Source organism: Neisseria mucosa, assembly GCA_003028315.1.
In the GTDB taxonomy this organism is placed as follows: Bacteria; Pseudomonadota; Gammaproteobacteria; order Burkholderiales; family Neisseriaceae; genus Neisseria; species Neisseria mucosa.
The window spans coordinates 1,265,653-1,323,323 of record CP028150.1 but is presented as its reverse complement, the minus strand read 5'-3'; the positions used below and the strand labels follow the sequence as shown (position 1 = coordinate 1,323,323).

Annotated in this window: 52 protein-coding genes, 6 tRNA genes and 6 pseudogenes (1 of these 64 running past the window's edge); 48 read left to right on the top strand and 16 right to left on the bottom strand. The window is 50.2% G+C overall.

Features of this window, described 5'->3' with window-relative positions:
- A protein-coding gene (locus NM96_06555; protein AVR79036.1) for a phosphoglycerol transferase crosses the window boundary here: on the bottom strand, positions 1 to 1,873 show its 5' portion. The gene continues 140 nt to the left of window position 1, outside the view; only the first 1,873 of its 2,013 coding nucleotides appear in the window; its start codon is at positions 1,871 to 1,873; the stop codon falls past the left edge of the window.
- Between the two features lie 293 nt (positions 1,874 to 2,166).
- Positions 2,167 to 4,146 (bottom strand): transketolase, encoded by a 1,980-nt coding sequence (gene tkt, locus NM96_06550; protein ID AVR79035.1) that lies wholly within the window; start codon positions 4,144 to 4,146, stop codon positions 2,167 to 2,169.
- Between the two features lie 12 nt (positions 4,147 to 4,158).
- Here tkt and NM96_06545 point away from each other — a divergent pair, with 12 nt between their 5' ends.
- Complete coding sequence (locus NM96_06545) at positions 4,159 to 4,350, top strand: hypothetical protein (protein ID AVR79034.1); 192 nt, start codon at positions 4,159 to 4,161, stop codon at positions 4,348 to 4,350.
- Positions 4,351 to 4,452: 102 nt separating this feature from the next.
- On the opposite strand, the gene NM96_06540 is transcribed toward NM96_06545, so the two are convergent.
- Complete coding sequence (locus tag NM96_06540; GenBank protein ID AVR79033.1) at positions 4,453 to 4,656, bottom strand: hypothetical protein; 204 nt, start codon at positions 4,654 to 4,656, stop codon at positions 4,453 to 4,455.
- A gap of 6 nt (positions 4,657 to 4,662) precedes the next feature.
- On the opposite strand from NM96_06540, the gene ccoG reads away from it, so the two are divergent.
- From ccoG to NM96_06480, 12 genes and pseudogenes are all read left to right on the top strand, one after another.
- The gene (ccoG, locus tag NM96_06535; protein AVR79032.1) at positions 4,663 to 6,174 is read left to right on the top strand and encodes a cytochrome c oxidase accessory protein CcoG; all 1,512 of its coding nucleotides are present in this window, start codon (positions 4,663 to 4,665) and stop codon (positions 6,172 to 6,174) included.
- A 3-nt stretch (positions 6,175 to 6,177) separates the two neighbouring features.
- A complete protein-coding gene (locus tag NM96_06530; protein ID AVR79031.1) occupies positions 6,178 to 6,747 on the top strand; it encodes a hypothetical protein in 570 nt (189 codons plus the stop codon).
- A gap of 109 nt (positions 6,748 to 6,856) precedes the next feature.
- A pseudogene (locus NM96_06525) lies at positions 6,857 to 6,964 on the top strand (IS5/IS1182 family transposase).
- Between the two features lie 123 nt (positions 6,965 to 7,087).
- Positions 7,088 to 7,633 carry a type IV secretion protein Rhs gene (locus tag NM96_06520; GenBank protein ID AVR79030.1) on the top strand — a complete coding sequence of 182 codons (546 nt, stop codon included), beginning with the start codon at positions 7,088 to 7,090 and terminating at the stop codon, positions 7,631 to 7,633.
- Positions 7,634 to 7,734: 101 nt separating this feature from the next.
- Positions 7,735 to 8,295 (top strand): CDP-diacylglycerol--glycerol-3-phosphate 3-phosphatidyltransferase, encoded by a 561-nt coding sequence (gene pgsA, locus NM96_06515; GenBank protein ID AVR79029.1) that lies wholly within the window; start codon positions 7,735 to 7,737, stop codon positions 8,293 to 8,295.
- 86 nt (positions 8,296 to 8,381) lie between these two features.
- A tRNA-Gly gene (locus NM96_06510) sits at positions 8,382 to 8,457 on the top strand.
- A gap of 39 nt (positions 8,458 to 8,496) precedes the next feature.
- Positions 8,497 to 8,572, top strand: a tRNA-Gly gene (locus NM96_06505).
- Between the two features lie 26 nt (positions 8,573 to 8,598).
- Positions 8,599 to 8,674: transfer RNA gene (locus NM96_06500), tRNA-Gly, on the top strand.
- A gap of 22 nt (positions 8,675 to 8,696) precedes the next feature.
- Positions 8,697 to 8,772: transfer RNA gene (locus tag NM96_06495), tRNA-Gly, on the top strand.
- Between the two features lie 27 nt (positions 8,773 to 8,799).
- Positions 8,800 to 8,873 (top strand) — tRNA-Cys (locus NM96_06490).
- A gap of 111 nt (positions 8,874 to 8,984) precedes the next feature.
- A tRNA-Leu gene (locus NM96_06485) sits at positions 8,985 to 9,074 on the top strand.
- Positions 9,075 to 9,364: 290 nt separating this feature from the next.
- A pseudogene (locus NM96_06480) lies at positions 9,365 to 9,657 on the top strand (integrase).
- Positions 9,658 to 9,661: 4 nt separating this feature from the next.
- On the opposite strand, the pseudogene NM96_06475 reads toward NM96_06480, so the two are convergent.
- A pseudogene (locus NM96_06475) lies at positions 9,662 to 10,111 on the bottom strand (IS630 family transposase).
- Positions 10,112 to 10,164: 53 nt separating this feature from the next.
- Between NM96_06475 and NM96_06470 the strand changes: the two are divergent.
- Positions 10,165 to 10,970: pseudogene (locus NM96_06470) on the top strand (IS481 family transposase).
- 71 nt (positions 10,971 to 11,041) lie between these two features.
- Here NM96_06470 and NM96_06465 read toward each other — a convergent pair.
- Positions 11,042 to 11,392, bottom strand: a complete 351-nt coding sequence (locus NM96_06465; GenBank protein ID AVR79028.1) for a hypothetical protein — start codon at positions 11,390 to 11,392, stop codon at positions 11,042 to 11,044.
- 256 nt (positions 11,393 to 11,648) lie between these two features.
- Here NM96_06465 and NM96_06460 point away from each other — a divergent pair, with 256 nt between their 5' ends.
- From NM96_06460 to NM96_06425, 8 genes are all read left to right on the top strand, one after another.
- Positions 11,649 to 12,125 carry a transcriptional repressor gene (locus NM96_06460; protein ID AVR79027.1) on the top strand — a complete coding sequence of 159 codons (477 nt, stop codon included), beginning with the start codon at positions 11,649 to 11,651 and terminating at the stop codon, positions 12,123 to 12,125.
- The gene (locus tag NM96_06455; protein ID AVR79026.1) at positions 12,113 to 13,042 is read left to right on the top strand and encodes a GTP-binding protein; all 930 of its coding nucleotides are present in this window, start codon (positions 12,113 to 12,115) and stop codon (positions 13,040 to 13,042) included. The genes NM96_06460 and NM96_06455 overlap by 13 nt, the downstream gene beginning before the upstream one ends.
- A 199-nt stretch (positions 13,043 to 13,241) precedes the next feature.
- Positions 13,242 to 14,294, top strand: a complete 1,053-nt coding sequence (locus NM96_06450) for a microcin ABC transporter permease (GenBank protein ID AVR79025.1) — start codon at positions 13,242 to 13,244, stop codon at positions 14,292 to 14,294.
- 255 nt (positions 14,295 to 14,549) lie between these two features.
- Positions 14,550 to 15,572: a peptide ABC transporter permease gene (locus tag NM96_06445; GenBank protein ID AVR79024.1), complete on the top strand. Its 1,023-nt coding sequence runs from the start codon at positions 14,550 to 14,552 to the stop codon at positions 15,570 to 15,572.
- Between the two features lie 107 nt (positions 15,573 to 15,679).
- Positions 15,680 to 17,221 carry a long-chain fatty acid--CoA ligase gene (locus NM96_06440; protein AVR79023.1) on the top strand — a complete coding sequence of 514 codons (1,542 nt, stop codon included), beginning with the start codon at positions 15,680 to 15,682 and terminating at the stop codon, positions 17,219 to 17,221.
- Positions 17,222 to 17,396: 175 nt separating this feature from the next.
- Complete coding sequence (locus tag NM96_06435) at positions 17,397 to 18,944, top strand: microcin ABC transporter ATP-binding protein (GenBank protein AVR79022.1); 1,548 nt, start codon at positions 17,397 to 17,399, stop codon at positions 18,942 to 18,944.
- Between the two features lie 150 nt (positions 18,945 to 19,094).
- Positions 19,095 to 19,427 (top strand): thioredoxin TrxA, encoded by a 333-nt coding sequence (locus tag NM96_06430; protein AVR79021.1) that lies wholly within the window; start codon positions 19,095 to 19,097, stop codon positions 19,425 to 19,427.
- A 90-nt stretch (positions 19,428 to 19,517) separates the two neighbouring features.
- Positions 19,518 to 21,545, top strand: coding sequence for an excinuclease ABC subunit B (locus NM96_06425; GenBank protein AVR79020.1), 2,028 nt, complete (start codon positions 19,518 to 19,520; stop codon positions 21,543 to 21,545).
- Between the two features lie 30 nt (positions 21,546 to 21,575).
- Here NM96_06425 and NM96_06420 read toward each other — a convergent pair.
- Positions 21,576 to 22,423 (bottom strand): IS630 family transposase gene (locus NM96_06420; GenBank protein ID AVR79019.1). Its coding sequence is split into 2 segments (ribosomal slippage): positions 21,576 to 22,108 and positions 22,108 to 22,423, totalling 849 coding nucleotides; the frame shifts between segments, so codons are not numbered across the junction.
- Positions 22,424 to 22,735: 312 nt separating this feature from the next.
- Here NM96_06420 and NM96_06415 point away from each other — a divergent pair.
- Positions 22,736 to 24,001: a hypothetical protein gene (locus NM96_06415; protein AVR79018.1), complete on the top strand. Its 1,266-nt coding sequence runs from the start codon at positions 22,736 to 22,738 to the stop codon at positions 23,999 to 24,001.
- Positions 24,002 to 24,268: 267 nt separating this feature from the next.
- Entirely contained in the window at positions 24,269 to 25,237 is a 969-nt protein-coding gene (locus NM96_06410) for an IS110 family transposase (GenBank protein ID AVR80289.1), read from the top strand.
- A 558-nt stretch (positions 25,238 to 25,795) separates the two neighbouring features.
- Here NM96_06410 and NM96_06405 read toward each other — a convergent pair.
- The 5 genes from NM96_06405 to corA form a co-directional block, all read right to left on the bottom strand.
- Positions 25,796 to 26,164: a hypothetical protein gene (locus NM96_06405; protein AVR79017.1), complete on the bottom strand. Its 369-nt coding sequence runs from the start codon at positions 26,162 to 26,164 to the stop codon at positions 25,796 to 25,798.
- A gap of 327 nt (positions 26,165 to 26,491) precedes the next feature.
- Positions 26,492 to 27,388, bottom strand: coding sequence for a hypothetical protein (locus NM96_06400; GenBank protein AVR79016.1), 897 nt, complete (start codon positions 27,386 to 27,388; stop codon positions 26,492 to 26,494).
- Entirely contained in the window at positions 27,292 to 27,696 is a 405-nt protein-coding gene (locus tag NM96_06395) for a transposase (protein ID AVR79015.1), read from the bottom strand. The genes NM96_06400 and NM96_06395 overlap by 97 nt, the downstream gene beginning before the upstream one ends.
- 63 nt (positions 27,697 to 27,759) lie before the next feature.
- A complete protein-coding gene (locus NM96_06390; GenBank protein AVR79014.1) occupies positions 27,760 to 28,242 on the bottom strand; it encodes an acyl-CoA thioesterase in 483 nt (160 codons plus the stop codon).
- Between the two features lie 129 nt (positions 28,243 to 28,371).
- Entirely contained in the window at positions 28,372 to 29,445 is a 1,074-nt protein-coding gene (gene corA, locus NM96_06385; protein ID AVR80288.1) for a magnesium and cobalt transport protein CorA, read from the bottom strand.
- Between the two features lie 219 nt (positions 29,446 to 29,664).
- Here corA and NM96_06380 point away from each other — a divergent pair, with 219 nt between their 5' ends.
- From NM96_06380 to cls, 9 genes and pseudogenes are all read left to right on the top strand, one after another.
- On the top strand, positions 29,665 to 30,060 hold the full coding sequence (locus tag NM96_06380) for a hypothetical protein (protein AVR79013.1): 396 nt from the start codon (positions 29,665 to 29,667) through the stop codon (positions 30,058 to 30,060).
- Between the two features lie 146 nt (positions 30,061 to 30,206).
- A complete protein-coding gene (locus tag NM96_06375; protein AVR79012.1) occupies positions 30,207 to 31,166 on the top strand; it encodes a DNA-binding protein in 960 nt (319 codons plus the stop codon).
- 15 nt (positions 31,167 to 31,181) lie between these two features.
- On the top strand, positions 31,182 to 31,478 hold the full coding sequence (locus tag NM96_06370) for a MerR family transcriptional regulator (protein ID AVR79011.1): 297 nt from the start codon (positions 31,182 to 31,184) through the stop codon (positions 31,476 to 31,478).
- A gap of 280 nt (positions 31,479 to 31,758) precedes the next feature.
- Complete coding sequence (locus NM96_06365) at positions 31,759 to 32,493, top strand: uroporphyrinogen-III synthase (protein ID AVR79010.1); 735 nt, start codon at positions 31,759 to 31,761, stop codon at positions 32,491 to 32,493.
- Positions 32,494 to 32,626: 133 nt separating this feature from the next.
- Complete coding sequence (locus tag NM96_06360) at positions 32,627 to 33,994, top strand: heme biosynthesis operon protein HemX (protein AVR80287.1); 1,368 nt, start codon at positions 32,627 to 32,629, stop codon at positions 33,992 to 33,994.
- A complete protein-coding gene (locus NM96_06355) occupies positions 33,991 to 35,214 on the top strand; it encodes a heme biosynthesis protein HemY (GenBank protein ID AVR79009.1) in 1,224 nt (407 codons plus the stop codon). The genes NM96_06360 and NM96_06355 overlap by 4 nt, the downstream gene beginning before the upstream one ends.
- A 121-nt stretch (positions 35,215 to 35,335) precedes the next feature.
- Positions 35,336 to 36,397, top strand: coding sequence for a uroporphyrinogen decarboxylase (locus NM96_06350; GenBank protein AVR79008.1), 1,062 nt, complete (start codon positions 35,336 to 35,338; stop codon positions 36,395 to 36,397).
- Positions 36,398 to 36,542: 145 nt separating this feature from the next.
- Positions 36,543 to 36,667 (top strand): annotated as a pseudogene (locus NM96_06345) (IS5/IS1182 family transposase).
- Positions 36,668 to 36,702: 35 nt separating this feature from the next.
- A complete protein-coding gene (gene cls / locus NM96_06340; protein AVR79007.1) occupies positions 36,703 to 38,196 on the top strand; it encodes a cardiolipin synthase in 1,494 nt (497 codons plus the stop codon).
- 104 nt (positions 38,197 to 38,300) lie between these two features.
- Here the strand turns inward: cls and NM96_06335 are convergent, their stop codons facing one another.
- Together NM96_06335 and NM96_06330 are read right to left on the bottom strand one after the other, a co-directional pair.
- A complete protein-coding gene (locus tag NM96_06335) occupies positions 38,301 to 39,224 on the bottom strand; it encodes a pseudouridine synthase (protein AVR79006.1) in 924 nt (307 codons plus the stop codon).
- Between the two features lie 463 nt (positions 39,225 to 39,687).
- Positions 39,688 to 40,480, bottom strand: a protein-coding gene (locus tag NM96_06330; GenBank protein AVR79005.1) for an IS5/IS1182 family transposase whose coding sequence is annotated in 2 segments (ribosomal slippage) — positions 39,688 to 40,216 and positions 40,215 to 40,480 — 795 coding nt in all. Because the reading frame shifts where the segments join, the coding sequence is not laid out codon by codon here.
- A gap of 813 nt (positions 40,481 to 41,293) precedes the next feature.
- Between NM96_06330 and NM96_06325 the strand changes: the two genes are divergently transcribed.
- From NM96_06325 to der, 3 genes are all read left to right on the top strand, one after another.
- On the top strand, positions 41,294 to 42,589 hold the full coding sequence (locus tag NM96_06325; protein AVR79004.1) for a histidine--tRNA ligase: 1,296 nt from the start codon (positions 41,294 to 41,296) through the stop codon (positions 42,587 to 42,589).
- Complete coding sequence (locus tag NM96_06320; GenBank protein AVR79003.1) at positions 42,590 to 43,219, top strand: hypothetical protein; 630 nt, start codon at positions 42,590 to 42,592, stop codon at positions 43,217 to 43,219.
- A 581-nt stretch (positions 43,220 to 43,800) separates the two neighbouring features.
- On the top strand, positions 43,801 to 45,258 hold the full coding sequence (gene der, locus NM96_06315; GenBank protein ID AVR80286.1) for a ribosome biogenesis GTPase Der: 1,458 nt from the start codon (positions 43,801 to 43,803) through the stop codon (positions 45,256 to 45,258).
- A gap of 123 nt (positions 45,259 to 45,381) precedes the next feature.
- On the opposite strand, the gene NM96_06310 is transcribed toward der, so the two are convergent.
- On the bottom strand, positions 45,382 to 45,579 hold the full coding sequence (locus tag NM96_06310) for a hypothetical protein (GenBank protein AVR79002.1): 198 nt from the start codon (positions 45,577 to 45,579) through the stop codon (positions 45,382 to 45,384).
- A 47-nt stretch (positions 45,580 to 45,626) separates the two neighbouring features.
- Between NM96_06310 and NM96_06305 the strand changes: the two genes are divergently transcribed.
- The 9 genes from NM96_06305 (at position 45,627) to NM96_06265 (ending at position 50,819) form a co-directional block, all read left to right on the top strand.
- A complete protein-coding gene (locus tag NM96_06305; GenBank protein ID AVR79001.1) occupies positions 45,627 to 45,917 on the top strand; it encodes an RNA chaperone Hfq in 291 nt (96 codons plus the stop codon).
- Positions 45,918 to 45,998: 81 nt separating this feature from the next.
- Complete coding sequence (locus NM96_06300) at positions 45,999 to 46,568, top strand: methyltransferase domain-containing protein (GenBank protein ID AVR79000.1); 570 nt, start codon at positions 45,999 to 46,001, stop codon at positions 46,566 to 46,568.
- 52 nt (positions 46,569 to 46,620) lie between these two features.
- On the top strand, positions 46,621 to 46,995 hold the full coding sequence (locus tag NM96_06295) for a SirB family protein (GenBank protein AVR78999.1): 375 nt from the start codon (positions 46,621 to 46,623) through the stop codon (positions 46,993 to 46,995).
- A gap of 15 nt (positions 46,996 to 47,010) precedes the next feature.
- Positions 47,011 to 47,508, top strand: coding sequence for a 2-amino-4-hydroxy-6-hydroxymethyldihydropteridine diphosphokinase (gene folK, locus NM96_06290; protein AVR78998.1), 498 nt, complete (start codon positions 47,011 to 47,013; stop codon positions 47,506 to 47,508).
- A 221-nt stretch (positions 47,509 to 47,729) separates the two neighbouring features.
- The gene (locus NM96_06285; GenBank protein AVR78997.1) at positions 47,730 to 48,365 is read left to right on the top strand and encodes a deoxynucleoside kinase; all 636 of its coding nucleotides are present in this window, start codon (positions 47,730 to 47,732) and stop codon (positions 48,363 to 48,365) included.
- A gap of 109 nt (positions 48,366 to 48,474) precedes the next feature.
- Positions 48,475 to 48,912: a peroxiredoxin gene (locus NM96_06280; GenBank protein AVR78996.1), complete on the top strand. Its 438-nt coding sequence runs from the start codon at positions 48,475 to 48,477 to the stop codon at positions 48,910 to 48,912.
- Between the two features lie 170 nt (positions 48,913 to 49,082).
- Positions 49,083 to 49,958, top strand: coding sequence for a site-specific tyrosine recombinase XerD (gene xerD / locus NM96_06275; GenBank protein AVR78995.1), 876 nt, complete (start codon positions 49,083 to 49,085; stop codon positions 49,956 to 49,958).
- Positions 49,959 to 50,206: 248 nt separating this feature from the next.
- Positions 50,207 to 50,407 (top strand): bacterioferritin, encoded by a 201-nt coding sequence (locus NM96_06270; GenBank protein AVR78994.1) that lies wholly within the window; start codon positions 50,207 to 50,209, stop codon positions 50,405 to 50,407.
- A 163-nt stretch (positions 50,408 to 50,570) separates the two neighbouring features.
- The gene (locus NM96_06265) at positions 50,571 to 50,819 is read left to right on the top strand and encodes a glutaredoxin family protein (GenBank protein AVR80285.1); all 249 of its coding nucleotides are present in this window, start codon (positions 50,571 to 50,573) and stop codon (positions 50,817 to 50,819) included.
- Between the two features lie 543 nt (positions 50,820 to 51,362).
- Here NM96_06265 and rfbD read toward each other — a convergent pair.
- Complete coding sequence (gene rfbD, locus NM96_06260) at positions 51,363 to 52,226, bottom strand: dTDP-4-dehydrorhamnose reductase (protein ID AVR78993.1); 864 nt, start codon at positions 52,224 to 52,226, stop codon at positions 51,363 to 51,365.
- Between the two features lie 553 nt (positions 52,227 to 52,779).
- A pseudogene (locus NM96_06255) lies at positions 52,780 to 53,280 on the bottom strand (hypothetical protein).
- Positions 53,281 to 53,310: 30 nt separating this feature from the next.
- On the opposite strand from NM96_06255, the gene NM96_06250 reads away from it, so the two are divergent.
- The 3 genes from NM96_06250 to pnp all read left to right on the top strand — a co-directional run bounded on the left by NM96_06250 (position 53,311) and on the right by pnp (position 57,563).
- Positions 53,311 to 54,171: a calcium-binding protein gene (locus NM96_06250; protein AVR80284.1), complete on the top strand. Its 861-nt coding sequence runs from the start codon at positions 53,311 to 53,313 to the stop codon at positions 54,169 to 54,171.
- A gap of 167 nt (positions 54,172 to 54,338) precedes the next feature.
- Complete coding sequence (locus tag NM96_06245; protein ID AVR78992.1) at positions 54,339 to 55,205, top strand: phosphoribosylaminoimidazolesuccinocarboxamide synthase; 867 nt, start codon at positions 54,339 to 54,341, stop codon at positions 55,203 to 55,205.
- A gap of 237 nt (positions 55,206 to 55,442) precedes the next feature.
- On the top strand, positions 55,443 to 57,563 hold the full coding sequence (gene pnp, locus NM96_06240; GenBank protein AVR78991.1) for a polyribonucleotide nucleotidyltransferase: 2,121 nt from the start codon (positions 55,443 to 55,445) through the stop codon (positions 57,561 to 57,563).
- The last annotated feature ends 108 nt before the right edge of the window (positions 57,564 to 57,671 follow it).

The window sequence follows — 57,671 nt, the reverse complement described above, 5'->3', positions numbered from 1 at the left end:
TGTGGAATGCTTTGCTGTGTTGATGATAGAAACCGCGTTCAGTGATGATGACTTCGGGGTTGTAGCCGTAGCCGCACCATGCGGAATCGGGTTGCGGGGCGGTGAGGTTGCAGCCGGTTTGGTAGTAGCGCGATTTGGACAGGCTTAAGTTGTAGAGGGTCGGCAGGATGTCTTTGTGCGAACCTGCGCGTTCGGGATGGTATTCGGCGCTGCCGCGGTAGGCTTGCGGGACGTAAAGGTAGAAGGGGACGCTGTGGCCGAGTGCGGCATCGGCGGATTCGGGATAGCCGATGGCGCGCATATTGTGGTCGCCGGTGGCGGCGATAATGGTGTCGGGCGCGATGGTTTTCACTTTGCCGATAAAGCGGCCGAGTTGGTCGTTGCTGTATCGGAAGGTGTTGAAAATTTCATTCAGCTCTTTGCCTGAGGCGAGGTTGGCAAGGCGTTTTTGCTCTTGTTCGTCCAAACGGAAGTTTTTCGCCTGATGCGGCGCGGGCAGGCGGTAGGGCGGATGGTTGGTCACGGACATCATCATGATGAATACGGGCGTGCCGCTTTTTTCGGCGCGCGCGAGTTCTTCTTCGGCATAGCGGAACATGAATTCGTCGGGCACGCCCCATGTGTCGGATTTTGCTTCGGGATAGTGGGTTTTGAGGGTGTTTTCATCGATGATTTCGTTGACGCCCAAGTGCCGCAGGAAGGTGTCGAAATCGCGCCAGCCGCCGTTGCCCGCCGTAATATAGACGACGCGGTAGCCGGCATCGAGATAGGGTTTGAACATATTGCCGGGGAAGGTTTTGTTTTTGGCGAGGGATTGGCTGAGGTTGAGGCGCGGGCTGCGGACGAAGAAGCGGTGCAGGGTGTCGCTGGTGCCGTCTCCCTCGGAAACGAATTTGCGGTACACCCAGTCTTGCTGCCAGTGTTTGCCCAGTTCGCCCAAGAGGTCCCGTTCGGGGTTGTCCATGTTCAAGAGATGCGCACTCATGCTTTCCATGACAGTGAGAACGACGTTGGGACGGTGTTTTTCGGCGGCGGCGTTTGCGGCGGTTTGGGCAAAGAGCTGCGTCAAGTCGGCGTCGGTTTTTTTATCGAGCAGGGTGCTGATGAGCCGGCTGCCGTCTTCGTCGGAGACGGGATGGAAGTCGTTGCTGTTGCGGTATTCGTTGACTGCCCAGCTTAGGGAGGTCAGGGCGTTGGGGACGAGTTTGTTGATTTGCGGTGCGGCGGAAATCTGCATGGCGGTCTGACGCAGGGGGAATTTGCCGAACGAGCCGCGTATGCCTGCGGCAAGCGCGAGGACGGGTAAGAGGGCGGCGGCAATCCAAGCGGTTTTCCCCCATGAGGTCGTCTGAAAGCGGGTGCGGCGGCGGATGAGGCTGAAGATTTTGCCGAAAACGAAAGCTGCGGCAATCAAGGCGGCAAGACAGGGGATGACGGGATAGTCCGACCAGACGGTTTTCAGGACAGCGCGGGTGTCTTCGTCTGCCAGTCCGAAGACGAAGACGTCAAATTGACGGTCGTAAACGCTGTAATAGAACCAGTTGCCCAGCGCGGCGGCAAAGGCGGTCAGGAAAAGGACGGTTGCGACGGTAGGCAGGAGGCGTAGGGTAAAGGCGGTGGTTTTCTGCGTAGCCAGTCCGAACAGCCCGATCAGGAAGGGGAAGGCGGCGGCAACGGAGGCGATTTTGATGTCGAACAGCAGCCCTTTGACAAACAAAGCCGCCAAATCGCCCGCGTAACGGCTGCGGATGTCGTCTGAAACGAAATGATGCAGCATGAAGAAACGTTCGGCGGAGAAAACGGCGACGATGGATGCCCATAAAATCAGGCAGATGAGGAGGGTTTTCCGATAGGCGGTAAGGCGGGTCATCATAATTGGCGGGGAAGATGGGTTGGATGTAAATTTATATCAAATTTAGTAAGGTGTAATTTTACGGTTTAACGGTGCGGCTTTCAAGATATGGCAAAAGATTATCGGGAATAGGAGGGGTTCAGACGACGCTTTATCCGGCGTTTCTATGCAACTTCGTTGGCGTAGGAAGGGTTGCGTCGCTGTATGGATATTTGGATTTTCGTTAAACCGGTTTGGGCGGCTTTAAAGGAAAAAGGTCGTCTGAAAACCTTCATCTTCTGTTTTCAGACGACCTTTGATGCGATAGCTGCCGCTTACAGCACTGATTTCACAGTATCCACCACATTTTCCACAGTAAAGCCGAATTCTTTGAACAGCAGTTCGGCAGGGGCGGATTCGCCGAAGCGGTTGATGCCGACGACTGCGCCGTTCAATCCAACGTATTTGTACCAGCCGTCGGCGTGTCCGGCTTCTACGGCGATGCGCGGCAGGCCTTCGGGCAGGACGGTGGCTTGATAGGCGGCGTCTTGGCGGTCGAAGACGTTGGTGGACGGCATGGAAACAACGCGTACGGCGATGTTTTGCGCGGCGAGGGCTTTTTGCGCTTCCAGAGCCAGCTCGACTTCGGAACCGGTGGCAATGATGACGGCTTGGGCGTTGCCTTGGGCTTCGCTGATGACGTAGCCGCCGCGTTTGATGTCGTTCAGTTGTTGTTCGTTGCGCGCTTGGAATTTCAGGTTTTGACGGCTGAAAATCAGGCAGGACGGATGGTCTTCGGCTTTTACCGCTTCCGCCCATGCCACCAGCGATTCGGCGGTGTCGCACGGACGCCATACGTCCATGTTCGGAATCAGGCGCAGGGTGGCGGTTTGCTCGATGGGTTGGTGGGTCGGGCCGTCTTCGCCGAGGCCGATGGAATCGTGGGTGAAGACGAAGACGGGGTTGATTTTCATCAGCGCCGCCATGCGCAGGGCGTTGCGTTCGTATTCGCTGAACATCAGGAAAGTTGCGCCGAAGGGTTTTACGCCGCCATGCAGGGCAAGGCCGTTCATGATGGCACCCATGCCGAACTCGCGCACGCCGTAGTGGATGTAGTTGCCGCCTTTGTCGCGGGTAACGGAGACACTGCCCGACCAGTCGGTCAGGTTGGACGGAGTCAGGTCGGCTGAACCGCCCACCAGTTCGGGCAGCTCTTTAGCGAGGATTTCGATGCTGTTTTGGCTGGCTTTGCGGGTGGCGATGGTTTCGGCTTTGGCACACACTTCTTTCAATGCTGCTTGAACGTATGCATCGAAATTGTCCGGCAGTTTTTTATCCATGCGGCGCACGAATTCTGCGGCCTCGGCGGGATATTTGGCTTGGTATTGCGCAAACAGATCGTTCCATTCCGCTTCCAGTTTCGCGCCTTGTTCTTTCGCACTCCATGCGTCGTAAATTTCTTGCGGAATTTCAAAGGCGGGGTAAGCCCAGCCCAGATGTTTACGCGTGGCTTCGATTTCGTCCGCGCCCAAAGGTGCGCCGTGGGTTTTGTGGCTACCTTCTTTGTTGGCGCTGCCTTTGCCGATTAAGGTTTTGCAGCAGATGAGGGACGGTTTGCCGGTTTCGGCGCGGGCAGCTTCGATGGCGGCTTGAATGGCGGCGGTGTCGTGGCCGTTTACATTGGGAACGACGTGCCAGCCGTAGCTTTCAAAGCGTTGCGGGATGTTTTCGGTAAACCAGCCGTCCACTTTGCCGTCGATGGAAATATTGTTGTCATCATATAAAACAATCAGTTTGCCCAAGCCCAAGGTGCCGGCGAGCGAACAGGCTTCGTGCGATACGCCTTCCATCAGGCAGCCGTCGCCCATAAAGACATAGGTGTAGTGATCGACGATGTTCAAACCGTCTTTATTAAATTCGGCGGCAAGGATTTTTTCCGCCAATGCCATACCCACCGCGTTGGCAATGCCTTGTCCCAACGGGCCGGTCGTAGTTTCCACGCCGTCGGTGTAGCCGTATTCGGGGTGGCCGGGGGTTTTACTGTGCAGCTGGCGGAAATTTTTCAAGTCTTCAATGCTCAGGTTGTAGCCGGTCAGGTGCAGCAGGCTGTACAACAGCATGGACGCGTGGCCGTTGGAGAGGACGAAGCGGTCGCGGTTGTAGAATTTGGGGTTGGCAGGGTTGTGACGCAGGAATTTCGTCCACAATACTTCCGCCATTTCCGCCATACCCATGGGCGCGCCGGGGTGGCCGGAATTTGCTTTTTGAACGGCATCGGCCGAGAGGAAACGGATTGCGTTTGCCAGTTGAGACATTTTGTACCTTCCTTGCTGTATTGGTTTGAAACGGTAACGGTAAAGAAAATTCCGTTGATTATCGCCCGATTCGGGCAGGCTTTCAAGGATATGGGCGGCTTTCAGACGACCTTTCCGTCTATCAGAAGGACAACTTCAAACCGGTACGGCATCGGTTTCGCGTTGTCCTGTTTTAAAAATTGTCCGCATAAGGGGTCGTCTTAAACAGGCAAAGCAGATGAGATTAACTGTTATTCCGTTTTGAAACAGTAGTTTATAAATTTTTATCAGAGATATAGCGATTCGCTATAAGCATAGCGTCATCGGTTATATGCAACTGCTTGAATATCGCCGATTTCGGACTCGGACAACAGAAAAATCAAAACGGGTGGCATATAAAAGCCAAGTAGGGCTTTTTGCTTTGGTCAAGTTCAAATGATATGATTCCGACGCATATAAAAGGTCGTCTGAAAAACCAATCAAACCAGTAATCAGAATAAAAGACCTGCGCGCAAACACACGAAGGAACACTGAAAAATGTCAACAGAAAACCAAGCCGAAAACGCTGTGTCAGAAGAAAAAAACGTTGCCCCGAAAGAGCAGTCCGAGAAACCGGCAAAAACCGCTCCGCCCAAACCCTCAAAACCCAAATCCAGCGTCATCCAAATCCATCCCGAAGGGGAACGCATCCATCCGAAAAAAGCGGAAGGGCGGTTCGCCAAATTGCGTATAGCCGCCGTATTGGCGACGCAGTTTGTGTTTTATGTGATTCCGTGGTTCAACTGGAGCGACCGTCAGGCGGTACTCTTCAATATTCCGGACCGCCATTTCTTCATTTTCGGGCTGTCGCTGGGTATGGGCGACTTGATTTACCTTGCCCTGCTGCTGATGATTTGCGCCTTCGGACTGTTTTGGTGGACGACGATTGCCGGACGCTTGTGGTGCGGCTATTCCTGCCCGCAGACGGTTTACACCGAAATCATGCTTTGGATCGACAACTTGGTCGAAGGCGACCGCAACAAACGCCTGAAGCTGGAAAAATCGCCGTGGAATTTCACTAAAATCCGCATCAAAGCAACTAAAGCCCTGCTGATTTTCATTGTCTGCGCGTGGACAGGCATTACCTTTGCGGGCTGGTTTGTCCCGATCCGCCAGTTCGTTCCCGACTTGTTTGCCGGAGCGGCGGGCGGCGGCGCGATGTTTGCCGCAGCGTTTTACGGCTTCATGACCTTCTTCTTTGCCCACGTTATGCGTGAGAAAGTGTGCCTGCATATGTGTCCGTATGCACGCTTCCAAAGCGCGATGTTCGACAAAGACACGCTGATTATTTCTTACGATACCGAACGCGGCGAACCGCGCGGCGCACGCAAGAAAACCGCCAACAAAGAAGACAGCGGATTGGGCGACTGCATCAACTGCACCATGTGCGTACAGGTCTGTCCCGTCGGTATCGATATCCGCGACGGTTTGCAATACCAATGTATCGGCTGTGCGGCGTGTATTGATGCCTGCGACGAAATTATGGACAAAATGGGTTATCCGCGCGGCCTGATACGCTATACGACCGAAGGCGCGTTGGAACACGAATATCCTGAAAGCGACATCAAAAAACGCTTGAAACGTCCGCGTGTGGCGGGATACGGCGCTGTTTTACTGGTGGTTATTATTGCTTTCTTGGTCGGACTTTCCACCCGCAAAATGGTAGAAGTCGATATTTTGAAAGACCGCGGCGTGATGGTGCGCGAAAACAGCAAAGGTTGGCTGGAAAACGCATACAACCTGCGCATTATCAACAATAGCGAAAACGAACAAGTGATGACTGCGGCAGTCAAAGGCTTTGAAGAAATTGCCCTGACCGGATTGCCGGAAGGCGGCGTGAAAATCGCACCGCGCCAAACGTTGACCATCCCTGTCCAAGTTTCCACCATTCCCGAATACGCCGACAAGGGCAGCCATCCGATTGAGTTTACCTTCACTTATCGCGAAACCGGCAAAGCAGATGGCAAACCCACTATCTTGGAAGAAGAAGCAACCTTTATCGGAGAATAAAACGTGTCCGAGCAAAAACAAGTCAAACCTTGGTACAAACACATTTGGCCGTGGGTGTTGATGGCGGGGCCTATTTTCGTTGTGATTGCCAGTGTCGCCATGTTCTTCGTCGCCAAAGAGCATGCAACCGATTTGGTAACGGACGACTATTACAAAGACGGCAAACACATCGACATCCAGCTTCACCGCGATGAAGAGGCAGTAAAGCGGCATATGCAGGTGCAAGTGTTGATCAGTCCGGATAAGGATGCGGCCAAAGTGTTTGTCAGCGGGGAATTCGATCCCAAACAGCCTTTGAATCTCCTTTTGATGCACCCGACTAAAAAATCGGAAGACCAAACCGTCAAACTGCACCCCGTCAGCTCGGAAATCCAAAACGGCCGTATGGAGTATGAAGCAACTTTCAAACCCCTGCCGCCGACCAACCACTGGTATCTGCGCGTGGAAGATACCTCGGGCGTTTGGCGGGTGGAGGATAAATGGATAGTCAGTCAAGGCAATGCAATCAATCTGACCCCTATGAACAAATTGTTTGAGAACGCCAATCAGAAGCCGAAAGATTCAGGACAATAGTTTGACAGGCTCAAAAGGTCGTCTGAAAAATTTCAGACGACCTTCATGTTGTAAGGTTTGTGATGATGTTGGCGCAAATATAGTGGATTAACTTTAAACCAGTACGGCGTTGTCTCGCCTTAGCTCAAAGAGAACGATTCTCTAAGGTGCTGAAGCACCAAGTGAATCGGTTCCGTACTATCTGTACTGTCTGCAGCTTCGTCGCCTTGTCCTGATTTAAATTTAATCCACTATAAAGCGGGCAGGGCAGTATCGGTCGTGAACATAGCTGAATGACTGATAAGGCAGGATAACCGTTTTCAGATGACCCCGGTCGTCATGAAAGTAACAAGGACAAGGTATGAGCAAACGCTGGCGCAGGCTGACGGACAACGAAATCAAAATGGCAAAGCTGATTTTTGCCGACAGCATTGATTACGCCCGCGTCAAAATCTATCAAGGCATTCCTTGCCTACCAACCATGCAGGTTGCCGTTTCGCCCAACGGGAACATCTATTTCCCGCGCAATAATTGTCCTGACGACTTCGCCCTCGCTTCCGAGTCCCATCAAATATGGATGATTCATGAATTGACCCATGTTTGGCAGTACCAGCAAGGATTTAAAACCTGGTTGGGCGGATTGTTTTTGTTCGTCAGCGGAGGCTACCGCCGCCGCCGTGCCTATCTCTATCCCAATCTGTCTGATATTTGTCATTTCGGTATGCTGAATATGGAGCAGCAGGCGGATTTATTGGCGCATTATTACGCGTCGTGTCATCTAAAAGGCAACATATACAACGCCCAAAATCAAACCTTTCAAAAGATTTTAAAGTCGTTTATCGACGACCCGTGCCAAAAAGAATGGCTGCCTCAATGCAGGTTTTATCGAAAAAACAAACGGACTTGAAGGCTTTTGCTGTCTGAAAGATGGTTAAAACATATGCTTTCAGACAGACAAGTCCGTTATAATAGGCAAATTAACTATCATAACCACATCAAAGGTAAATCATGCCTTGGAACATACCGATTTTTCTGACTTGGATGCGCGTTTTGCTGATTCCGGTCTTTACTTTGCTGTTTTTCCTGCCAAAAGGGTGGATTGCACCGGAAACCGTCAATTGGACTGCCGCTATCATTTTCGCACTCGCAGCCGTAACCGATTGGTTTGACGGATTTTTAGCAAGGCTTTGGAAGCAAACCTCCGATTTCGGCGCATTCCTCGATCCCGTTGCGGATAAATTGATGGTAGCGACCGCATTATTACTGCTGGTCAGCCTTGGCCGTACTTATGTTATCTTCGCCATCATCATCATCGGCAGGGAAATTACCATTTCCGCCTTGAGGGAATGGATGGCGCAAATGGGCAGACGCAGCAGCGTTGCCGTTGCCACGATCGGCAAATTTAAAACCGCCGCGCAAATGGTTGCTATATTTTTATTGCTCTTAGCCTCCAATCGATTTGACAATATTTTTTACCTGACAGGTAACATATTGATGTTTATCGCATCTGTATTAACCCTCTGGTCAATGTTCTATTATCTGAAAATGGCGTGGCAGGAAATCAAATAAAAAATAAAACAAACCCCTTGACGACAAGTTTTAAATCCATAATAATTGCGTCTTCTTCAGAAACAGCAGCAAGAAACAGACATTCGGCGGGAATAGCTCAGTTGGTAGAGCGCAACCTTGCCAAGGTTGAGGTCGCGAGTTCGAGACTCGTTTCCCGCTCCAAACGAATCCTGTCTTAAGTTGCTATAAAGTTTCTCCGATGCGGGAATAGCTCAGTTGGTAGAGCGCAACCTTGCCAAGGTTGAGGTCGCGAGTTCGAGACTCGTTTCCCGCTCCACAGTTTAATTTTCAGATGTGTCCCATGCGGGAATAGCTCAGTTGGTAGAGCGCAACCTTGCCAAGGTTGAGGTCGCGAGTTCGAGACTCGTTTCCCGCTCCATCATTCAGGCACATTTGGATAGGCGGGAATAGCTCAGTTGGTAGAGCGCAACCTTGCCAAGGTTGAGGTCGCGAGTTCGAGACTCGTTTCCCGCTCCAGTTTGAACACTACCTGGTAGTTTGTTTGGCGAGATAGCAAAGTGGTTATGCAGCGGATTGCAAATCCGTCTACGCCGGTTCGATTCCGACTCTCGCCTCCACTCATTTCATGGCGGGGTGGCAGAGTGTTTATGCTATAAGGGGTGCAACCCTTATATAGGCCGGTTCAAATCCGTGCCCCCGCCTCCAAATTTTAATATAAAACAGTCTGCGCCCGGGTGGTGAAATAGGTAGACACAACGGACTTAAAATCCGTCGGCCCTAAACCGGCCGTGCCGGTTCGATTCCGGCTCCGGGCACCACAACCGCTTTTAGAGCGGTTATTTTTTTGCCTGTCGAAGCCTAACACCGTAAACCAAAGCCAAGAAAGACAAGGCTTCTCACTGGTTTCGGTATCTTTATAGTGGATTAAATTTAAATCAGGACAAGGCGACGAAGCCGCAGACAATACAGATAGTACGGCAAGGCGAGGCAACGCCGTACTGGTTTAAAGTTAATCTACTATACATCATATAATTCTGCCTATTTCTGCCTAATTGAATCAACCTAAAATTTACGGTATCTTTTGCGGTATCTGAAAAATACTGTAAAAATGAAGCTGAACGACCGACAAATCAAAAACACCAAGCCTGCCGAAAAACCGTTTAAGCTGAATGACGGCAAGGGCTTGTATCTGTATATCAATACGAGCGGCGGGAAGTTATGGGGGGTGATTTTTCGCATAACGGCAAACGGAAAACGCTTTCAATCGGCAAATATCCGACCATATCACTAGTGGAAGCCCACCAAGCTGCTGAAAACGCCCGCTGCTTGCTTGCATCGGGGCAAGACCCCAGCGAAGCCAAGCAACAGGAAAAACGCGAATGGCAAGCCGCTGTCAGTAATATAGTCAATTAAAATCAAAATAGGACAGTAACGCATCGTCAAATCGGGCGTAATCAGACAAAACGGTTCGCAGATACCGCTTAATATTCGCCCACACCTTCTCAATCGGGTTGAGCTCAGGCGAATAAGGTGCAAGAGGCAATACCTTATGTCCCAATTTTCCCGCCATTTCCCGTAAGACACCCATACGGTGAAATCGTGCATTATCTAAAATAATCACCGATTTTTGAGTCAATGCAGGCAGTAGGCATTGCTGAAACCACGCTTCAAAAAAGACTCCGGTCATCGTATTTTGATAAACCATCGGAGCAATCAGCCGGTTGCCGACTTGTGCGGACACCAGAGATAAGCGTCGGTATCTTTTTCCACTTATCTGCGCTTTCACTATTTGCCCTTTCGGGCTGCGGGCATAGGGACGGAACAGGTAGCGGTCAAATCCTGTTTCATCTAAATAACGTGTAGAAATCAGTAGCGTTGTTTACAGTATTTCCAGGAGAATACTGAAACATGAACATGCACAAAAACACCCGCCTCACCCCGCACCACCGACAAGCCATTTGGCTGGCCTACACGCAGGGGAAGGAAAGCGTCACCTCCCTGGCACGCCGCTACCAAGTCAGCCGCGTCACCATTTACCGCGCCCTTAAAGCCGCAAGGGCCAAGCTGCTCAAACCGCAAACCAGTACCAACAACCGTTTCAAACAGGCAAAGTACGGAATGAAACGCCTGGCCAAGGTAGAACGCAGCATTCAGGAAAACTCAAAAAGCAGGCCAAACGCTACAATAAATCCTACCCCGGAGAGCTGGTGCATCTCGACACCAAACGGCTGCCGCTGCTCAAAGGGCAGAAAGCCACCGATAAGCGGGATTACCTGTTTGTCGCCATCGACGATTTCTCAAGGGAGCTATACGCCGCCATTTTGCCGGACAAAACCGCAGACAGCGCCGCCAAGTTTCTGACCGAACACCTGATTGATCCCTGCCCATACCTGATTGAGTGCGTTTACTCCGACAACGGTACGGAATACAAAGGCTCGGCCAACCATGCTTTCGGTGTAGCCTGTTACGAGAACGGGATTGGTCAAAAGTTTACCCGGGTTGCCCGTCCGCAGACCAACGGTAAGGCGGAGCGGGTTATCCGTACCCTGATGGAGATGTGGCATGAGAAACAGTCGTTTGAGAGTCCGGAACACCGGCAAAAGGAGTTGTGCCGCTTTGTTAATTTTTATAACACTGTGAAGCCACACCGCAGTTTGAACGGCGATACGCCGTTTGAGGTCTTGCAGGCTTATTTTTCTCAACCTGTTGTGTAAACAACGCGACGATTTTCTACAATAAACGCGTTGGTAGTCAGAAAATTCGGCCGGCTGTGTCAAATAATGCGTCACTTTGGCCGGATCTTGTTCTTTGTAAGTGGTGGTCTTTTTTTGCGCATCATCCCCATCTGTTTGAGTGCATAGCAAACGGCGGCTGGCGTACAATCAAAATGTTTGGCGATTTCATGCAGATAGGCATCCGGGTGTTGCCCAACATATTGAGCCAGTTTTTGCCTATCCAATTTGACGGCATTTAGACCAGTAACTTGATGTTTTAGGCTGCCCGTTTGTTTTTTAAGGCGAATCCACAGGTAAAGCGTGTTTCTTGACAAGTTAAACGTTACTGCGGTTTGGCTGATATTTTTGCATTGTTCGTAATAGTTTAAAGCTTTATTCCTTAAGTCCGCAGAGTATGCCATGGTCAAAACTTCAAAGTTGAGTATTGTACTATTTTATTTTTAATTGGCTATACAAAGGGGAGGAGCTATTCCTCTCGGTAAAATGTCAGGCTTATTTCCAGGTATTTGGATTTTGAAGGAGGACTATTATTCGCTGTTCCCAAGGGTGTTTCCCCATGTTTTTCGCTCCTGAAAACAACAGCAGTTTAAACCAAACGGAAACACGTTATAATGTAATCCTCTCCGTTCAGAATTTTAAGGTCGTCTGAAAGCCTTTATGAAACACGCAATCAAACAAAAAATCCTCGAACAGGCACGCCGTGACGGCGTACAGGTAACCGCTTTGCGCGAGCAGGTGCTCGATATCGTTTTGCAGCAAAGCGGCGTGATTAAAGCCTACAACGTCTTGTCGCAGATGCAGCAGCAAAGCGAGGGCGTGGTTGCGCCGCCGACGGCCTACCGCGCCCTTGATTTTTGGGCGGAGCAGGGCGTTTTACACAAAGTGGCGGCGGTCAACGGCTATATTTTGTGCAGCCACGCGCAGCACGAGTGCGACGACCATTGCCACGACCACGAAGAAGCCGAAGCACACCATAGCGCGTTTATTTTGGTCTGCACCGAATGCGGCACGGCGGACGAGCAAACCCTGAGCCACGAATGGGCGGCACTGCGCGCAGGCGTTGCCGAAAGCGGCTTTGCGCTGAAAGAAGAACACGTTGTTTTAACTGGAATCTGTAAAAAATGTCAGAAGTGAAAAAAACCAAAGTCCACCTGATTTCAGGTTTTCTGGGAACAGGCAAAACCACCGCGCTCAAAAGCCTGATGGAGCAGAAAGACCCGAACGAAAAATGGGTCATCATCGTCAATGAGTTCGGCGAAATCGGTATTGACGGCGCGGTATTGAGCGACAACGGCATCCCTGTGGCAGAAATCGCCGGCGGCTGTTTGTGTTGCACCGCCGGTCCGCAAATGGGCGTAACCGTGCAGAAAATGCTGCGCGACGCCAAGCCCGACCGCCTGATGATTGAAGCAAGCGGACTGGCGCATGCCGCCAGCGTCATCGACGAATTGAAAGCCAAACCGCTGGACAGCCTTTTGGAAATCGGCGCCGTTTTTACCGTCGTCGATCCGCGCCAGTTCATCAACCCCGATTACGCACAGCAGGCGTTGTATAAAGACCAAATCGGCATCTGCGACGTATTGGTCGCCAGCAAAACCGATTTATGCACCCCCGAACAGCTTGCCGAATTTCACGACAAAGCGGCAAAACTGTTCCCGCCCAAAGCCAAAGTGGTTGAAGTCCAAAACGCACAACTCGACATCCAATGGCTCGACATTCCCGTCATCGAAAAATCACGCTACCGCCTCAAAGCCCTGCCGGACAACACCATGGGCTTCCAGTCGCAAGGTTTCACTTTCCCCGCCGGACGCGATTTCGACGGCGAAAAGCTGACCAACTTCTTCAACGACCTGCCCAAATTCACAGACGGCCTCGTCCGCGCCAAAGGCGTGTTCCAAGTGCTCGGCACATGGGTGTGGCTCAACTGGGTGGACGGGCAATGGGGCGCCAACCAAGTCTCATGGCGCCGCGATTCGCGCTTCGAGCTGATTGCCAAGTCGTTTGACGCAGATTTGATTGAAAAGAAACTGCAAGAGGCTTTGGAAAAATAAGAGAGGTCGTCTGAAAGTTTGCCGCTTCAATTTTCAGACGACCTAAACGATAGTGAAGTCTATTGGTTCAATTGCCAGAAGAATATAAAGCAACCGTGTAGCGTGGGCTTTGCCCGCGAAAAAATCAAATAAACACTTCGGGTTGAACAAGAAACAATTTTCAGACGACCTTCAAACCCAAATAGAGGAATACCCAAGCATGTACCGTTACATCCTCCACCGCCTATTACTCTTAATCCCCACGCTGTTGGGGATTTTGGCGATTACTTTTGCCGTTATCCAATTCGTGCCGGGCGGGCCGGTGGAGCAGATGGTGCAGCAGTTGACGCATGGCGCGGTCAGCGGCGAGACGGCGAATGCGACGGCGGGCAATATCATGAAAAACGGCAACCGCATCAGCCCGGAAGATTTGGCGGCGTTGAATGCGCTGTACGGTTTCGACAAGCCGCCGCTGACGCGGTTTGCGGATATGGTGTGGCGGTTTGCCCGTTTTGATTTGGGCAAGAGTTTTTTCCATCATGAAACCGTGTTCGAGCTGGTCAAACAGAAAATGCCGGTATCGATGAGTTTGGGCTTGTGGACGTTTTTCCTGGCTTATCTGATTTGTATCCCGTTGGGCATTGCCAAGGCGGTGCGCGACGGCAGCCGTTTTGATGCGGTAACGGGGATGGTGGTGCTGGTCGGTTATACCATACCGCCGTTTGTGTTGGGTTTGGTGCTGCTGGTGTTGTTCGGCGGCGGCAGCTTTTTTGCGTGGTTCCCGCAGGGCGGTTTGGTCGGCGATGATTTCGACACGCTGTCGTGGGCAGGCAAAATCAAGGATTATCTGTGGCACATGGCGTTGCCGATTACGGCTTCGGTAGCGGGCAGTCTGGCGGTAACGACGGTGTTGACGAAAAACGTGTTTCTTGAAGAAATCCGCCGCCAATATGTTTATACCGCCCGCGCCAAGGGATTGCCGGAAAAGCAGATTTTGTGGAAACACGTTTTCCGCAACGCAATGATTCCGCTGATTACCGGCTTCCCCGCCGCCTTTATCGGCGCGTTTTTCACCGGCAGCTTGCTGATTGAAACCTTGTTCTCGCTCGACGGGCTGGGGCTGCTTTCCTACGAGGCGGTGATGAAGCGCGATTATCCGGTGGTGATGGGGACGCTGTATGTGTTCACGCTGATGGGTTTGCTGGCGAAATTGGTGTCGGATATTTCTTATTCGTGGGTCGATCCGCGCATTCATTTCGGCGGACAGAAATAGGTCGTCTGAAAACTTAAAGAATTATGGAGTTAAATATGATTAAACGTTTAAAAGATATTTCTGAAGAAAGCCGCGAACATAAAAACGATGGTGCAAAAGTAGTCCGTATGGAATTGCAGGATGATGAAGCAACCAAACGGTTGGTCATGCATAGCGCAAAGCGCGTAATTGCCGCGCATAAGTCAGAATTGGAAAAGTTGGCTTATAAGTAATCTCCATGGTTGAATATTCAAACGACCTTTGTGCAACCCAATTATGAAAACACACACCTCAAACCCCACTTGGCAGGCTTTCAAGCAACACAAACGCGGCTGGTTCGCGTTGCGGATTTTAGCCGTTTTGTTCGCCGTCGCGCTGCTTGCGCCTTTGTGGAGCAACGACAAACCCTTGTGGATACGTTATCAGGGCGAATATTATTTTCCGCTGGTAAACGAATACAACGAAACTGTGTTCGGTGGCGATTTCGACACGCCTGCCGATTATCTTGATCCGCTGATACGCGGCAACATCACGTCAAACGGCAATTACGCCGTTTATCTGCCCAATCCCTACGATGCCGATACGCTCAATGATTTCGACACGCAGCCCGACCCTGCAAGTCCGTCCGAAAGGCACTTGCTCGGCACGGACGACCGTGGTCGCGATGTCTTGGCGCGTTTGGTTTACGGATTCCGTGATTCCCTATTGTTCGCCCTTGCGCTGACTTTGGTAACGACCGTAATCGGCATGATCACCGGCGCGGTGCAGGGTTATTTCGGCGGCAAGACAGACCTCTTGATGCAGCGCTTTATCGAAATCTGGGGCGGGATGCCGGAGCTTTATCTCTTGATTATCCTGTCTTCGTTTTTCAATCCCAGTTTGTTGATTTTGCTGGTGTTGCTGTCGCTGTTCGGTTGGATGGGGCTGTCGGACTATGTCCGCGCCGAGTTTTTGAAAAACCGTCAGGCCGATTACGTTTTGGCGGCGCGTTCGATGGGCGTGGGCAACCGCGCGATTATGTGGCGGCACATCTTGCCCAACAGTCTGACGCCTGTATTGGCGTTTCTGCCTTTCCGCATCTCCGGCGCGGTGCTTGCGCTGACCAGCTTGGATTTTCTCGGTTTGGGCGTTCCCGCGTCGCAGGCGAGCTTGGGCGAACTCTTGGCGCAGGGAAAGGACAACTTGGACGCTTGGTGGATAGGCTTGTCCACCGTCGGTACGCTGACGGTTATGCTGCTTTTGCTGGTGATGATAGGCGAGGGCTTGCGTCAGGCGTTTGACGTGCGCGCTAGGGGATAGTATAAGCACGGAGTCTTTGCGGGTGTACATCAATGCGCGACCCGCGCCTTTAGAAGTTTCAGACGACCTCTATAATATTTTACTCACTTCATTTTTAAAGAATTTCAATGAATCAAACACACAACACAAATTTCTACGAAATGCTGGCCGCTGCCTGCCGTAAAAACGGCAAAGGGACTGCGGTGTTCAACGACAAAGAAAAAACCACCTACCACGCGCTCAAGCGGGAAGTCGATGCCGTAGCGGCGTATCTGCAAAATATGGGCGTCAAATTCGGCGACAAAGTGGCTCTGGCGGTATCCAATTCGCCCGAATTTATCAGCGCCTATTTTGCCGTCTCTGCCATCGGCGCGGTTGCCGTACCGATGAATACGTTTTTGAAAAACAACGAATACGCGTATATTTTGAACGATTGCAAAGCGCGGTTTATGTTTGCTTCGGCAGGTTTGCAGAAAGAATTGAAGGGGCTGAAAAAACAGACCCGCGTCGAGAAAATCATTTGGATAGGCGAGGCGAAAGCGGCGGACGAAGCCGATGCGCGTTTTGAAGAAGCGCGCCGTTTTTCGGGTACGCCCGATTTGAGCCGCCAACCGAAAATCGATGATTTGGCGCATATTATTTATACTTCCGGCACGACAGGCCATCCTAAAGGCGCATTGATCAGCTATGGCAACCTGTTTTCCAACCTTGAAGACATCGAGCGCATCTTTAAGATTACCAAACGCGACCGCTTCGTCGTGTTCCTGCCGATGTTCCACAGCTTTACGCTGACGGCCATGGTGTTGCTGCCGATTTATATGGCGTGTTCGATTATTTTGGTGAAATCCGTTTTCCCGTTCTCCAACGTTTTGAAACAGGTTTTATTCAAACGCGCGACCGTGTTTTTGGGCGTGCCCGCGATTTACACCGCCATGAGCAAAGCGAAAATCCCTTGGTATTTCAGATGGTTCAACCGCGTCCGTCTGTTTATCAGCGGCGGTGCGCCTTTGGCGGAACAAACCATCCTTGACTTTAAAGCGAAGTTCCCGCGTGCCAAGCTTTTGGAAGGCTACGGCTTGAGCGAATGCTCGCCTGTCGTTGCCGTCAACACGCCCGAAAGGCAAAAAGCCCGCAGCGTCGGCATCGCCTTGCCCGGATTGGAGGTCAAAGCCGTCAACGACGAATTGGTCGAAGTACCGACGGGCGAAGTGGGCGAACTCATCGTCAAAGGCGGTTCGGTCATGCAGGGATACCTGAATATGCGCGATGCCACGGACGAAGCCATCGTCAACGGCTGGCTGAAAACAGGCGATTTTGTCACGATAGACGAAGACGGTTTCATATTTATCGTCGACCGCAAAAAAGACCTGATTATTTCCAAAGGGCAAAACGTTTATCCGCGCGAAATCGAAGAGGCGATTTACAAACTCGACGCCGTCGAAGCCGCAGCCGTCATTGGCGTAAAAGACCAATATGCCGACGAAGAAATCATTGCCTTTATCCAACTCAAAGACGGCGAAACGCTGGACGAAGCCGACGTGCGCGCCCATTTGCGCGGACATTTGGCGAATTTCAAAATCCCCAAACAGATTTACTTTAAAGACGAACTGCCGAAAAACGCTACGGGCAAAGTGTTGAAACGGGTGTTGAAAGAGCAGTTTCAGAAATAATAAGCGTTCAGACGACCTCGGTTTGCGGGTTTGAATCAGAGGTCGTCTGAAAAGCAGAAAGCCGATGTTTACTGACTGTATGAAATGCTAATCATCCGATAGATTCTTGCCTGAGTGGCGCGAGTATTGCCGATTTGATTCCAACCGTTTTCCGTTTTCAGACGACCTCGATACCATGACAAAACCCATCCTTGAAATTGAAAACCTAAACGCCTTTTTCCCCGGCAAGCAAGTCCTGTACGATGTCAGCCTGACCGTACAGACCGGCAGGAAACTGGCATTGGTCGGTGAGAGCGGCAGCGGTAAAACCGTGTTGGCGCAGGGCATTATGCGGCTGAATCCGCTGGTGTCGTTTGAAGGTCGTCTGAAATTCGACGGCAACGATTTGCTGACACAATCCGAACGCGCCCTGCAAAAGCTGCGCGGACGGGAAATCGGCATGGTGTTTCAAGAACCGATGACCGCGCTCAACCCTGTGATGCGCGTCGGCGCGCAGATTGCCGAAGTGCTGACCCTGCATCTGGGTTTGGACAAAAAACAGGCATGGGCGAGGGCGGTCGAACTCTTGGCGGAAACCGGCATCCGTGAGCCGGAGCAGAAAGCCTTTGCCTATCCCTTCCAGCTTTCCGGCGGGCAGCGGCAGCGGGCGATGATTGCGATGGCGGTTGCCGCCGAACCCAAGCTCCTGATTGCTGACGAACCGACCACCGCCTTGGATGTCGCCGTACAGGCGCAGATTCTCGATTTGTTGGCGCGTTTGCAGCAGGCGCACAACATGACCATGCTCTACATCACCCACGACCTGAACCTTGTCCGCCGTTTTGCAGACGACGTTGCCGTGATGCGCGGCGGACGCATTGTCGAAACGGGCGCGGCGGCGGAAGTGTTCGCCCGTCCGCAACACGAATACACGCAAATGCTGTTGAACGCCGGCGCCGCGCGCAAGGTCGTACCTTTGGCGGACAAGCCCGCCACCGTCTTGCAGGCGGAGCAGCTTTCCGTTGCCGTCAAAGAAACGGCGGGCTGGTTCAAAAAACGCAGCAAAACCCTGCTGGAGCCGGTTTCCTTCGATTTGAAAGCGGGCGAAACACTGGGCATCATCGGCGAAAGCGGCTGCGGCAAAACCACGCTGGCAAAAGCCGTGATGCACCTTATCGACGCGGAAGGTCGTCTGAAAATCAACGGCGAAGCCTGGACGCGCGAATCGAGACGCGACATCCAAATGGTGTTCCAAGACCCGTTCGGCGCATTCAATCCGCGCATGAACGTCTTTAATATCGTTTCCGAAGCCCTGCGCGTCCACGAACCCGATTTGTCCCGCGCAGAAATGCGGCAGCGCGTGCAAGACGTATTGCGTCAGGTCGGACTGCCCGAAGACGCGCTCGAACGCTATCCGCACGCTTTTTCCGGCGGACAACGCCAGCGGCTCGCCATCGCCCGCGCCATCATCGTCCGCCCGAAAATCCTCGTTTTGGACGAACCGACCAGCGCGCTCGACGTACAATGGCAACAACAGATTCTGGAGCTGCTCGCCGATTTGCAGAAAAAACACGGTCTCAGCCTCATCATCATCAGCCACGACCTCGCCGTCATCCGCGCCCTGTCGCACCGCGTGATGGTCTTGAAAGACGGCAAAATCGTCGAAGAGGGCGGCTGCGAAACCGTATTTGCCAACCCTTCCAGCGATTACACGCGCCATCTGATGAGCTTTAGGGCAGGCTGAACTGTCGGATAGGTCGTCTGAAAAACATTAGCCAATCCCGATGGCAACCTTACAAAAAAGCTATTACACTTTGGCGACACTTGAAATTTTCAGCCCCAAGCCCTATCCTGCACAACATCTGATTCAATTTGACACAAAAAGGAAAAACTCATGAGCAGCGAACTGATTATCCACACCACCGATGCAAATTTCGAACAAGACGTTTTGAAATCCGACGTCCCCGTATTGCTCGACTTCTGGGCACCTTGGTGCGGCCCTTGCAAAATGATCGCTCCGATCTTGGACGACATCGCCGCCGAATTTGAAGGTCGTCTGAAAGTCGTCAAACTCAACATCGACGATAACGAAGCTACCCCAGCCAAATTCGGCGTGCGCGGTATCCCGACGCTGATGGTGTTTAAAAACGGCGAAAACGTTGCTACCAAAGTCGGCGCATTGGCAAAAGGTCAATTGACCGCATTTGTAAACGCTTCTTTGGCTTAAGTTTCAACAACGCAAAAGGTCGTCTGAAAATTTTCAGACGACCTTTTTGCTATAATTCTCCATTTCCCCGAACCAAAAACAGGCGGCAATATGGAAGTCATCCAATACCCAAACTCCCCCTTCAAACTCCACCAGCCCTTCCCACCCGCCGGCGACCAGCCCACCGCCATTGCCGGCCTGCTCGAAGGGCTTTCAGACGGCCTTGCCTACCAAACCCTGCTCGGCGTAACCGGTTCGGGCAAAACCTACACCATGGCGAACGTCATCGCCCAAAGCGGCCGCCCCGCCATCATCATGGCGCACAACAAAACCCTTGCCGCCCAGCTTTATGCCGAAATGCGCGAGTTTTTCCCCGAAAACGCGGTGGAATATTTTGTTTCCTACTACGACTATTACCAGCCCGAAGCCTATGTGCCCAGCCGCGACCTGTTCATCGAAAAAGACAGCGCGATCAACGAACACATCGAGCAAATGCGCCTTTCCGCCACCAAAAACCTGATGACGCGCGACGACGTGATTATCGTCGCCACCGTGTCCGCCATTTACGGTATCGGCGACCCGACCGAGTATCAACAAATGGTGTTGTCCGTCAAAGAAGGCGACACCATCGAGCAGCGCGACATCATCGCCACGCTCGTTTCCATGCAGTACGAACGCGGCGATTTGGACTTCAAACGCGGCAGCTTCCGTGTGCGCGGCGACGTGATTGATGTGTATCCTGCTGAAAGCTCCGAAAACGCCTTGCGTATCAGTCTGTTCGACGACGAAATCGACCGCCTCGATATGTTCGACCCGCTTTCAGGCAGCCTTATCCAGCGCATCGGCCGCTACACCGTCTTCCCTTCCAGCCACTACGTTACCCCGCGCGACACCGTATTGCGCGCCTGCGAGTCCATCAAAGAAGAATTGCGCGAACGCATTGAATTTTTCGCCCGCGAACAACGCCCTGTCGAACAACAACGCATCGAACAGCGCACCCGCTTCGACCTCGAAATGCTCTACGAAATGGGCTTCTGCAAAGGCATCGAAAACTACTCCCGCCACTTCTCCGGCAAAAAAGAAGGCGAACCGCCGCCCACACTGATGGACTACCTGCCAAGCAACGCCATCATGTTCATCGACGAAAGCCACGTTACCGTAACCCAAATCGGCGGCATGTACAAAGGCGACGCATCGCGCAAGCAAAACCTCGTGGACTACGGCTTCCGCCTGCCTTCCGCCCGCGACAACCGACCGCTCAAATTCCACGAATTTGAAAAAGTCATGCCACAAACCGTCTTCGTTTCCGCCACCCCCGCCAAATACGAAGAAGAACACGCCGGACAAGTGGTCGAACAAGTCGTCCGCCCCACAGGGCTGGTCGATCCCCAAATCATCATCCGCCCCGTTGCCACTCAAGTAGATGATTTAATGAGCGAAATCAACGACCGCATCCAAAAAGGCGAACGCGTACTCGTTACCACCCTCACCAAACGCATGGCGGAGCAACTCACCGACTATTACAGCGAACTCGGCATCAAAGTACGCTACCTGCACAGCGACATCGACACCGTCGAGCGCGTTGAAATCATTAGAGATTTGCGGCTCGGACTGTTTGACGTACTCGTCGGCATCAACCTCTTGCGCGAAGGCTTGGACATCCCCGAAGTCTCCCTCGTCGCCATCCTCGACGCCGACAAAGAAGGTTTCCTGCGCTCCCACCGCAGCCTGATTCAAACCATAGGCCGCGCCGCGCGCAACGTGAACGGCGTCGCCATCCTGTACGCCGACAAAATCACCGACTCCATGAAAGCCGCCATCGACGAAACCGAACGCCGCCGCGAAAAACAGATGAAATTCAACGAAGAACACAGTATCGTGCCGCAGCAGATTAAGAAACAGGTCAAAGACATCATCGACGGCGTGTACCACGAAGAAGACGGCGGCAAAGGTCGTCTGAAAGGCAAAAATAAAGTTAAAGTTGGAGAAATCCACAACGAAGAAGACGCAATTAAAGAAATCGCCAAACTGGAAAAAGCCATGCAGCAGGCGGCTAGGGATTTGCAGTTTGAAGAAGCGGCAGTGTTAAGGGATAGGATTCGGGGGATTAAGGAAGGGTTGTTGTTTGGTGCGGAGTGAGATTATTATACTAGTTACGCATATTTATAGTCAATTAAAATCAAAATAGGACATTAGCGCATCGTCAAATCGGGCGTAATCAGACAATACGGTTCGCAGATACCGCTTAATATTCGCCCACACCTTCTCAATCGGATTGAGCTCAGGTGAATAAGGAGCAAGAGGCAATACCTTATGTCCCCATTTTTCCGCCATTTCCCGTAAGACACCCATACGGTGAAATCGCGCATTATCTAAAATAATCACCGATTTTTGAGTCAATGCGGGCAGTAGGCATTGCTGAAACCACGCTTCAAAAAAGACCCCGGTCATCGTATTTTGATAAACCATCGGAGCAATCAGCCGGTTGCCGACTTGTGCGGACACCAGAGATAAGCGTCGGTATCTTTTTCCACTTATCTGCGCTTTCACTATTTGCCCTTTCGGGCTGCGGGCATAGGGACGGAACAGGTAGCGGTCAAATCCTGTTTCATCCAAATAAACACGTTGGTAGTCGGAAAATTCGGCCAGCTGTGTCAAATAATGCGTTACTTTGGCCGGGTCTTGTTCTTTGTAAGTGGTGGTCTTTTTTTGCGCGTCATTCCCATCTGTTTGAGTGCATAGCAAACGGCGGCTGGCGTACAATCAAAATGTTTGGCGATTTCATGTAGATAGGCATCCGGGTGTTGCTCAACATATTGAGCCAGTTTTTGCCTATCCAATTTGACGGCATTTAGACCGGTAACTTGATGTTTTAGGCTGCCTGTTTGTTTTTTAAGGCGAATCCACAGGTAAAGCGTGTTTCTTGACAAGTTAAACGTTGCTGCGGTTTGGCTGATATTTTTGCATTGTTCGTAATAGTTTAAAGCTTTGTTTCTCAAGTCCGCAGAGTATGCCATGGTTAAACCTTCAAAGTTGAGTATTGTACTATTTTATTTTTAATTGACTATAATAAATTTTAATGGGTTATTAAAATGAGTTCTAATGGAATTACATCACTAACAAAAGAGCAAGTGCAAAATATCCGCGAATTTTGGCAGGGCGATTCATCTTTTATTGGCTATCCTGATGCAGAGCGCGATACAACTCATAATAGTTGGTTTGACAATTTGTTAGTACAGCCAAAATGGTTTAAAAAAGCAATTTCCCCTAAAACAACAGTTACTGTTGCTAGAAAAGGGGCTGGTAAATCAGCTGCAAGGTTAACCAGCATGCAAAATCGTAAACAGGACTTTTCTACATTAATTGTTGAAGTGTCGGCCGATGAACTTGCCTCATTACATTCAGAACGTTTGAAAGAGGCATCAGGGCGAGGTTATGGTGCCGTTGCAGATTGGATACAGATATATGCGGATCTTATTTGTCGCAAACTTGCGCAAGGAATGAGTGGTCAGTTACTTGTTGGTGATGATGAGGCTATTTTACGTGCTTGGGCGAAAATTAAGGGGGTCACAGAAAGAGATTTTGGTGAACGTATTATAGACGTTTTGAAAACCATTATTCCATGGGTAAATAAAGTGTCTACTGAAAATTCAGAACAAGAAAAGTATAGCCCTGATAGATTTAATCGTATCATGCAAGCAACAAAATTCGTATTATATGTTGATGATTTCGATAATTTACAAGAAGAAGGTAACACTACTAGCATTCGATTAATTAGAGATGCAGTTGAAGCTGCTGATAGAATAACGCATGATAATAAAGATGCAGAAGTACATTTATTTATGAGACAAGATTTATGGCTAAGTCTAAATCCAGGTTGGCATTATGCTGATAAAATAAGTGGAGTAATGTCTCTGAATTGGGATTTTTCTGAGTTAAAAGAATGGTTTCGTCAAAGATTGAGGCTTGCAATTGGATTGGCATTAGAAATTAGTCCTGCATTAATTAAAGTACCATTTAATGATATGTGGCATGTCTTTTTTGAACCTGAAGTAACTCTAAAAAATAAAGAGACAAGTGATTCATTTAGTTACATTGTTCGAAGAACAATGTATACACCTCGTAGCCTTGGCAATCTGATTAAGCATGCCTTAGATGCGGCCGAAAAACTACCAGTTTCTAATACTGAAGTCTACGAAGCTGAGTGGAGTTATTCAATAGACCAACTTGAATTCTTAAAGACGGAATTTCGATCTTTGTGTAAAGGTTTAGATATTTGCCTTCAATCTTTTACAGGAAAACCTTTGGAGTGGAAGGCATCTGATTTATATCGGCACTTAAAAGGTTTAATTGGTAATGGGCAGGTAAAACTAAAGGATGGTGTTTTACATGATGCTAATGAAGCGGTTGCCCTTGCGCGTTTTCTTTTTAGAATTGGTTTTTTGGAAGTGCGTTACCCTGAAGAAGGTAGATTTGAAGTGCGTGATGTAATGAGGCATCCAGATCATTGGAAAAGTGTCCGAACTGATGATGCAGTACGATGGGCTGTCAGAAGTGCTTTTTTTAATGGTCTAAAATCTCATCGCGGATATTAAGCAAGCAAGCGTAGGTCGGATACTTGTATCCGACAAAACCTTTAACACTCCCGTCATTGCAATTCATTGCAGCAATGCCCAAAATGTCGGATTCGAGAATCCGACCTTGTATATCGAAACACCCGTATCATAGCAACCAACCGCCCACCGCCACCCGCATCCGACCAAGGCAAACAACCGTTGCGTAGCTCAGGGAGCGGTCGGGCAACCCATCGACACAACCGGACAGTTGCCAGACAACACAACCGAATGCAAGGCAGGTTTATGATGAGTACCCAACACAATTACGCAGGCATCGACATCGCCAAACGAAACTTCGTCATCGCCGTTTCGTTTTTGTCTAAAACCAAAACCGAAACCAACAACCCGAAAGGTATCGCCCATACTATCGAATACCTTAAAAAGCACAACGTCGCCCTCGTTGTGATGGAAAGCACCGGCGGTCTCGAAATACCCGCCGCCAAAGCCATCCACCGCGCAGGTATGGCCGTGATCATTGCCAACCCGCGTCAGACGCATCAGTTTGCCCAATCGCAGTCGCTGACCAAAACCGATGCCAAAGATGCCCAAATGCTTGCCTTCTTCGCACAGATGATGATGCAGAAAGAAGATTGGCAAACCATGCTCTACCAACCGCCCACCGAAGCGGAAGAAGTGTTGGAAGCATTGATCAACCGCCGCAACCAGCTGGTGGATATGCGGACTGCCGAGAAAAACCGACTGCATCAGGTTCACGAAACGCAAGTCGAAAGCGTCAAACAACTGATTGCTCATTTTGACCGTCTGATTGACGAATTGGACAAACAAATCGACGACCACACCCACACGCATTTTGACGGCAAAGCCAAAGTGGCGGAACAAATCAAAGGCATCGGTTCGACAACGACGGCTACGCTGATGGCGATGCTGCCCGAATTGGGACGGCTGTCGCACAAACGGATAGCGAGTTTGGTCGGTATTGCCCCGCACCCGAGGGAGAGCGGGGAAACCAAATTCAAAAGCCGCTGCTTTGGCGGAAGGTCTGCGGTGCGTAAGGCACTGTATATGGCTACCGTGGTAGCGACACGTTTTGAACCGCTTATTCGGGATTTCTACCAACGCCTGCTGTCCAAGGGTAAGCCATATAAGGTTGCCGTTACGGCATGTATGCGTAAACTGCTGACGATATTGAATGCCCGGATGCGTGATTATTTTGCCGAAAACGTTATCACCGAAAACAGCATCCGAACGGCTTGATTTGAGTTTTGGTATTTTTGCCCGACGGGGTGAAAAATACAGTTGCTACGCCTGAGGTCGTTGCAATAATAAGTTGAGACCTTTTTGCATTTTCAGCGCAGGAGTTTTGGAGACGGGGTTGCGTTGAAACAACCGTAGCGTGGGCTCTGCCCACGGGTTGTTTTTGTAAAGCTAAGGTCGTCTGAAAGCCTGTGTACAGGTTTCAGACGACTTTTCATATTTTCGCGGGCATAGCCCACGCTACAAATTGAAAATTGCTAGGAATATCGTTCTTTTCGATTGTGTTTCCATTGATGTAGCGCAGCAAGCCATAGCCTGCATCTCCAAAATCGTGTACGTGGCTAAGCCACAAGCTACCTGCGGGCGGCGCAAACTTTAAAACAGATGGGTATTGTGTGTGCGGTATACATGCACGTGGCCATCTAAATTGGTGGTTTGCTGTTTGGAATTTTCGGGCGACCTTTGAGGTCGTCTGAAAGCAAATTGCAGATTGGAAGGCATAAATAAAAACGGATTCTGAGTAGTCGGAATCCGTTTTCGCTATTAAGATGTCTCGTATTATTTAGCTTCTTCTTTAGCTGCCTCAGCCTCATCTTTGGCTTCTTCCGCAGTGTCTTTCGCTTCTTCAGCAGCTTCTTTTGCTTCTTCGGCTTTATCTTCAGGAGAAGCGGCAGGGGCATCGCCTTTCAATCCATCCAAAGCTGCTTTACAGGTAGCGTCTCTTTGGTCGGCAGGCATATCTTTTAAGGCTGCTTTAGTTTGCTCAAATGATTTTTGCATCAGGTCTTTTGTGCCTGCATCAACACCTTTAGTAATGTCGGCAAAGGCTTTTTCGTATTCGTCGCAAACAGCAGAAGAAGAGCTGCCTCCACATGCGGACAAGGACAGTGCGGTTAGCAGAGTTACCAATAAAACTGATGTTTTCATGAGTCTCTCTTTTGAATTTTGGTTAAAAGAAACGATATATTAAATTATTTGAGTAGTGTGTCAAGTATAGTTATTCTTTTTTTTAAAAAAATCATGTAATTAAATATATTTGTGGCATATAAAAAAGGGATTTTATTTAATAAATACCGTTATTAAATAGTGTTTCTTAATTGAATTTATACGAAAAAATCTAAAATTATTTAAATAGCAACTTTGTTTTATTTGGTGTTTTAATGGTTACATTATTTTTCTTGTTCAATAATGAAAGAAAAGGTCGTCTGAAAACCTGAACTGGCCCCCAAATCTTGGACACTCATAAAAGCCTATTCAGGCGCTCTGTGCAAGCTGGGTTCTGTATGCGACAGGACTCAGCTTTTTCAATTTCAAACTGCAACGCTCCCGGTTGTAGTAATCCATATAGTCATCTATCTGTTTCATCAATTCATCCACCGTCAATTCTCCTGCGTTATAGAAACACTCCGTCTTCAACACCGCAAAGAAGCTTTCCATCGGCGCATTGTCCCAGCAGTTCGCCTTACGCGACATGCTTTGAACCATGGAATGTTTTGCAATCAATTTCCTATATTCCGCCGTACGGTACAGCACACCTTGGTCGGAATGCAGCATTGTTCCCTTATCAGTCAGACGGGGTGCGGCTTTTTCGAGCATTTCCTTCACCATTTCGCTGTCGGCTCTGCGGCTCATGGCGTAGGCGACGATCTCGCGGTTGAACAAGTCCAAGATTGGCGAGAGGTACAATTTGCCGTCTTTTCCTTTGAGTTCGGTAACGTCGGTCAGCCATTTTTCGTTGGGCTTTCGGGCTTTGAACCGGCGTTTGAGGAGGTGTTCCGATATCTCGCCCATGGCGGGATGGCGGTAGGCTTTTTTCGCCCGTATGAGGGCTTTCAGTTCCAACTGCTTCATCAACCGCGCCACTTTTTTGCGGTTCCAATCTAATGCGGCGGCAATGCGCCTTTGTCCGTAGCGTCCTTTATGCCGCCGGTAGGTTTCGACAAGGAGGGCTTTGTCGGCTGCGTCGGGGTCGGGTCGGTCTTGGTGATGGTAGTAAAAGCTGCTTTTGGGCAGGTTTGCGATGTGCAGCAGGTATTTGAGCGGGTGTTGCGCCCTCAGTGTTTGGACGGTTTGGCTTTGTCCTTTGCGGTCCGCTTTTGGCTGAGGGCTTTTAACTCCTTTAGGTAGGCGACCTCTGCGCGCATATAGCACAACTCTTCGATAAGCTCTGCCTGTGTTTTTTCTTGGTCGGGTTTATCTGCGATGAAGGGGTTTTTGCGGTGTTGGGGCATGGTTTTGGATTGGGGATGTTCGAGTGCGCCGATACCGCCTTCTTGATAGGCGCGTATCCATCGTCTCAGGTGGGTTCGGGAAATGCCGTAGTGGTCTGCGGTACGCTGTTGGCTGCGTATATGCAGGTAGTGGAGTACGGCTTGGTATTTGAAGTGTAATGTATATTTGCTCATAAAAAAACTGCACCTTGTGAGTTGGAGGGGATGTGTCCAACTTTTGGGGTGCAGTTCAAACCTGAACCTTGGTTTTCAGACGACCTTTGTCTTGTAATCCGTTTTATCCGTCCGTTTTCAGCATCCGCAAGAAGCCTCGTCCGATGCCTGAAGGCTCAAGGCTTTGCGTTTTTTGGCTTTTTCATAGCGGCAGCGTTGGCGCTCGGTGGTGATTTCCAACGGCGGGACGGGAACAGGTTTGCCGTCTTCAACCGCGACCATGGTGAAGTAGCAGCTGTTGGTATGGCGCACTTCGCCGGTGCGGATGTTTTGCGCTTCAACACGGATGCCGATTTCCATGGAGGTTCTGCCCGTGTAGTTGACGCTGGCGTAGAAGGTTACCAAGTCGCCGACGTGTATCGGCTCTTTAAACAAGACTTTATCGACAGACAGGGTAACGCAATAATTACCGCTGTAACGGCTGGCGCAGGAATAAGCGACTTGATCGAGCAGGCGCAAAAGTTCGCCGCCGTGGACGTTGCCGCTGAAATTGGCGGTGTCCGGCATCATCAGTTCGGACATGATGAGTTCGTGTGCAGGGAGTTGGCGGGTTTGGTCCATGGTGTTCCTCTTTTAAAAATGAATGTTTGTGTTAAACAGGCGGCCGTTCAGTGGTTGGGATGGTTTTCAGACGACCTTACTGATTGTATTTAATATATGAATATACGGAAATTGGATTTTTTTATGGGTTTATAACCATTTTCTGCGCGAGAAGAAAATCAGCAACCCGACGATGATGCACAGCATCAAACCTAAAACGATAAAATAGCCGTAATGCCAATGCAGCTCGGGCATGTTGTCGAAGTTCATGCCGTAGATGCCGGTGATGACGGTCAGCGGCATGAAGATGATGGTGATGACGGTCAGGACGCGCATTTGCTGATTCATGCGGTTGGATTGGAAGGAAAGGTAGATATCCATCATGCTCAACACCATGTCGCGCGATGCGTCGAGCGATTCGAGAAGCTGCATGTTGTGGTCGTAAACGTCGCGCAGATAGACGGTGGACTCGCCTTTGAAAATGGTGAAATCGACGCGCACGGCAAGTTGATAGAACACGTCGCGTAAAGGCAAGAGCGTGCGGCGCAGGCGGACGGCATCGCGTTTGAGTCGGTGGATTTTGCCGAGAATGTCGCTGTTTTCATCTTTAAACAGGGATTTGTCTATGGCTTCGACGCGGTTGTTGTACTCTTCCAAAACGATGAAATAGTCGTCCACGATGCGGTCGAGCAGGCAATAGGCGAGAAAGGCGGTATTCTTGCCGAGGATGCCGCGCGGGTTTTCGCTCATTTGGCGGCGCAACTGGCTGAACAGCCCCAGCGGTTTTTGCTGGAACGACAACACAAAATCCTTGCCGATAATCAGATACACTTGGTCGGAATTCAGTTTGCCGGCGGCGGTGTAGTGGTAAACCTGAGCGGCGATAAACAGATAATTGTCGTAGTCTTCGATTTTGGGGCGTTGTTTGCGGCTGAGGATGTCTTCGATGACCAGCTCGTGGATGCCGTAAGGCTCCAGCGTGTGTTTGAGCAGCGCGGCGTCGTTGATGCCGACGAAATGCAGCCAGTTGGTCTGCCCCGCTTGCGGACGGACGATGTGGGGCAGTTTTTTACCCGCGAGATAATCGTGTTGGGCAAACGTATCGGCGGAATAAAGCGTCTGGTGGATGGCGGAACGCGGCGCGTTGTCGGTATTGCTGCGCGGGACGGTTTGGTCTTGCGGGATTTCGGCGGGTATTGTCTCGGGAGCGGGTGGTGTGTTCATCATGATTGAAAAGGTATGTCTGAAGGTCGTCTGAAAACGGAATGTTTTTTCAGACGACCTTGGTTTTAAATTATTAGCATTGTAACAGAGTAGGGCAGACACCGAGGTCGCCTGAAAAGTGAAAGGCGGCGCATATTCAAAATATGTTGTTTCGGGTATAGTGTCGTCTGTTGGTACACGGTTGTTTCCTTTGCGGGAAAAATTTTTGGAGCTGTAAGAATGTTTAAACGTCCTGAAGAAATCATTGTTTTGGTGCTGGCTGTTTTATGGGTGGTCTTGACGTATTTTTTGGCCGCATATTGCGGGGCGGATGCTTATACGGTGATATTGATCACGGGGCTGACTTTGGTTTGGGCGGCGGTATGTTTCCGCTTTTGGCAGAAAGGCTGGGAACGCAATATTTGGCCTGTTTTTTTGGGATGCCTTGTCGTTTGCTGGTGGCCGATGTTGGATTGGCTCGCCGTCAAAGATATTGTTGTGCCGAATTCTGAGACGGGTGCGATTGTAGTTGCGAAACCTTGGTACGCAGGCTGGATTTTCAAGTCTTTTCTGGCTTTGCTGCCTGTCGTTGCCGGATATGCATTTAAATGGAAAAAATCGCGTAATGTCCAATAATTCGGTTGGTCAAGCATCAAATCAATCTGTCAAAACGCCGTTTGCCGAAACGGCGTTTTTTATTTCCGTCGGGCTTGATTTTAGAGCGATTGCCCTTAACTATAAATCCAATAAAAATTTTGGGTATTATTAATCAAAGGAATAACATGGCAGAAAAAAATTATTATGAAATATTGGGCGTCGCTAAGGATGCGGATGAAGCCGCTATTAAAAAAGCCTACCGTAAGCTGGTGCGCAAATACCATCCTGATGTGAGCAAAGAGCCGGATGCCGTTGAGCGTACGGCGGAAATCAACCGTGCTTACGAGACGCTTTCCGACAAGGAGAAACGTGCCGAGTATGATGAAATGTTGGCAAACCCTTATGGCCGCAACGCAGGGGGTAATCCGTTCGGACAAGGCGGAAACCCGTTCGGCAACGGTTTCGACGGCGGAGGTTTCCGTTATGAGTATCGGGAAGGGGAACCGTTCGGCGCGGGCGACTTTAATTTTGAAGACTTGTTTTCATCGTTCCGCCACGCCGGCTCCCGACCCGAGCAGCCGCGCGGCCCTGTCAAGGGAGAAGACCAACACGCCGAATTGAGCATTGATATTTACGCAGCCTATACCGGTGCGGAACGCAGTCTGACTTTGAATGTGCCGACTTTGGACGAATATGGCCGTATGGCTTATCAAAGCAAAACCCTCAACGTCAAAATTCCCAAAGGCATCGCCGAAGGCCAGCAAATCCGTCTGGCAGGGCAGGGGCTGCCGGGCAGCAACGGCGGAGCGAACGGGGATTTGTACTTGAAAATCAAGTTCCACGACCGGCCGGACTTGTACGTCAAAAACAGAAAAGACGTATATCAGACGATAGATGTCAAACCGTGGGAGGCGGTATTGGGCGGCAAAATCATCGTTCCTACCGCATCCGGCCGCTTACAGGTCAATCTGCCTGCCAACACTCAGAGTGGCAAAACCATCCGCCTTAAAGGCAAGGGCATTCCGGCGAAAGAGGCGGGAGACCTATACTTGAATATCCGCATCAATGTCCCTGTTGCAGAAAGTGAAGCCGACCGTGCTGCATGGGAGAAACTGGCAGAACATTTCGCTGCGAAACACGCATGAAAGAAAGGATAAACCATGACGCAATCCACCGACATCACATTGACTTTTGAAGAAATCATTGCTGTCAGCCATTGCCGCCGCGATTGGCTGTTGGAACTCATCGAGGAAGACATCATCAGCATAGGCGGCAAGCCCGAACAAACTACGTTCAGCGGTTTCCACCTTGCACGTATCCGTCGCGCACAGCGTTTGAGCCGTGATTTTGAAGCTGGCATCCCGGCGTTGGGCTTGATTATGCGGCTTTTAGATGAAGTGGAAGAGCTGAGGAAAGCACAGCGGCCGTCGGTGTTGCCGGAAGAGGAAGGACAATAAGGGCGTTGTTATGTGTGAAGAAGGTCGTCTGAAAACGAAACAGGTTTTCAGACGACCTTTTAAGTATATATGGTCAGATAACAAGGGTTTGGGACAAATCGAAATATAGCTTGGGCTTTATCTGAAAACTCCCAATACAATCAGCATCGACGTTGTACCGTCTGTTTATTTGCTGGATTTGCTGGATTCCCGCATATGTCGGCATTGCGGTTTTATATTTACTTTTTCCCATATTTTTTGTACAACTTGGGTTTAACCTTATTTAAAGAGGTCGTCTGAAATGCCTGTCATGCTGATTGTCCGTCCGTCCGCGCGTGCGGGAGATGATGTGCGCACCTGTTCGCAGGCAGGGTGGCGCGCGCGGGTGTTGAGTCCGGTTGAAATCGAGCCGGACGAAGCAGCATTGCGCGGTTTGAAAGAACAGTTTTCCCGCGCGGATGCGGTGTTTTGGGTCAGTCCGACGGCGGTTGAAACCGCTGCGCCGTATGTGGATTTTTCAGACGACCTAAAGGTTCAGGTGGCGGTCGGGCAGGCAAGCGGTCGGACTTTGCAACGCTGCGGCGCGAAAAATGTGTCTGTGCCGCAAGAAGGCAACGACAGCGAGGCGGTGTTGCGGCTGCCGGTTTGGGATACGCTGCCGCAAGGCGCACACATATTGATTGTGCGCGGACGCGGCGGCGGGCGCGATTTTTTGGCGGAGTCGTTAAAGAAAAAAGGCTTTGCAGTAGAAATCGCAGAAGCGTATTTCAGACGACCTAATGAATTGAATTGGCAGGATTTTGATGCCGAATCCATTGATGCCGCCTTTATCGCTTCGGGCGAACTGGTACGCGGGCTGTTTGCGCAGGTTCCGCCGCAATTTTCCCGATTCTTCGAATCCTTGTTATACTTCACCCATCATCCGCGCATAGCCGACGCGCTTCGCGAGGCGGGTGCGCGCCACATACGGGTCGTCGCTTCTCTGAAAGCGGCACTTTCATCATTTCCTAAGGAGCAAACCGATGAGCCGGTCTGAAGACAATCCATCCGAAGCAAACGAAGCCGGTCGGCCGATTATCGTCGACAGTCAGGGCAACGCGGGGTCGTCTGAAACAGCGGCTCCGAAAAAGGCCAAGCAGCCTAAAACCTCCGAATACGCAGGAACACACATGTCTGAATCTAAAAATCTTCCTCAAAACCAACCCGCCCCCGTCATCATCAAACAATCCGGCGGCAGAGGGCTGGCGGTAGGCGCGCTGGTGCTGGCGCTGCTGGGTTTGGGCGCAAGTGGCTTTTTGTTTGTGCAAGGACAAAACGTCTTGAAAAACCAAGAGCTTTCGTTTAACCAAAAGCTCGATAAAGCCGCCTTGGGCGAATCTGAAAACGCTTTACTCCTGAAAGACCATCTAAACCGCCAAACCGCCATCCAAGCCGAATTGGAGCGCTTGGGCAAAGCCCAAATGGCAAACAGCGAACAAATTCTGTTAACGCAAAAAGCGTATCAGGAGCTGACCAAAGGGCGCGTCAACTGGCTGGTTGACGAAGCGGAAACCATGTTGAACCTCGCCTCGCAGCAACTGCTGCTGTCGGGCAACGTACAAGGCGCGGCGGCGGTGTTGGAACACATCGACGGCCGCCTGAGCCGTTTCGACCAGCCCGAGCTGCTGCCCATCAAACAAGCCGTCAGCCATGATTTGGCGGCATTGAAAAACCGTCCGTATGTCGATATTTCCGGCACGGCGCTGCGCCTCGACCGTTTGGAAACCGCCGTTTCCGGCCTGCCGCTGGTGTTGGACGGCGTATTGCAGCCGGGCGAGCAGGCGCAAAGCAACGGCGCGTCTTCAGGCTCTTGGTGGCAAAATACTTGGGATAAATCTTTGGTTGCACTGAAAGGGCTGGTGGAAGTCCGCCGACTCGACAATAAAGATGCGATGCTGCTGTCGCCCGAACAGGCGTATTTCGTCCGCGAAAACCTGCGCCTGCGCCTTTTGGATGCGCGTACCGCGCTGATGCAGCACAACGGCGAAGTTTATCAAAGCGATTTGAACTACGTTGAAGCGGCGGTCAGACAATACTTTGATGGCAAATCGCCCGCAACACAGGCATGGCTGAAAGAGTTGTCTGAATTGAAAGCGCTCGATGTGCGCATGATTTCAGACGACAGCTTGAAGGCCAGCCTCAGCGCGATCCGCGCCTATCAAGACGGTACGCGTACTCCGGTCGCGCTGCCCGAACCCGTAACGACCGCCGCGTCCGCGCCCCTGCCCTCCGCCGCGTCCGAAGCTGCCGCTCCTCAAACCGCCTCGCAGGTAAATGAAACTGCTTCCGCACCGAAAACCGCACCGGCTCCAAGGGCTCCCCATCCTGCCAAAGCAAGACCCGCCCCTGCCGCCCAAACAGACGCGAAGCCTTTAGAAGCTCCGGCGCTGCCTTCCGAGGCCAAACCGCAAAACATTTCCAAGCCGGAAAAGAAAGCGGCTCCTGAGAAACAAAGCCATCCTGCCGCCGATGCTGAGACCAAAGGAGGCCGTGCATGAAAGCCGTCGTCTGGATTGTCGTTTTATTCGCCGCTGCAGTCGGCATCGTCCTAACTTCCGGTATTTACACGGGCAATGTCTATATCGTCGTCGGACAAGTCATGATGCGGGTCAACCTGCACGCCTTTATCTTAGGGCTGGTTCTGTTTGTCGTTACCCTGTATTTCCTGATCAAATTTATCGTCGGCCTGATGAACATCCCCGCCCGTATGCAGCGTTTCGGCACGGCGCGCAAAGGCCGTCAGGCAGCCGTTGCTTTGAACAGCGCAGGTTTGGCGTTTTTTGAAGGCCGCTTTGAAAAAGCGGAGCAGGAAGCCGCCAAAGTATTGGAAAACAAAGAAGCCGGCGACAACCGCAATCTTGCGCTGATGCTGGGCGCGCACGCCGCCGACCAAATGGAAAACTTCGAACTGCGCGACCACTACCTGAAAGACATTGAAAAACTGCCGAACAAACAGCAGCTTTCCCGCTATCTGTTGTTGGCAGAGTCCGCACTCGGCCGCCGCGATTATCCGACTGCCCTGGAAAATCTGAACGCTGCCGCGCGCATCCATCCCAACCTGTCCCGCCTCGCCCGCCTGCAACTGCGTTATGCCTTTGACCACGGCGATGCAGAAGATGTGTTGGCGAAATCCGAAAAACTGATGAAAGTCGGCGCGATTAACGATTTTGAAGCGGAACAATACCAAAGCTGGGCATACCGCCGCCTATTGGCGGAAGCATCAGACGCAGCCGGTCTGAAAACCTGTCTGAAGCGCATTCCCGAGACACTCAAAGCGGACGAATTGTGTGTCGCCATTGCCGAAAAATACGAGCGTCTCGGACTCTATACCGAAGCCGTCAAATGGGTGCGCCAATACTACCCGCAAAACCGCCGCCCCGAACTTTTGGAAGCCTTCGTCGAAAGCGTCCGCTTCTTCAACGAACGCGGCCAGCAAAAAGCCATCGACCTTGCCGATTCTTGGCTGAAAGACAAACCCGACGACGCACCGCTCTTGATGTACCTCGGACAGCTTGCCTACGGCCGCAGCCTGTGGGGCAAGGCACAAAGTTACCTCGAAGCCAGCATCGCCCTGCAACCGAGCATTGCCGCCCGCCTCATGCTGGCGCGCGTACTCGATGAAACCGGACAGCCGCAAAAAGCTCAGGAACAGCGGAAATTGGTTTTGGAAGCCGTCTCCGATGACGAACGCCACGCGGCGTTGGAGCAGCATAGCTGAGTTTGGGAAATATCTTTATCTATCCTCCCTTTTCAGACGACCTTTCATTGCGGAAACCGCCGCAAAGGTCGTCTGAAAACCGTTTTCCTTCCCCGTTTTACAAACAAACCGAAAGCCCCATATGACCTCTTTGAAAAACGACACCTTCCTCCGCGCCCTGCTCAAACAGCCCGTCGAATACACGCCGATTTGGATGATGCGTCAGGCGGGGCGTTATCTGCCCGAATACAAAGCCACGCGCGCGAAAGCGGGCAGTTTCCTCGATTTGTGTAAAAACACCGAATTGGCGACCGAAGTGACCATCCAGCCCTTAGACCGCTTCGATTTGGATGCGGCGATTCTGTTCTCCGACATCCTGACCGTCCCCGACGCAATGGGCTTGGGTCTGTATTTTGCCGAAGGCGAAGGCCCGAAATTCGAACGCGCCTTGCAACACGAAGCCGACATTGCCAAGCTGCAAGTTCCCGATATGGAAAAACTGCAATACGTCTTTGACGCCGTCGGCTCCATCCGCAAAGCATTGGACGGCCGCGTACCGCTCATCGGCTTCTCCGGCAGCCCGTTCACGCTCGCCTGCTATATGGTCGAAGGCGGCAGCAGCAAAGAATTCCGCACCATCAAAACCATGATGTACTCGCGCCCCGATTTGCTGCACAAAATCCTCGACACCAACGCCCAAGCCGTTACCGCCTACCTCAACTCCCAAATCGACGCGGGTGCGCAGGCCGTGCAGATTTTCGACACTTGGGGCGGTGTCCTGAGCGATGCGGCGTTTAAAGAATTCAGCCTCAAATACATCCGCCAAATCGTTGCCGGATTGAAACGCGAAAGCGAAGGCAGACGCGTTCCCGTTATCGTGTTTGCCAAAGGCGGCGGGCTGTGGCTGGAGGGCATGGCGGAAATCGGCGCAGACGCATTGGGCTTGGACTGGACGTGCAACATCGGCGAAGCACGCCGCCGCGTCGGCGACCAAGTCGCCCTGCAAGGCAACTTCGACCCGTTTGCCCTCTTTGGCACGCCCGAATCCATCCGCACCGAAGTCGCGCGCATCCTTGCCGACTACGGACACGGCAGCGGCCATGTCTTCAACCTCGGACACGGCATCAACCAACACGCCGACCCCGAACACGCCAAAATCTTAGTCGATACCGTACACGAACTGTCGCGCCAATATCACGCTTGATTGAGCGTGTAACGTAAAAGGTCGTCTGAAAAATCGCCATACTCGTTTTTCAGACGACCTTTGTATATACTCATCATCTGAACCTTACCGCCTCAAACCAGTCAGACTCAAAAATATAGTGGATTAACTTTAAACCAGTACGGCGTTGCCTCGCCTTAGCTCAAAGAGAACGATTCTCTAAGGTGCTGAAGCACCAAGTGAATCGGTTCCGTACTATTTGTACTGTCTGCGGCTTCGTCGCCTTGTCCTGATTTAGTTAATCCACTATACATCCGCTCCCGCCATTCCTCTACCGCCTATCGAACATGACTTTTCTAAAAGACATCACCTGGACAGAAATCTTCATTTTCGCCCACACCTGCGCCGCGCTCGGCTGCGTCTTGCGCGTGTTGTACAAACAAAAAAACATTGGCTCCACGTTTGCCTGGCTGATTATCCTCTTCCTTTTCCCTGTCTTCGGCACCATTGCCTACCTGCTTATCGGCGAGCCGCGGCTCGGCACGGCGCGGGCAAAGCGTACGGACGAGATGAACCGTTTTTATCAAGGTTTCGTCGAAACTTACCTGTCTAACCTTTACCTTGATATCGGCGACAAAGTCAAATCCCGTTATCACGGCATCAGCAAAGTCGCTGCGAGCGGAACGGGACTTGGCGCGACGCGCAACAACGCCATGACGCTGCTGTCCACCACCGATGAAATCATCGACACCATACTTGCCGACATCCGCGCCGCCCGCCATTCCTGCATGCTCGCCTTCTACATCATCGAACCCGAAGGCAGGATAGAAGAACTGTTAAACGAACTCCTCGCCGCCGCCGACAGAGGTTTGGATTGCGCCATCCTCGCCGACGCAGTCGGCAGCAGCCGCTTTTTCGACAGCGGCTGGGTAGAAACCCTGCGCGAAGCCGGCGTAGAGGTCCACGCCTCCTTACCCGTCGGCGTCTGGCGCACCTTCTTCACCCGCACCGACCTGCGCAACCACCGCAAAATCCTCGTCATCGACAGCAAAATCGGCTACACCGGCAGCTTCAACCTCGTTGATCCCCGCTTCTTCAAAAAAGATTCCGGCGTCGGCGAATGGGTGGACGTCATGATGCGCTGCACCGGCCCACTGGTACTCGAACTCTCCGCCGTCTTCTTTGCCGACCTTGCCGTCGAAACCGACGAAAACCTCGAAAGCGTGCAGCAATATCTGACGCAGGCGCAAGAGCGCATTCCCGAAATCCTTCCCGAAAAAATGCAGCAGGGCGACATCGTCGCCCAAGTCATCCCCTCCGCGCCCGAACAAGGCAGCCACGTCATTTACGAAACCATCATCAGCGCGATTTACGCCGCCACCAAACAAATCACCATCACCACTCCCTATTTCGTCCCCGACGAACCCCTCCTGATGGCATTGACCATCGCCGCCAAACGCGGCGTCAAAGTTACCCTGATCCTGCCCGCCAAAGTCGATTCCCTCATGGTGCGCTACGCCTCCCGCGCCTACTACCCCATGTTGCTCGACGCAGGCGTCAAAATCGCCATGTTCGAAGGCGGACTGCTACACGCCAAAACCATGACCATAGACGAAGATTACGCCCTCTTCGGCACGGTCAACATGGACATGCGCAGCTTCTTCCTCAACCTCGAAATCAGCCTCGCCATCTACGACCGCGACATCACCAAACAAATCTGCAACCTCCAACGCGACTACCTCAAAAACAGCAGCTACATCACCGTCAAAGCATGGCAGCAACGCTCCAAATTCCGCGGGCTGATTGAAAATACCGTCCGCTTAGTCAGTCCGCTTTTGTAGCAGATGAAAATGGACTCGTACCGTCATTTTCCGCAGGAATTCCAATAATAAAGGTCGTTTGAAAACCAGTTTTCAGACGACCTTTATCAAATACAACTCTACCGCTAAAACTCAAAACCGCTTTCAAATATCCGTGCCTGTCCGCTGATAGGATCGGTAAACTCAATTCTTTTTGCCAAAAGTTTCAAAGGTTTCCCATAATCCTCATCACCCGCCGCAGACGGAACGGGATAAAGTGCATCGTTCATCAGCGGCATGCCCAGGCTCATCATATGCACGCGCAGTTGGTGTTTTTTTCCCGTATGCGGCGTAAGGCGGTAGAGGCTGAACGCGCCGCGGTTTTCGATAAGCTCGATCGTCGTATGCGCGTTCGGCTCACCTTCTACTTCAAGTGTCGTAAAAAAATTTTCTCCGCGCACCATGCGTGAAGAAACATTCAGCGGATAAGCCAAATCCGTCCGCGTAGGCGCGATTGCCTGATAAGTTTTACAGACGGTTTTATTTTGGAACATGGTTTGATAATCGCGGCGCGTGGCAGGATTGTGCGATAGCAGCATGACCCCTGCCGTATCCTTATCCAAGCGGTGAATCGGTGTAATGTCCGCTACATTCAAATGCTGCAATTGCGGCCGCAGGCGCAGCCGGGTCAGCAGCGTTTCACGCAAAAAACGCCCGCTGGGGATGACGGGCAGAAAATGCGGTTTATCAACCACGATAAGATGTTCATCGACAAACAGAATCTTCTCTTCAAACGGAATCCGCGGTTCGCTGTCCCTGCTGGTTTCACGGTAATAAAACATCGTCTCGCCCGCTTCAAACACCGTATGCTCGTTAAACGGCGTCCCGTCCGCACCTACCACAAAGCCGCTGTTCAGCCGCCTGCGCCAATTTTCTTCACCGACAAAAGGAAAGCGTGTGCAGAGAAAATGCAAAAGCGGCAGGCCGTAGAACTCTTTTTCATGCGGCAGCACCAAATAGCTGGGCTTTATACCGTTTAAAAGGGGGAGGGGGTTGGAGCGTTTTTTCATGCGGCGGATTGCTTATAAAAAAATTGTATAAAAATGATTGAATGGTTCTGTAATTGATAAATTCGACTGTCTAAACGGATTTAAGCTTTTGATTTAGCGTTTTATCATCATTTTTTAAAAAAAAATTTACAAAAATTGTTGACAATAAATATTTGATAAATTAATTTTTTAAAAAATATGATGAGAAACCGAGGAAGGCATGAAAAATATTTTCATCCCAATTTTTCCTTTGTGCCGTCTGTTGCTTTAGCTGAATTTTCTTTACTGATAGGGAAAGGGTTAAATTATAAGCTGCTGTCATTTATGTAAATAGTGAAAGTTGGCATTCGGAATTATCTTCTGCTATCTACATCCAGACAGACCCAGCAAGTTTATTTTCATTTCAACTGAACTTCAAGAAAATAATCGGAATAAGAATATGGGCTTGAGTATGGTAGGCATACCTTATGATATAAGAGCGTGTTCATAGTCTTCGTAGCAGGACTCCCAAGAAAGCCAAAGCTACCATTTGCAGACTGGTACTCAACTTACGCTCGCAGTTTTTCCAAAGCCGCCTGTTCTTTTCCAACCAGGAAAAGCTGCGCTCTACTACCCATCGCTTCGGCAATACTGCAAAACGGTGCAATTCGTTTCGTTTGGCAATCTCTACCTCCGCACCAATCAACTCCTGTACCGACGAAGCAAATGCCTTACCCGTGTAACCACCGTCAGCAAGGATTTTTTGTATCGCACCAAGATTATCCCGCCCACGTTCCAATGCTACCAGGCAGCCTTTTCTATCCGTAACATCCGCCGTCGTTACCGCAAGGGCATGCGGCAAACCTTGCGTGTCAACCGCTATATGTCGCTTGATACCGCTAACCTTCTTGCCCGCATCGTAGCCTTTTTCCATGGCGGTATCCGTGTTCTTCACACTCTGCGCATCAATAATCAGGAAAGTAGTTGCTTCATGGCGCCCCTGCTTGCGGCGCTCCGCAACTACCTGATTTTTTTAATGCTTCCTCAAGGATGCTGATGCCACTCTCGCGTGGTTTGGTCCATCTCTGGAAGTAGGAATGCACGGTGCGCCATTTGGGGAAGTCGCCCGGCAAAGCGCGCCAGGAGCAGCCAGTGCGTTGCAGGTAGAGAATGGCACAAAAGACATCGTACAAGTCCACCTGGCGTGGCGCTGTGCGTTTACGGGCACTTTCCAGCAGGGGAAGGAGAGGCGCAAATTGCTCGCGACTGATATCGCTTGGGTAGGTTTTTCTGTTCATGCCGATAGTTTACAGCAGAGGCTGAGACAATGAACACGTTCTAAGAGAAAAGGCAGAATTGTATGGTAACGTCAGTTATTTATGGGAAGAAAGCCGTAATTTAAATGGTATGCTTAAAATAAAGCCAAGGATAAGAGCCTATAAAATATCAATTAGGGATTAATTATACTGCTGTTTAGGACGGTGAAAATCCGGCTTTATTAAATCATTTGTTGGCGGAGTTATAGGAGGAGCTGCTGGTGGATGTTCGCCATCATATTTATCTGCATCTTCTCCATCAAGAAAACCGCTGCTGACTCCAATTTGAATGGTGATGCGAAATGTCAAATTTGTACATAACATTTGCTTTGATGATTGCATTCAATATTATTTTACGCAAATTATATAAAAAATTTGCTTGTAAAAATGGTTGGTGTGAGTTCATCTATTATTTTGTTATCTTTTTTCTTAATATTCACATATTTGTTCATTATGTGAAATGGTGAGATATACGGCAGTCAAGATGATATATGCTGTTGTATATTTATTCTTGGTGAATATAATGAGAATGGTGTTACTCTTTTATACAAATTATTTATGAAGAGGAAGCTGAACGTGATACATCGTTTTTTTACTTGAAGTCCGAAATGTCAGACGGAGTACGCAGTCGGCCAGATAAAATGGTGGCGTGCATTTTGAATTTGAGCCAATAAGGTTGTCTGAAAATTTTTTTAGACGACCTTTTGGCCCAAACCCTTCATTGCCAAAACCTCACAACTCCTTAAAAATCAGCTATAATTGCCGACTATTTTGATTCCGGTATCCCTATTTGAAATGGCACAAAAAATCCAATCCGTCAAAGGCATGAACGACCTTTTGCCCGTCGAACAAAAAGATTTCAAGCTGACCGCTGCGTTTTGGCAGGCGTTTGAAGATGTGGTCGGCCGCTGGACGCGTGCTTATGGTTATCAGCAAATCCGTACGCCGATTGTCGAGCAGACGGGTTTGTTTGTCCGCTCCATTGGCGAAGAAACCGATGTGGTCGGTAAGGAAATGTACACTTTTTCCGATTCCAACGATTCTTTGAGCCTGAGTCTGCGGCCGGAGGGTACGGCATCCTGCCTGCGTGCGGTGGTGGAACACAATCTGTTGTACAACAGCCCGCAAAAGCTGTGGTACATGGGGCCGATGTTCCGCCGCGAGCGTCCGCAAAAAGGACGCTACCGCCAGTTTCATCAGGTCGGTATCGAGGCGTTGGGTTTTGAAGGTCCGGACATCGACGCCGAAATCATCGCGATGTCGGCGGATTTGTGGGACAAGCTGGGTATCCGCGATTACCTGACTTTGGAAATCAACAGCTTGGGTAACCGCGAAGAGCGTGCGGCGCACCGTGCGGCTTTGGTCGAATATCTGACCCGTTATGAAGACAAATTGGATGAAGACAGCAAACGTCGTCTGAAAACCAATCCGTTGCGCGTTTTGGATTCTAAAAATCCCGATTTGCAGGAAATCTGCAATGCCGCGCCGCATTTGACTGATTATCTGGGCGAGGAATCGCGCAATCATTACAGCCGTTTCAAAGCCATGCTGGAAGGCTTGGGCATTCAATATGTTGAAAATCCGCGGCTGGTGCGCGGCTTGGATTATTACAACCAAACCGTTTTTGAATGGACGACCGACAAACTCGGCGCGCAGGCGACGGTGTGCGGCGGCGGCCGTTACGACGGTTTGATTGAAGAACTCGGCGGCAAGCCCGCTCCGTCTATCGGCTTTGCAATGGGCATCGAGCGGCTGCTGCTGCTGGTTAGCGAATACGGTTCGCTGGAAGTCAATGCCGCGCCTGACGTGTACGCCATGCATCAGGGCGAGGGCGCGGATTTGCAAGTGATGAAATACGCGCAAGCCTTACGCGCACAAGGTTTCAACGTGATGCAGCATTCCGGCTATCAAAGCCTGAAAGCGCAAATGAAAAAAGCCGACAACAGCGGCGCGCGCTTTGCCCTGATTGTTGCGCAAGACGAATTGGCGAACGGTACGGTTACGCTTAAAGACATGAACGGCGCACACGGTCAGCAAACCGTCGCCGCCGACGATTTAATCCACACTTTACAACAATGGAAGAACGCATAAATGGCAGCCCATCTCGAAGAACAACAAGAATTAGACAATTTTAAATACTTTTGGAAAAGTACCGGCCGATGGCTGTTTGCCCTGCTGATCGCGGCGGCATTGGGCTATTTGGGCTATACCATGTATAAGAGCCATAAAGCCTCGCAAAGTCAGGAAGCTGCCGAAGTATTGGCGAAAATCGTCGATAAAATGCAGGCAAAAGCCTCGCAAGCCGAAGTGAATGCCGATTTGACCAACCTCCAGCAAAATTACCCGGACTCCATTGCCGCCGCGCAAGCGACGCTGATGGCGGCTGCGACCGAATATGATGCCCGCCGTTACGATGTGGCGGAAGGTCATCTGAACTGGGTGTTGAAAAACCAAAAAGCCCCGCTGGTTCAAGCATTGGCGGCGCAGCGTTTGGGCATCGTCCTGTTGCAGCAGAAAAAATACGATGCCGCGATTGCAGCCTTGAATACGAAAGTTGAAGCAGATTTCGAGCCGCTGCTTTTGGAAGCGAAAGGCGATGTTTATGCCGCGCAAAACAAAACCAAAGAAGCCGCGCAAAGCTATCAGCAGGCTTTGGAAAAGCTGCCTAAAGACGCCATCGAACGCGAATTGCTGCAAATGAAGCTGGATTCGCAAAAATAAGGTCATCTGAAAAATTGAAAGACTATGTGGCTTGTCGGAATCTTTCCGGCAAGCCTTGTCTGTTTTAATTGTGTTCCACTATATTTTCAGACGACCTTTTGTTTGAATATGCATCATGCAGGGACAAGATTCGCCGAACAGGTCGTCTGAAAAGGCAGATTATTTGGCTTTGCGTTTGAGTAGAAAATACATAGGTACGATATAAAAAAGCGTGCTGATAATTAATGAGACTATGATTTTGAGTGGTCGGTCTGTTTGATACACGCCGAGCAATAAGCCAATCCCGAAATTTACAGGGAGAAAAATGCATAGTGATGTTAAGATGATTTTTTTCATTGCGTAAAATCCATTAACTATGGCTGGATGAAACTCGCCATACCATATTTGTAGTTGATAAGCGCAGGCAAGTTCCCCAAGTCAAAGATGGCTGTATGGGACGGAAATTCCAGCTCAAGCCATTGTTGCTGTTGAATCTATTTTCAGACGACCCCTTATCTTTTTTAACCTACCGTGTTTTGAAAACACCTGCTTGTGTTGCAGGTTCGCTTCCGAACCGACACTTGACACAGAAAGACCTCATCATGAAACCCACCATCGCCCTTGTCGGCCGCCCGAATGTTGGCAAATCCACCTTGTTCAACCGCCTGACGCGCACCAAAGACGCGCTTGTGCACGACCTGCCCGGCCTGACCCGCGACCGCCATTACGGACACGGCAAAATCGGCAGCAAACCTTATCTCGTCATCGATACCGGCGGTTTCGAGCCGGTTGTGGACAGTGGGATTTTGCACGAAATGGCGAAACAGACTTTGCAGGCTGTCGATGAAGCCGATTCCGTCGTGTTCTTGGTGGACGGCCGCACTGGTCTGACCCCGCAAGACAAAATCATCGCCGACCGCCTGCGCCAAAGCCCGCGCCCCGTTTATCTGGCGGTAAACAAAGGCGAGGGCGGCAACAGAGCCGTGCTTGCCGCCGAGTTTTACGAACTGGCATTGGGCGAACCGCACGTTATTTCCGGCGCGCACGGCGACGGCGTGTATTACCTGATTGAAGAAATTTTAGAAAAATTCCCCGACCCTGAAGCCGAAGAAGCCGACGTTAAACATCCCGTTTTTGCCGTTATCGGTCGTCCGAACGTCGGCAAATCCACGCTGGTTAACGCCATTCTCGGCGAAGAGCGCGTGATTGCCTTCGATATGGCGGGCACGACGCGCGACAGCATCCACATCGATTTCGAACGCGAAGGCAAACCGTTTACCATCATCGATACCGCAGGCGTGCGCCGTCGCGGCAAAGTCGATGAGGCTGTGGAAAAGTTCTCCGTTATCAAAGCGATGCAGGCGGTTGAGGCGGCAAACGTTGCCGTTTTGGTATTGGACGCGCAGCAAGACATCGCCGACCAAGATGCCACGATTGCCGGTTTCGCCTTGGAAGCAGGGCGCGCGCTGGTGGTTGCCGTCAATAAATGGGACGGCATCAGCGAAGAGCGCCGCGAACAGATCAAACGCGACATTTCCCGCAAACTGTATTTCCTCGATTTTGCCAAGTTCCACTTCATTTCCGCATTGAAAGAACGCGGTATAGACGGGTTGTTCGACAGCATTCAGGCAGCCTACAACGCTGCCATGATTAAGATGCCGACGCCGAAAATCACCCGCGTCCTGCAAAGCGCCATCGAGCGCCAACAGCCGCCGCGCGCAGGTTTGGTGCGCCCGAAAATGCGCTATGCCCACCAAGGCGGCATGAACCCGCCCGTGATTGTGGTACACGGCAATTCGCTGCACGCGATTTCCGACAGCTATACGCGCTACCTGACCCAGACCTTCCGTAAAGCCTTCAACCTGCAAGGCACGCCGCTGCGGATTCAATACAATGTTTCGGAAAACCCGTATGAAAATGCGGAAGACAAACCGAAGAAAAAACCGCTGCGCCGCGTCAGCCTGAGCAACCGCATCGAAAAACGCGAAGGCCGCAAGGAAGAGAAAAACCGTTTTAAAAAGAAAACCAAAGTCAGCGTGAAAAAACAGCACAGCAAATAAATCTGACGGAACAAGGGGCGTGCCACGAGGTATGCCCCCTTTTAGATTGCAGCCGGGGTGAGTAGGGCGGTTGGAGGTGAATCCTCTTAAAGGTTTTAGCTAAGGTATTGTAATAAAAATGTTTTATCTGATAGTAAGGTCGTCTGAAAATCCAAATCTGCCAACCTGTTCCCTATGGTAAAAATCGTTCGTATTGAAATGATTTGTATAACGCATTTGGGTAAAAAATCGTTGGAAAGCCCGTCGTTTGATAGAGGTTTGCATATTCTTACGGAAAAATAGTTGGTAATTTTTCTCGTTCGGGTCTACAATCCGACTCATGTTCGTTTTCAAAACGATTTCAAAATCATAATAATGGAGCTTAGAATATGACAGCTAAAGGACAAATGTTACAAGATCCTTTTTTGAATGCGTTGCGTAAAGAGCACGTTCCGGTTTCGATTTATCTGGTCAACGGTATCAAACTGCAAGGCCAAGTCGAGTCGTTTGACCAATACGTCGTTCTGCTGCGTAATACTTCCGTTACCCAAATGGTTTATAAACACGCTATCTCAACGATCGTTCCTGCCCGTGCCGTGAGCCTGCAACACGAGAACAAACCCCAAGCCGCTGCGGCTGCCCCGGTTCAAGTTGAGACCGTGCAACAACCTGCCGAATAATGTATGTAACGCATTAATCGATTCTGATACCTTACCGCTTGGCCGGTAAGGTATTTTTATTTTCAGACGACCTTTAATTTTATGCAGCTCGAAAACATCCTCCCTTTTGCACACTCGCTTCTCAAACAAGCCTTAAAACCTGATACCCGCGCTTTGGACGGTACGGCGGGAAACGGCAACGATACGCTGATGTTGGCGCGTTCGATCGGCAGCGGCGGGAAAGTGTGGGCGTTTGACGTTCAAGAGCAGGCATTGGCAAACACCCGAATGCGCTTGGAAGAAGCCGGCATGGCGGATAGGGTGGAACTGATATTGGACGGACATGAAAATCTAGCCACCCACATCCGCGAACCGTTGGACGCGGCAGTATTCAATTTCGGCTGGCTGCCCGGCGGCGATAAAAGCTGTACGACAGAAGCGGCAACCAGCATCCGCGCGTTGACATCCGCCTTATCGCTGCTGAAAACGGGCGGGCTGGCGGTTGCCGTGCTGTATCCGGGACATGAGGCGGGGCAGCATGAAGCGCAGGCAATCGAAGATTGGGCGCAGCGGTTGCCGCAGGATGAATTTGCCGTTTTGCGTTATGGTTTTATCAACCGCCGCAACTGCCCGCCGTATTTGTTGGCGTTTGAAAAGTTACGTCAAGAATGAATGTTTGGGGTAGAATAGGCGCTTCTTTCAAAAACAATAACGTGCGACCGCTATGCAATATCTGTTTGTAAAATACAGCCATCAGATTTTCGTCACCATCACCATTTTGGTGTTCAATATCCGCTTTTTCCTGCTTTGGCGGCATCCCGATAAACCTTTGGCGGGTATCTGGAAAGCCCTTCCCCATCTCAACGACACCATGCTGCTCTTTACCGGCTTGTGGCTGATGAAGATTACCCACTTTTCGCCCTTCAATTCGCCGTGGCTCGGCAGCAAAATTCTGCTGCTGCTGGTTTACATCGGGCTGGGCATGGTCATGATGCGCTCCCGTCCGCGTTCGCCGAAGTTTTACGCCATTTATGTGTTGTCGATGGCTTGCGTCGGCTGCATCGTCTATCTTGCCAAAACCAAAACGCTGCCGTTTTAAAGAGGTCGTCTGAAAATGCCGCAAACCCATTTTGCCGTCATCGCTTTGGGCAGCAACCTTGCCGAACCTGCCCGCCAAGTCCGCGCCGCCTTATCCGCGCTGGAGGCGCATCCGCAGATTCAAATCGAAAAAACTTCCTCGTTATATTTGACCGCGCCGGTCGGCTACGACAATCAGCCTGATTTCGTCAACGCCGTTTGTTCCGTCCGCACTTCATTGGACGGCGTTTCGCTGCTTGCCGTGTTGAACCGCATCGAGGCGGATTTCGGGCGGAAACGCACGTTCCGAAACGCCCCGCGCACATTGGACCTGGACATCATCGATTTTGACGGCATTTCCAGCAGCGACCCGCATCTGACCCTACCGCATCCGCGCGCGCACGAACGCAGCTTTGTGATGAAGCCGCTGGCTGAAATCCTGCCCGATTTTGTTTTGGGCGGACACGAACGGGCGGCGGATTTGGCGGCTGCTTTGGGCGATGAAGGGATACGCCTGTTGGAAGAAGCCGTTTGAAGCAAGACGGTGAAATAAAAACATCTGTTTGCTTCAATCGCGTGTCAAAGTTTATATTTGAAGCAACTAGGTTCAAGAGGTCGTCTGAAAAGGGAAATGGCTTGGCAGTTTCCTTTTTCAGACGACCTTTCAAGAAGGGCGGCGGCAGGTTTGGGCAAACTCCGTCGGTCTGATAAAATGCCACCTTTCCAAAATATCAAAACAAAATCATTCATCAAACCATGAACTACCGTTATATTGTCGTCGAAGGCTCCATCGGCAGCGGGAAAAACGCCTTGAGCCGCCGCCTTGCAGAACATTTCAGCGCGCTGTCGCTGGCGGAAAACCCCGAACACAACCCCTTCCTCATGAAGTTTTACGCCAACGCCTCCCATCACGGCTTGGCAACCGAGCTTTTTTTCCTGATGCGCCGAGCCGAAAGCGTGGACATCATCAAAAACGAATACGCACAAGGCGGCATGGTCGTCGCCGATTTCCTGTTGGAAAAAGACCGGATTTTCACGCCGGTCGTGTTGAATGAAGACGAGCAGCAGCTCTTCGCCGATTTGAAACAAAAAATCCTGCCGCAGTATCCCGCGCCCGATTTGGTGATTTACCTGCAAACCGCCGTGGACGGCAACCGCAAACGCCTACAAAAACGCGGCGACGGCATCATCAATCTTTTCCCCGAAGGCTATTTGGGGCGGATACACGAGGGATACAGCCAGTTTTTCCACCTTTATCAAAATTCCCCGTTGCTGACCGTCAATGCTGACGAGTTGGACTTGCAAGGCAATGACGAACATTTCCAACTGTTGCTCAATGCGCTGAACGATTTGCAGGGAACGCGCAATTATCTGAATTTGAGCGAACGCTGACGCAGTTTGCAAGATTGTGGTGAAACGCCGAAGCGGCTATGTTGGGGATTCATTTTATTTCCTTGCCCGCTACTACGTTTCCGTCTTAGGTCGTCTGAAAGGAGACATCATGACCCAATACCGATTCACTTTGCCCTCAAGCAGTGGCAACGACTTCGATTCTGCCGAACATCTGCCGTTGATTGTTTATTTCTACCCCAAAGACAGCACGCCCGGCTGCACCACCGAAGGCTTGGATTTCAACGCCCGTTTGCCGCAATTCAAAGAACTCGGCTATACTGTCGTCGGCATCTCGCGCGACGGCGTGAAATCGCATCAGAATTTCTGCGCCAAGCAAGGCTTCAATTTTGAATTGTTGAGCGACAAAGACGAAACCGTGTGTAAAATGTTTGACGTGATCAAGCTGAAAAAGCTCTACGGCAAAGAGTCTTTGGGTATTGAACGCAGCACATTCGTATTGGACGCAAACGGCGAAATCATCCACGAATGGCGCAAAGTCAAAGTCGCTGGACACGCGCAGGAAGTTTTGGAAACACTGTCCCGATAAACCGTAATGCAGCAAAAGGTCGTCTGAAAACGAACATGGTGGGCTCTGCCCAAGCAGGTTTTCATTTTCAGACGACCTTTTATAATGGACGTCAATCAGGGCAGGGTTGCTTGTCCTGATTCATATTCAATCCACGATACACACCATCTTTGGACTGCCCGTAAAACCCCATGACCAACGAACTCATAGACAAACTGCTCGAATCGCTGTGGCTGCAAGACCGTCTCAGCCATAACACCTTGCAAGGCTACCGCCGTGATTTGGAAAAAATCGCCGCGCGTTTGGAAGCGGGCGGGCATACTTGGTTGGATGCCGAAGCCGCCGATTTGGCGGATGCCGTCTATGCGGCGGACGAAAAACACAGCTCGCAGGCGCGCGCCTTGTCAGCCTGCAAACGCCTATACGCCTGGTTGGAAGAGACCGAGCGGCGGACGGACAACCCGACCCGTTTCCTCAAAGCCCCGAAACAGACGCAAAAACTGCCCACCCTGATTACCGAAGCGCAAATCGAAAACCTGCTCGCCGCGCCCGATACCGACACGCCGCACGGCCTGCGCGACAAAGCCCTGCTCGAAGTCATGTACGCCACAGGTCTGCGCGTAACCGAAGCCGTCAAGCTCCAACTGGGCGACCTCGACCTCAACCGCGGCTGCATCCGCACCATAGGCAAAGGCGATAAACTGCGTATCGTGCCTATGGGCGAAGAAGCCGTTTACTGGGTCGAACGCTATTGCGCCGAATCGCGCCCGCTGCTGCTCAAAAACAAAATCTGCGACGAAGTCTTCGTCAGCCAAAAACGCAGCGGTATTTCCCGCCAACTCGCGTGGATGATTGTCAAAAACTACGCCGAAGCCGCCGGCATCACCTCGCTCAGCCCGCACGGCCTGCGCCACGCCTTCGCCACCCACCTCGTCAACCACGGCGTCGATTTGCGTGCCGTACAACTCATGCTCGGACACGCCAACATCAACACCACCCAAATCTACACCCACGTCGCCAACATTCGTTTGAAAAACATCGTTGACGAACACCATTCGCGGAATTAAACGATTCTATTGAAAAAGGTCGCCTGAAAACGGAAATTTCGTTTTCAGACGACCTTTTTTGTTGATATGGCATTAAACATTCAAAATGAGTTAATTTATAAAATATCAATCGAAATATATATTTCAATAGAAAATTACCAAGATAAACCAAGAGGTAAACCTTGCAATGCAAACAGTTTTTATTTATATTCATGTTTAAGAATAAAACACACTATCAATACTGAGCGAAAGAAAACACGGAGCACATTATGTTTGTCTGCATCTGCAACGCCATTACCGACCACGAAATCAAAGAAACCATCGCCGCCGGCGCAAGTACGATGAGCGATTTGCAGGCTCAATTAGGAGTAGCTACTTGCTGTGGGTGTTGCAGCGAATTGGCTGCTTCGTTTCTGAATATCAACAATGCCCAAACTACCATTACCGCCGGTATTAATGTTCAGTCTTAATTTCATCTAGAATTCAAACAAGGTCGTCTGAAACCAAAATCTTTGGTTTCAGACGACCTTTTGCATCTACTCTAAAATAAAACAGTATATGCCGAACTGCCGTTTTGAAGTTAATCGGCTATACCTTACAATCTCGATTTCCGTTTACAGTAAAGAGTCTATTATGAAACTGACGTTGATGTTTCGCGAATATTGCAGCCTCTGCCACAAAATGCGCGAACAGCTTAAACCATATCAAGAAAGATTTGGCTTTGAGCTGGAAATTCTTGATGTTGATGAAGATCCTGTCTTGGAGGAAAAATATAATGAACTTGTCCCTGTTTTGCTTGATGGCGAAACAGAAATTTGCCATTGGTTTTTGGATGGGGAAAAATTGAAAACCTTTTTGGAAACAAAATGTGATGGGGTATAACGGCTGAAAGTATTTCTGTTTTGATAAGTTGGTTTCGATAAATTGAAAACAGCTCGTCTGAAAAATTTTCAAAGAATTTCAGGATTTTGTTCTTACGCTACCGCTATATGAATAAAAGGCTGCCTGATTTTTATTTCAGACAACCTTTGAAATATCATGAGGGGTAAGCATCATCCCCTCTGTTTTGTTTAACCGGCTACGGGTGTAGTCGGAGCAACCGGTTTTCTGGTGAAGGAGGCGCGTTTTGCGGCTTGGTAAATAGCCAGTCGTCTGCGATGTGGCATTATTTTTCCTTTCTGTGATTTAAAGGATTATCCCGAAACGAAAGATAAATAAAATCATAAATTTACCGTTTAATAATCCTGTCGTTGATTGTTTATTGGGCTTTTATCGCTTATTCAATATATTGTGAGATGTTAGATTATAATGATAGCTGTTTTTTATTTAAACTAAAAGATGAATTGTGTAAAGTTAAATACCTGTTTCGTAAGGCTTGACGTTTATATAAAAAAGCCCCTGATAACAGGGGCTTTTCAGTAAAGATTAGTCCAATTTACCGATGATGTCGTTTAAAGCTTTTTGCCAGTCAGAGGGTTTGATGCCGTAATCGTTTTCGATTTTTCGACAATCCATAATACTGTACTCGGGACGTGGTGCAGGAAGAGGATATTGATCAGTGGTGATGGGTGTTAATTGCGGCATTTTGAAATTATTGTCATGTTTTAGTGCTGTTTGAAAGATAGTTTGACTGAATTCATACCAAGTAACCGATTTGTTGCCGCCGAAGTGGTAGATCCCTCTAGAAGGCGATGGGTGTTGCAAAAGGGTAATGATGGCTTGCGCCAAATCCCCCGCATAGGTCGGGCATCCGATTTGATCGTTGACAACGGAAAGGCTGTCTCGTTCTTTTGCCAAGCGCAGCATGGTTTTAACAAAATTATTGCCGTATTCGCTAAATAGCCAAGAGGTACGGATAATTGTGCTTTCCGGATTAGCGGCAAGCGCGAGTAGTTCGCCGGTGGCTTTAGTGCGGCCATATACGCTTTGCGGATTGGTGTAGTCATGTTCACGATAGGGCGTTTTGCTTGTCCCGTCGAAAACGTAATCGGTCGATACATGGATAAATCGGGCATGAACAGAACGTGCCGCATCGGCAAGGTTGTGAACGGCTGCGGCGTTAACGGCAAATGCTGCAGGAACGTTTGTTTCTGCGCGATCGACAGCGGTATAGGCAGCGGCATTGACAATTGCATCGGGTTGAAAGCTTTGAACCATATTGCGTACAGCATCAGCATCTGTAATATCCAAGGAAGAGGAGTCAGTAGCAATCAGCTCCCAATTATCAGGAAGTCGGTCTCGGAAGCAGTGTGCGAGTTGTCCTTTAGAGCCTGTCAGCAGAGTCCTCATGGTATATCTCCTTAATGAATATTGTTTCGGCAAGATGGACATCATTATAGAGCAAACATCAGCTCTTAACAGCATTTTACGCCTTCACCGTTTTGAACTTATGTTTATCGGAAAATTTGAACGGGGTAAGGAACGATCGTTGCAATGTCTCGCTAATATTTGGTGGTAAGATAAGACGGATGATGAAAAATTTTGTTTGAAGAGGGAAAAAAGGAATCTCTGTTGTGGAAAAAAACAATAAATAGTACGTTGAAATAAATAATATTATTTCGACAAAATAATCAATATCTTGTTTTTTAAAAAGGAATTATCATTAGAATAAAGTGTCAATTTAAATTTGATTGCTTTAAAAAATGTTTCCATTCGTCTGAAATTTCAACCGTTAGCGAATTGAAAAACAGTTAATCATGAAATATCACTAGAATAACAGTGTAGGCAGTTTGATCAGTTTGCTTTTTGACAAAAGGCCTATGCTTCTTAATTACATATATTCTGGGAGTGATTTATCATGACTTATCATTATGGCGGCTATTCTTCTAAAGCCCACTTCAACTCATACTGCCCTCCGGCTAAACCCTACAATCCTTACTGCCCTCCTAGCCATGGCGGTTTCGGTTACAAAGGCGGTTTCCATAACTACGGTTCTTCACACGGCTTCAAAATGCCTCACGGCAAATTCGGTCATGGTGCCTACTGCCCTCCGCCGAAACCCGTGTACAAATGCATTATTATTGATTTCAAATGCAATCCGGGTAAACCTTATTACCCTAAACCAGCTCCAAAACCGGTTCCTCCAAAGCATGTTGATCCTTACTGCCCACCGGTTGAACCAAAACCACAGCCTCAACCACACCCACAACCCCAACCTAAGCCGCAGCCACAACCTCAGCCGCAGCCTAAACCTCAACCGCAGCCGCAGCCGCAGCCTAAACCTCAACCGCAGCCCAAACCGCAGCCTAAACCCAACGATAAAGACTGCAAAGATTGTGTTGATGATCAAAACCAACAAAATACCTACGGACATGACGACAAAAATCCGGGCAACATTATCCATGTTGATGGTTCGACCAAAGATAAAAATGGCCTGACCAATACCGTAGGTACTGATAAGAAAGATACCATTTACGGTACTAGTGGTGAAGACGTGATTTATGGCGGCGACGGTGCCGACGTGATTTACGGCGGTGACGGCAACGACACTTTGCAAGGCGGTAACAACGGCGACTCTCTGTACGGTCAAGGCGGTAAAGACTACCTGCAAGGCGGTGACGGTAACGACTACTTGAACGGTGGTGCCGACGCTGACATCATGCGCGGTGGTGATGGTAATGACGTTTACTTTGTTGATCACAAAGGCGACGAAGTTATCGAATATGGTAATTTAAACGGCGGTATTGATACTGTCCGTACAGTAATCGACTACACCCTGACCGACAACGTTGAACACCTGTTCTTGCAAGGTTCCGGCAACCTCAACGGTACTGGTAACGCTCTGAACAACGACATCAACGGCAACTCCGGCAACAACCACCTGTACGGCTTGGCAGGCGACGACTGTCTGGTTGGTAAAGACGGTAACGACTACCTCGACGGCGGCATCGGCAACGATGTCCTGATCGGCGGTACCGGCGACGATACCTACTTCTTCGATAAAGGTTACGGTCGTGACACCATCCAAGACGAAAGCGGTAACGATACCCTGCAATTCGGCAAAGGTATTTCTGCTTCCGACGTGTTGTTGAGCAAAACAGGCAACAGCCTGACCGTATCTGTCGGCGGCGGTGACACTGTTACCATTGACGACTGGTTCTCCGGTAACAACCATAAGATCGAAAACTTCAAGTTTGCCGATGGCAGTACTTACGAAGTAACCGGTCATGGCGATTACTACTCTCTGTCAGCTGTAAACAGCATCCAACAACAAACCCAAGTGCCTAGCATCTAATCCCTGATTAGCTATACTTAGGATTGATAAGGTCGTCTGAAAGCGTCTGCATCCGTGCAAAACGTTTTCAGACGACCTATTTTGTAAACAATCTGACCCAAAAATCCAAATTCGGATAAAATAACGGAATCCTGTTTAAACCGAGTCAGCGAAGGGAGAAACCTGAAATGTCCGAAATCAGCTTGAAAAAGATTTACTCCGGAAAAGTGCGAGATTTATACGAAATCGACAGCAAGCGCATGTTGATGGTCGCATCCGACCGATTGTCTGCATTTGACGTGATTTTAGACAATCCGATTCCGGGTAAAGGAGAAATTCTGACGCAGATTTCCAATTTCTGGTTTCAAAAACTGGCGCATATCATGCCCAATCATTTTACCGGCGATACGGTTTATGATGTGTTGCCTGAACGTGAAGCCAAAGCCATCGAGAAACGCGCGGTTGTCGCCAAAAAACTGACTCCTGTCAAAGTAGAGGCGATTGTGCGCGGTTATTTGGCGGGCAGCGGGTGGAAAGATTACCAAAAAAACGGTTCTGTATGTGGCATCAAACTTCCCGAAGGGATGAAAGAAGCGCAGCAGCTTCCGGAAGTGATTTTTACCCCGTCCACCAAGGCTGCCGTCGGCGATCATGATGAAAACATCAGTTTTGAAGAATGCGAACGCATTATCGGTAAAGAGTTGGCGGCTGAAGTGCGCGCTAAAGCCATTCAGCTTTATATGGAAGCTGCAGAATATGCAAAATCACGCGGTATCATCATATGCGATACCAAATTTGAATTCGGGCTGGATGAAAACGGTACATTAACCTTGATGGATGAAGTACTGACGCCCGATTCCAGCCGCTTTTGGCCGGCTGACCAATATCAAGTCGGCACCAATCCACCGTCTTTTGACAAGCAATTTGTTCGGGATTGGTTGGAGCAAAGCGGTTGGAACAAAAAAGCTCCGGCACCGGACGTCCCTAGCGATGTTATTCAGAAAACAGTTGATAAATATCGGGAAGCATTAAATCTTTTAACCAACGAATCATAAATTTGATAAAAGGTCGTCTGAAACACAGAAGTATGTTTCAGACGACCTTTCGCTGTCATGAATGCTTGGATTTACTTACATTTGCTATTATAATGCGCGTTTGGATTGACCGTTTGAAGTCGTCTGAAAAATATAGTTTTTACCAACCGCCGCACACCTGAAACCCTAACTATGCACATTCTCACTTTTAGTGTGCATTATTAGTGTTTTAGCGTGCGGCATTCTGAAAGGAACGAAATGTTCGATAAACACGTTAAAACCTTCCAATACGGCAATCACACCGTTACCTTGGAAACCGGCGAAATCGCGCGCCAAGCCGCAGCGGCTGTTAAAGTATCGATGGGAGATACCGTTGTTTTGGTCGCTGTGACCACCAACAAAGAAGTCAAAGAAGGTCAAGACTTCTTCCCTCTGACTGTCGATTACCTTGAGCGCACTTACGCCGCAGGTAAAATCCCCGGAGGTTTCTTTAAGCGCGAAGGTAAACAAAGCGAAAAAGAAATCCTGACCAGCCGTCTGATTGACCGTCCTATCCGCCCGCTGTTCCCTGAAGGTTTCTACCACGATATCCAAATTGTTGCGATGGTGGTTTCCGTTGACCCTGAAATTGATTCCGACATTCCTGCCATGCTCGGCGCATCCGCTGCGCTGGTGTTGAGCGGCGTACCGTTTGCCGGTCCGATTGGTGCCGCACGCGTAGGTTATGTAAACGGTGTGTACGTATTGAACCCGACCAAAGCCGAATTGGCTAAATCTAAGCTGGACTTGGTGGTTGCGGGTACATCCAAAGCCGTTTTGATGGTGGAATCCGAAGCTAAAATCCTGCCTGAAGACGTGATGTTGGGTGCCGTAGTTTACGGCCACGACCAAATGCAGGTAGCGATTAACGCCATCAACGAGTTCGCCGATGAAGTAAATCCTGAAGTATGGGATTGGAAAGCACCTGAAACCAATGAAGAATTGGTTGCCAAAGTGCGCGAAATCGCAGGCGAAGCAATTAAAGAAGCGTTCAAAATCCGTCAAAAACAAGCGCGTTCCGCTAAATTGGACGAGGCTTGGAATGCAGTAAAAGATGCGCTGATTACCGAAGAAACCGATACTTTGGCTGCCAACGAAATCAAGGGTATTTTCAAACATTTGGAAGCCGACGTTGTCCGCACCCAAATTTTGGAAGGTCAGCCGCGTATCGACGGTCGCGATACCCGCACCGTCCGTCCGTTGAACATCCAAACCGGCGTACTGCCGCGTACACATGGTTCTGCTCTGTTTACCCGTGGCGAAACCCAAGCCCTTGCCGTAGCGACTTTGGGTACTTCGCGCGACGAGCAAATTATTGACGCACTCTCCGGCGAATACACCGACCGCTTTATGCTGCATTACAACTTCCCGCCGTATTCTACCGGCGAAGTGGGTCGCGTCGGCGCGCCGAAACGCCGCGAAATCGGACATGGCCGCTTGGCAAAACGCGCACTGGTTGCCGTATTGCCGTCCCCTGAAGAATTCAGCTACACCATGCGTGTTGTTTCCGAGATTACCGAGTCCAACGGTTCGTCTTCTATGGCTTCCGTCTGCGGCGGCTGTTTGAGCTTGCTGTCTGCCGGTGTGCCTTTGAAAGCACACGTTGCCGGTATCGCAATGGGTCTGATTTTGGACAACAACAAATTCGCCGTGTTGACCGACATCTTGGGTGATGAGGATCACTTGGGCGATATGGACTTTAAAGTTGCCGGTACGACCGAAGGCGTAACCGCGCTGCAAATGGACATCAAAATCCAAGGCATTACCAAAGAAATCATGCAGATTGCTTTGGCGCAAGCCAAAGACGCGCGTCTGCACATCTTGGAAGAGATGAAAGCCGCCGTGGCAGGTCCGCAAGAGCTGTCTGCTCACGCTCCGCGCCTGTTTACCATGAAAATCAACCAAGACAAAATCCGTGAAGTCATTGGCAAAGGCGGTGAAACCATCCGTGCGATTACCGCTGAAACCGGTACTGAAATCAATATCGCGGAAGACGGCACCATCACTATTGCCGCAACCACTCAAGAAGCCGGCGACGCTGCGAAAAAACGCATCGAAGAAATCACTGCCGAAGTGGAAGTGGGCAAAGTGTACGAAGGTACTGTGGTTAAAATCCTCGACAACAACGTTGGTGCCATCGTCAGCGTGATGCCGGGCAAAGACGGTTTGGTACACATCAGCCAAATCGCCCACGAGCGCGTACGCAACGTCAGCGACTATCTGCAAGTCGGTCAGGTTGTGAATGTGAAAGCATTGGAAGTGGACGACCGCGGTCGCGTGCGTCTGTCTATCAAAGCATTGACCGAAGCTCCTGCGCGCGAAGAAAAAGCGCCTGAATAATCGTTGAGCCGATTTTGATTGATAAAAGGTCGTCTGAAAGATTTCAGACGACCTTTTTTGCTGAATACGGATGAAAAAGTAGGGATAGGAATATGAAGTTGAGTTGTC

What these genes read in the sequence shown, in the direction of transcription:
- tkt (AVR79035.1), bottom strand. Translation starts at nt 4,146, where the DNA reads ATGTCTCAACTGGCAAACGCAATCCGTTTCCTCTCGGCCGATGCCGTT.
- ccoG (AVR79032.1), top strand. Translation starts at nt 4,663, where the DNA reads ATGTCAACAGAAAACCAAGCCGAAAACGCTGTGTCAGAAGAAAAAAAC.
- NM96_06415 (AVR79018.1), top strand. Translation starts at nt 22,736, where the DNA reads ATGCAAAATCGTAAACAGGACTTTTCTACATTAATTGTTGAAGTGTCG.
- NM96_06295 (AVR78999.1), top strand. Translation starts at nt 46,621, where the DNA reads ATGCAATATCTGTTTGTAAAATACAGCCATCAGATTTTCGTCACCATC.
- NM96_06320 (AVR79003.1), top strand. Translation starts at nt 42,590, where the DNA reads ATGGCAGCCCATCTCGAAGAACAACAAGAATTAGACAATTTTAAATAC.
- NM96_06360 (AVR80287.1), top strand. Translation starts at nt 32,627, where the DNA reads ATGTCTGAATCTAAAAATCTTCCTCAAAACCAACCCGCCCCCGTCATC.
- NM96_06375 (AVR79012.1), top strand. Translation starts at nt 30,207, where the DNA reads ATGGCAGAAAAAAATTATTATGAAATATTGGGCGTCGCTAAGGATGCG.
- NM96_06355 (AVR79009.1), top strand. Translation starts at nt 33,991, where the DNA reads ATGAAAGCCGTCGTCTGGATTGTCGTTTTATTCGCCGCTGCAGTCGGC.
- NM96_06430 (AVR79021.1), top strand. Translation starts at nt 19,095, where the DNA reads ATGAGCAGCGAACTGATTATCCACACCACCGATGCAAATTTCGAACAA.
- pnp (AVR78991.1), top strand. Translation starts at nt 55,443, where the DNA reads ATGTTCGATAAACACGTTAAAACCTTCCAATACGGCAATCACACCGTT.
- corA (AVR80288.1), bottom strand. Translation starts at nt 29,445, where the DNA reads ATGAACACACCACCCGCTCCCGAGACAATACCCGCCGAAATCCCGCAA.
- pgsA (AVR79029.1), top strand. Translation starts at nt 7,735, where the DNA reads ATGCCTTGGAACATACCGATTTTTCTGACTTGGATGCGCGTTTTGCTG.
- NM96_06405 (AVR79017.1), bottom strand. Translation starts at nt 26,164, where the DNA reads ATGAAAACATCAGTTTTATTGGTAACTCTGCTAACCGCACTGTCCTTG.
- NM96_06390 (AVR79014.1), bottom strand. Translation starts at nt 28,242, where the DNA reads ATGGACCAAACCCGCCAACTCCCTGCACACGAACTCATCATGTCCGAA.
- NM96_06365 (AVR79010.1), top strand. Translation starts at nt 31,759, where the DNA reads ATGCCTGTCATGCTGATTGTCCGTCCGTCCGCGCGTGCGGGAGATGAT.
- NM96_06455 (AVR79026.1), top strand. Translation starts at nt 12,113, where the DNA reads ATGTCAGAAGTGAAAAAAACCAAAGTCCACCTGATTTCAGGTTTTCTG.
- NM96_06350 (AVR79008.1), top strand. Translation starts at nt 35,336, where the DNA reads ATGACCTCTTTGAAAAACGACACCTTCCTCCGCGCCCTGCTCAAACAG.
- NM96_06305 (AVR79001.1), top strand. Translation starts at nt 45,627, where the DNA reads ATGACAGCTAAAGGACAAATGTTACAAGATCCTTTTTTGAATGCGTTG.
- rfbD (AVR78993.1), bottom strand. Translation starts at nt 52,226, where the DNA reads ATGAGGACTCTGCTGACAGGCTCTAAAGGACAACTCGCACACTGCTTC.
- NM96_06450 (AVR79025.1), top strand. Translation starts at nt 13,242, where the DNA reads ATGTACCGTTACATCCTCCACCGCCTATTACTCTTAATCCCCACGCTG.
- NM96_06285 (AVR78997.1), top strand. Translation starts at nt 47,730, where the DNA reads ATGAACTACCGTTATATTGTCGTCGAAGGCTCCATCGGCAGCGGGAAA.
- NM96_06425 (AVR79020.1), top strand. Translation starts at nt 19,518, where the DNA reads ATGGAAGTCATCCAATACCCAAACTCCCCCTTCAAACTCCACCAGCCC.
- NM96_06335 (AVR79006.1), bottom strand. Translation starts at nt 39,224, where the DNA reads ATGAAAAAACGCTCCAACCCCCTCCCCCTTTTAAACGGTATAAAGCCC.
- NM96_06465 (AVR79028.1), bottom strand. Translation starts at nt 11,392, where the DNA reads ATGGCATACTCTGCGGACTTAAGGAATAAAGCTTTAAACTATTACGAA.
- NM96_06265 (AVR80285.1), top strand. Translation starts at nt 50,571, where the DNA reads ATGAAACTGACGTTGATGTTTCGCGAATATTGCAGCCTCTGCCACAAA.
- cls (AVR79007.1), top strand. Translation starts at nt 36,703, where the DNA reads ATGACTTTTCTAAAAGACATCACCTGGACAGAAATCTTCATTTTCGCC.
- NM96_06440 (AVR79023.1), top strand. Translation starts at nt 15,680, where the DNA reads ATGAATCAAACACACAACACAAATTTCTACGAAATGCTGGCCGCTGCC.
- NM96_06520 (AVR79030.1), top strand. Translation starts at nt 7,088, where the DNA reads ATGAGCAAACGCTGGCGCAGGCTGACGGACAACGAAATCAAAATGGCA.
- NM96_06280 (AVR78996.1), top strand. Translation starts at nt 48,475, where the DNA reads ATGACCCAATACCGATTCACTTTGCCCTCAAGCAGTGGCAACGACTTC.
- xerD (AVR78995.1), top strand. Translation starts at nt 49,083, where the DNA reads ATGACCAACGAACTCATAGACAAACTGCTCGAATCGCTGTGGCTGCAA.
- NM96_06245 (AVR78992.1), top strand. Translation starts at nt 54,339, where the DNA reads ATGTCCGAAATCAGCTTGAAAAAGATTTACTCCGGAAAAGTGCGAGAT.
- NM96_06300 (AVR79000.1), top strand. Translation starts at nt 45,999, where the DNA reads ATGCAGCTCGAAAACATCCTCCCTTTTGCACACTCGCTTCTCAAACAA.
- NM96_06445 (AVR79024.1), top strand. Translation starts at nt 14,550, where the DNA reads ATGAAAACACACACCTCAAACCCCACTTGGCAGGCTTTCAAGCAACAC.
- NM96_06370 (AVR79011.1), top strand. Translation starts at nt 31,182, where the DNA reads ATGACGCAATCCACCGACATCACATTGACTTTTGAAGAAATCATTGCT.
- NM96_06460 (AVR79027.1), top strand. Translation starts at nt 11,649, where the DNA reads ATGAAACACGCAATCAAACAAAAAATCCTCGAACAGGCACGCCGTGAC.
- NM96_06435 (AVR79022.1), top strand. Translation starts at nt 17,397, where the DNA reads ATGACAAAACCCATCCTTGAAATTGAAAACCTAAACGCCTTTTTCCCC.
- NM96_06310 (AVR79002.1), bottom strand. Translation starts at nt 45,579, where the DNA reads ATGAGTCGGATTGTAGACCCGAACGAGAAAAATTACCAACTATTTTTC.
- NM96_06410 (AVR80289.1), top strand. Translation starts at nt 24,269, where the DNA reads ATGAGTACCCAACACAATTACGCAGGCATCGACATCGCCAAACGAAAC.
- NM96_06270 (AVR78994.1), top strand. Translation starts at nt 50,207, where the DNA reads ATGTTTGTCTGCATCTGCAACGCCATTACCGACCACGAAATCAAAGAA.
- NM96_06325 (AVR79004.1), top strand. Translation starts at nt 41,294, where the DNA reads ATGGCACAAAAAATCCAATCCGTCAAAGGCATGAACGACCTTTTGCCC.
- folK (AVR78998.1), top strand. Translation starts at nt 47,011, where the DNA reads ATGCCGCAAACCCATTTTGCCGTCATCGCTTTGGGCAGCAACCTTGCC.
- der (AVR80286.1), top strand. Translation starts at nt 43,801, where the DNA reads ATGAAACCCACCATCGCCCTTGTCGGCCGCCCGAATGTTGGCAAATCC.
- NM96_06380 (AVR79013.1), top strand. Translation starts at nt 29,665, where the DNA reads ATGTTTAAACGTCCTGAAGAAATCATTGTTTTGGTGCTGGCTGTTTTA.